This window comes from Pirellulales bacterium (assembly GCA_036499395.1).
Taxonomy (GTDB): domain Bacteria; phylum Planctomycetota; class Planctomycetia; order Pirellulales; family JACPPG01; genus JACPPG01.
In genome coordinates this window covers 288,023-336,796 of record DASYDW010000122.1, presented here as the reverse complement: position 1 = coordinate 336,796, position 48,774 = coordinate 288,023, and the positions used below count along the sequence as shown (strand labels likewise).

Below are 48,774 nucleotides of genomic sequence, written 5' to 3'. Positions count from 1 at the left end.
CGTCGGCGCGATTATGCCACCCCCGGGCGTCGGTGAAGAGCACAATGTGCAGATTGCTCAGAACTCGGCCGCTGCCGCCGGAGCGCTCGTGCCCGTGCAATACGAAGCCCCTATCGCCCAACAGCAACGCCCGGCAGGGGTGGTGGCCCAGAATCAATTGACCGCCGCGCACGCCTCGATCGGAGGTCCCTCCGGTCCGCGACGCATCGCCCCGACTGAAAATCCGGTCGATAAAGCACCTGCGGCAATCGACGCCGCCGCTGCCCCCGTCGATCAGCCTAGTGTGATCGAACAGCTCGAACTGTTCCTGGCGTTCGTCGGCGGGGCAGCCCTCTTGATGCACGGTTTGAAATTGCTGCTGCCGGCAAAGTAAAACTGACGGCTTGGCTCGTATCCTTGGCCACAGCCCTGCGTCATTTTCATGTCGACCTGGCTATCGCTCAATCAGCAGATCGTTCGTTGCGAGGCCTGCCCACGGCTGCGCGCCTATTGCCAAGACGTGGCACGAGAAAAGCGCAAGGCATACGCCGAGTGGGAATATTGGGGGCGGCCGGTCCCCAATTTCGGCGATCCCGCCGCGCGACTCTTGATCGTGGGACTCGCGCCGGCCGCTCATGGCGCGAATCGTACCGGCCGGATGTTCACCGGTGATCGCAGCGGCGAATGGCTGTACCGCGCTTTGTTCAAGGCCGGCTTTGCCAACCAGCCCACTTACACTGACGCGCGGGATGGGCTGACACTGACCGATTGCGCCATCACGGCCATCGCGCATTGCGCGCCGCCTGACAATCGGCCGACGCCGGCCGAAATCGGCAACTGCCAGAAATGGCTTATGGCGACCGTGGACCAACTGCCGGCCAAGGTGTTTTTGGCACTGGGACAAATCGCCTGGCAGGGGGTCCTTCGCGACGCTCGTAACCGCGCTTGGTTGACTGGTACGGCGCCAAAATTCCAACATGGCGGTTCCCAGCGACTCACCGAAGATCGGTGGCTGTTGGCCAGTTATCATCCCAGCCAGCAAAACACCTTCACAGGCCGGCTGACGGAGCCAATGTTTGACCAGGTGTTCCGTCGAGCGCGCGAGCTGTTAAGCTAGGTCGGCGACGTCGCCCTGCGTATCCCGCCGTCTCACTGGAAACTCTTTTCAGGTGCCGGGCGAGGCTTGCAAAGTGCTTCGGTCCATAAGGAACAATATGCTTTCGACTTTCCTGCTCGTCGCGTTGACCGTCATTGCCGATGCACCCGCCGCTGACGATCTGCCGCGATCAATTGACCCGCGCGTGACGATCGAAGAATTCGCCGTGCATCCCCAGATCGTGACGCCGACCGGCATCGCGGTCGATCATCAGGGACGAGTGCTCGTCGCGGAATGCCATACGCACTTCCGTCCGCCCGATTATGCCGGACCGCCTGCCGACCGGATTCGCGCCTTCGTCGACACCAATGGCGATGGCCGCGCCGACAAAGTCACGAATTTCTACGAAGGGGGCACGGCCACGATGAACCTGGCCGTGTACGAAGATAATTCCGTCTTCGTCGCAACCCGCATGGATATCCACCGGTTGTTTGATCGGGACAGTGACGGCGTAGCCGACGATCGGCAGCTCATTGCACGGCTGGAAACGGCCGGCAACTATCCGCATAACGGACTCTCTGGATTCGCCTTCGATGGCCTCGGAAACGTTTATTTCGGCTTGGGTGAGAACCTGGGCGCCGACTACCGGCTGATTGGTTCGGATGGCATGGCGCTCGCCGGCGGTGGCGAAGGGGGGAGCATCTACCGTTGCCGCCCGGACGGCACGAAGCTCGCGCGCGTCGCGACCGGCTTCTGGAATCCGTTCCATCTCTGCCTGGATGCATTCGATCGATTGTTCGCCGTTGATAACGACCCCGATTCGCGCCCGCCATGTCGGCTGATGCATATCGTGCCTGACGGCGATTACGGCTATCGCTACCGCAACGGACGTAAAGGCGTGCATCCTTTCACGGCCTGGAACGGGGAATTGCCAGGTACCTTGCCGATGGCGGCCGGCACCGGCGAAGCACCGTCCGGCGTCATCGCCTACCAATCGGACATGCTTCCCAAGGAGTTCTACGGGGCACTATTGGTCACCTCGTGGGGCGATCATCGCATCGATCGATTCCGTCTTGAACCGCGCGGGGCTTCGTTCCGTGCTACGGCCGAGCCGGTGATCACGGGCGGAGAGAATTTCCGGCCCGTCGGCATTGCGCTAGCTGACGATGGTTCGCTGTTTGTCAGTGATTGGGTCGATAAATCGTACGAATTGCACGGCAAAGGAAGGGTGTGGCGAATTCGCGCGAAGGACGCAGCGCCGGCAGCCCGCCCCAAGGATCCGCGGCAGGCAATTCTTTCGCGTCATCGACCGCTACGACAGTGGGGAGTGCGGCAGTTCGTCGACCGACAAAACGCGGCAGGAGATAAGCAGGCCGCATCCGACGACGCACTTGCCGCGGCGGCGGCCGGTACCGCCGAGGCCGCCGTGCGGGCGGACGCGCTAATCGGCCTGGCGCGCGCAAGACGTGGAGCAGATGGAACTCGAGAGCTTGCCAAGAAAGACAATTCATCCGACGTCCGCGCTCTAGCGACGCGTCTGGCGGTCAACGATGCCGCGACACTGTTAGCACTCGCCGCCAAAGATCCGGCGGCCGAAGTGCAGGCCGAGGCATTGCGAAAGCTGGCCGTGCCCGAGGCGAGAGAGCAACTTGTGGCGGCGCTTGCGGATCGAGATCCGTTCATCGTCGAGGCGGCCGAATCGGCGTTGGCCCGTAGCACAAACGTTGAGGAGCGTCTCAAGCTCGCCAAGTCTGAAAACCGTGCGATTCGTTTGGCTTCGATTCGCTTGCTGCGCCTGTCGAACGATCCCGCCGCCCGCGGGCCGATCGCCCAGTTGCTTTCTGATTCGGATTCGGAAGTGCGATTTGCCACGGTCGAGTGGATTGCCGAGGCAGGCCTCACCGACTATCGCGAGCAAGTCACCGCCGGACTGGCGACAGGGGCCACGACCCGCAATCTGTTCCAAGCCTACCTCGCAGCACTGGAACGCCTCGCAGGAGTTCGCCGGACCGTCTCAGACGAATGGAGCGGCGATCAATACGTCTTGTCGCTAGTCGAGAAGCCTGACACCGTGGCCGCGGTGCGCGCCCGGGCGTTGCGGACGCTTCGCCCCGACTATCCAGGCTTGACGGTGCCGCTCTTAGCGAAGCTTGCCGCGACGGACGATTTGCCAACGCAGTTCGAGGCGGTCCGCACGTTGCGCGAAAGGCCTGAACCAGAAGCGATCAGCCAAATCGAGCGAATTGCCGCGGACGAGAAAATACCGGTCGCGCTGCGGGCCGAGGCCATCGTCGGCATCATCGCCGACACGCCTGAGCACCGTAAAATGCTCGTCGATTGGACGACTCAAGCCGACCCGACATTGCGACACGAGGCTCTACGTTCGCTGCGAGGTGCCGAGCTTCCTCCAGCCGAGCGTGAACGTCTGGCGGCCTGGTCCGCCAAGGAAAGCGATCGGGAATTGATCGGCCGCTTGCTCGGCGAGCCTCCGGCGCCGCGCCCGGCGCGGACCGACCTGGCAGGATGGCGAGCTGCCGTTCCGACGGGTGGGGATGCCACGGCCGGAGAGCGGATTTTCTTTCATCCACGCGGTCCGGCCTGCTTCCGTTGTCACCAGGTCGACGGTCGAGGTGGGGCGATCGGTCCCGAACTGTCGCTAACGCCACAAGCGTTGACCGAGGCACGTCTGCTGGAATCGTTACTGACGCCCAGCAAAGAGATTGCACCACAATTCACTCCCTGGACCGTGGTCCGCGAGGACGGCCGAACCTTCACCGGGATCATGCTTTCCGAGGGTCCTGATGGCTCGCGGCAGTATGGCACGGCGGAAGGACAAATCGTCACCGTCGCGGATGGGGACGTGGCCGAGGTTCGGCCGCAAGCCACGTCGATCATGCCGGACAATATTTGCGATCAACTCACACTGTCCGAGTTCGCCGACCTGATCGCATTTCTACGCGGAAGCCGTTAGGGCAATCACCCCCCTCGCGCGAAGGGCTGGGCTAAAACTCGGTAGCGTCATTTTTTCGAGTTTGCGCACGTCCCCACGAGCGCCAGCGAGAATTCCGCGCATTTCACGAAAAAATAACTTCCCTTGCTAACGATTGTCGGTTAATACGAAAGACCGGGGCAGGAAGTCGCATTTCGCTTGCAATTCGTGTTTGCCGATTCGGGCTGGAACGTTGAGGGGAAGCCTCAAGCAATTTCTGCTTGAGGAGTGTTTGCACGCTCGTCTCATAGTTGGGGCGCAACGACGAACGTGTGAGTGGTCATATCCGTTCGACTGATAATCCGTGATCCGTTACAGGTGCAGCGGGATTGCACTTGCAACTGCCGTTGCGTCTGGCTCGAAAGCCGACACACCGGTTGTTGCCGCGCGCCCGTCCCATGTCCCTTTGCGGCTTTTTCCTGGGTTTGGTGGTCGTTTGACGGAGCAACTTCGGGCCGTGCCGTGAGGCAACGAGCGTAAGACACGCTCATTAGGTTGCGCTCCGTGGCTCAGGGACGTAACGCCGCATGCGATGTCTGTCCACTTTCGTGGCGCTACTGGTGTTGTCGACGCACCCAGCGCGCGCCGTGATCCTCGGTACCGGTGACGGGCTGGAAAACACGACGGCGCCAGCCAACGATCCTGGTTTCGAGAACGTCGGAATCCTGGGCAGTGGCAGCGCCGTCTATCTGGGAAATGGCTGGGTATTGACCGCTGCACACGTCTACAACGGCAGCAGTGGAGTTCCCACCGAAAGCTGGTTCAACGGCCTTCCCTACCAGAATGTTCCGGGCTCAGGCGTGCAGTTGACCAACCCTGCGGGTGTCGGCTACACGCAATACACCGACCTGGAGCTATATCGATTAGCGGGTGCTCCCCCCCTCCCCTCGGTCACGATCAGTAATACAGTGGCCAGCGCCGGCTGGGACGTGACCATGATCGGAAATGGGCTCGATCCGCGCAATTCTCAAACTGCTTATTGGGATTCGTCATGGATGCCCGCGACGGGCTCCGCAACGTACGCCGGCGAAATCTGGTCGACAACGCACGACATTCGCTGGGGAACGAACGTCATCGACCAAGGTTCGATCGCCCAAGGCATCGGCGTCAACTCCGAGATGGCATTCATGACGTCCTTCACCCAGAACGGCACCGCCTACGAAGCGCAAGGAACACCTGGCGATTCCGGCGGCGGCGTTTTTCATCAAGACCCCACGACCGGCGCTTGGAGCCTGGCAGGAATCATGTTTGGCGTAACCAGCCTCACCGGTCAACCCTGGGGCATTTCAGCATTTGGCGATCTCACCTGGTCGGCCGATCTGTCGAGCTATCGCACCGAGATATATCAGACGATGGCCATTCCCGGCGACGTCAACTTCGACGGTGTCGTGAACGCTCAGGACTTGGCACTCGTGGCCAGCAACTGGTTGAAGGCGGGTACAGGCGCGAATGATCCGGCCGGCGACGCCAATCACGATGGCATCGTGAACGGTCAGGATATCGCACTCGTATCAAGCGCCATCGGCAGCGCACTCGGCGGCGTTCCAGCGGCCGTCAGTGTGCCCGAGCCTTCGAGTTATGTCTTGGCCTTGTTGTCACTCATCGGCCTGCTGGCGTACAAGCGAAGACGCTCGGCATGACGATCCGAGTGTTTGACCTAAGCGGCTGACGATCGTTACGGCGCGGCCAGCAATTGGGCGAATCGCACCCATGCTTCGTCATGTGCCTTGCGATCGGCCGGTCCCGCGTCAGGCAGGGCGCCTGACCGCATAAAGCCGTGCCTTGCTCCGGCAAAAACTTCGGGTTGGTAGTTCTTCGCAAACGTCTTCATGCGGCTCTTGATCTTCGGTACGTCGGCGCTGATCGGCACATCTTGCTCGCCGTAGAAGCCGTACACCGGAGCGCTAACCTGCTTCAACAACTCTTCGTTCGGAGCCGGACCGTAGAAAACCACCGCGGCCGCCAACTGCGTATTGTGCGCCGCGTATCGAAACACCTGTCCGCCGCCCCAGCAGAAACCGACGACAACCACTCCATCAGTCGCGACCCGAATGGTGTTCGCGTATTCAACGACCGCGTCCAGGTCCACTAGAATGGCATCGGACTGTAACCCGTGTATGGCGTCGCGCGCCGCGGCAGTCGAGTCGAATGACGCCGAGCCGCCGCGATCCGGCCCACTTTCGCTCAGCATATCCGGCGCGATGGCTAGATGTCCGGCGTCTGCCAGCCGGTCGGCGATTTCCAATTCCCAGGTGGTCAAGCCACGGTTCTCGTGAACGATCACGACGGCGCGCGTCGGCGCGACGTCAACGGGCCGGACCACGTAGGTCTTCAGGCTTCGCCCGGCGGGTGACGCGATCTGCACCCATTCCGCGCGACGTTGCGGCGCGCCGTCTTCGCCCGCGCGAGCAGACGTAACGGGCAGCTGCACCGCAAGCGTAACAATTGCCAGGAAGACGTAACATCGCCACATGATCGAACCCGCAAGCATCGCCCAACTCCTGTACTAACTCGGCAGTAACCTCAGATAGACGGCATCTTTGGAAGTATAGGTTGCACGATGGCAAATGTTGGCCTACGCCGATATTGCTGAACATGCGTCCCAGGCCGGCTGCGCTTGCGGAACCCACATCAGCGCGCGATAACGACCGGCGGGATGGCGGATTCGGAAATCTCTTGCGAAAGGAAGGCGGACCATGTTGGGCGGATCCTCTCGTCGTCGGTTTCTGCAGGGAACCACCGGAGCGCTCGCTGCGATCGCGGACATGGCTTTTCTGCGCGGCCTGCCGATCGTGTCGGCGGCGGACGCGCAGGTCGATCCCAAGGTTGTGCGCTTCCAGCCAGAGATCGAGCCGCTGGTGCGGCTACTGGAAGACACGCCTCGCGAACGCTTGTTGGAAGAAGTCGCCAGCCGCATTAAGAGCGGCACCAGCTACCGCGAGGTTCTCACCGCCCTGCTCCTGGCCGGCGTGCGCAACGTGCAGCCGCGCCCCGTCGGCTTTAAATTCCATGCGGTGCTGGTCGTAAATTCCGCACACCTGGCCAGCTTATCTTCGCCGGACGAGCTGCGTTGGCTGCCGATCTTCTGGGCCCTTGATTACTTCAAAGTTGCGCAAGCTGCCGACGTGCGCGAAGGCAATTGGACGATGGCGCCGGTCGACGAATCGGCTGTCCCGAATGGACGACATGCGCGCCAGGCTTTTACCGAAGCGATGGACCGCTGGGACGAGCAGGCCGTCGATCCAGCCGTGGCCGGTCTGGCACGCTCGGCCGGAGCCAACGAAGTTTTCGAGCTGTTTGCCCGTTACGGCGCCCGTGATTTTCGCGACATCGGACATAAGGCCATCTTCGTCGCCAACAGTTGGCGAGCCCTCTCCTGCATGGGCTGGCAATACGCCGAGCCGGTGCTACGCTCGTTGGCTTACGCGTTGCAGGACCGTGGCGGGGACGGACCGCCGGATAGTGATACCGCGGCCGATCGTCCCTGGAAGCAGAATACGGAATTGGCCAAGCAGATCCGCGGCGACTGGCAGGAAGGCAAGCTCGAGGATTCGGCCACCAGCGAATTGCTCGTCGCATTGCGCTCGGCCAGCGAGACCGAGGTGCCGCAACAGGTCGTGACGTTACTCAACCGCGGCGTGGCACCGCAATCCGTATGGGATGCGTTGTTGGTAGGAGCCGGTGAGTTGCTGGCCAGAGCGCCTGGCATTGTCGCCCTGCACGCGGTCACCAGCAGCAACGCACTCCGTTTCGCCTACGAGGCCAGCGAGAACGACGATACCCGGCGGATGATGCTGCTTCAGAATGCCGCCTTCGTGCCGCTGTTCCGAGACGCGGTGAAGCGACGCGGCGGCGAGTTGGCTGATATCAAGCTCGACACGCTCGAACCGCTGCCACCTGACGGGGCGGACGGCGGCGTCGAAGATATCTTCGTCGATGTCAGTGAAGACCGGCTCCGTGCCGCGCGCAAAACTTTGGCCTACGCCCGCCAGAACCCGAGCCCCGAACGGTTCATCAATACGGCCCGAGCGCTAGTGTTCCTGAAAGGAAAGGACTCGCACGACTACAAGTTCAGCTCGGCCGTGCTCGAAGATTATTACCACGTGTCACCGACCTGGCGCGACCGCTATCTGGCCGCCAGCGTGTTCAATCTGCGCGGCTCACGAGCGCCTGATACCGAGTTGGCCGAACGCTCGCGCGCGGCATTGAAGGCGTAGAAACGAAGAACTTGAGCCACCGACTTCACGGAGGACTCCGAGAAGGTTGCAAAGGATAGTGTTAATCCGGCCGTTTGTTCTTCTCGGTGATCTCTGTGACCTCGGTGGCAAATATTCCTGTCTATCGGCCGCCGGCATTTGCCGTGTCCTTTTCGGCTTTGGCCGCTTGCGCAAGGGCGCGCTCGATAATCAGGTTCTGCACGGCCATCGATTGCCCGACCTCGCGCGCCCAGTACGGCGGCACATGTCCGCCGCGCGACTGGCCGTAGGTGAAGGGGATGTTGTTCTTCATCAGCAGCTCGCAGAAGCGTTGATTGCTCGTGATCAGGCCATCGTCAGTTCCGCAATCGACATAGATGTACGGAAGCTGCGCGCGGTCGACCTTCAACACGAGCTTGAACGGATCATGCGCGTCGCATTGCTCCTGCGAGATGAAAATCTTTCCCTTAGGAGTTCGATCAGCGGGAGTGCTAAAGCCCTCGATCTTGATCTTCGGGTTTGGTTCGCTGGACCATTCGCGGCGCAGGAAATCCGGTTGCTCCCCCTTGGCGACGCTATCGGCCGAACGCGAGGCAAAGGCCAGTGCCCCGGAATGGCTGCCGATCGTGCAGAACATCTCGGGATGCCGCAAACCCAGCGTCATCGCACCGTACCCACCCATCGAGAGTCCATTGATACCTCGGCCCGCGCGGCTGGCAATCGTGCGATAGTGACCGTCGGCGTAACCGATCAAATCCTTGGTGATGTAGTCTTCCCATTGATTTTTCTGGCTTCCGTCACTTTCGGCCCAGTTGACGTACCACGAATTGCCGACGTCCGGCATGACGACGATCAGCTTGTAGTTGGCGGCGAACTGCGGCACGTTCATAGCCGCCCACAGGGTGTAGTTACTCGTCAAACCGTGTAGCAGGTACAGCACCGGATAGCGGTCCTGCGAGCTGTCGTAGCCGGCCGGCAAAACCAGATTGAACTTCATCTTCCGCCCGACCGACGGAGCCTCGTGCTCGATCGTCTGCACGGCAAGCGGTTCGGCGGCCGTTGCGATGCCGGCAAGCAACACAGCCAGCGAAACAATCAAACTTTGAGGCAAACGATGCATGGTCGGCTCCTTGCAAGAAACGTCAGGCGGTCGCACGGCGAACGGGCACCATCGGGACCCATCCTAGCCCGCGCGATGCGCCGGTCAAGCAAGCCGCAACCCCCGATAGGCTGGGCATTTTCTTTACGCTGAGCCACCGCGGCGATATAGTCGAATTGGTAGCCGTCAGGCGGATCGGGGCGTTCTTGCCCTAGGCCACTTACATGGCGGCCACTAAACGAGCGGCGCGTGGTGGCACTCGCCGCTTGCTCGAAACCTGCCGTCGCATTCCCACCTCGAACAACCGCTAACAGGATTTGATCTCTTGAGTCAGGCGAATCGACTCCTGAGCGTCATGCGCGGACTGTTGGTGGGGAGTGCGCTAATCCAGTTTTGCGAATTCGATACGCGACCTGCGGTTGCGGAATCGCCTACTGCGGAATCCGTGGCCACGGCTGCGGATTTGGAATTCTTCGAAAAGCAGGTACGCCCCCTGTTGGTCGCCCGTTGTTACGAATGTCACACCGGCGCTAAAGCCAAGGGGAATCTGCAGCTCGATTCTCGTGCCGCGGCGTTGCGCGGCGGCGACACCGGTCCCGCTGTTGTCCCCGGCAATCCGGACGAAGGCCTGCTGGTGGATGCGATTCGTTACGGCGAAACGTACCAGATGCCCCCTAAAGGACGACTGGCCGAGAACGAAATTGCGGTACTGGTCGACTGGGTGAAACGTGGCGCTCCCTGGCCGGCCAAAGACAGGCCCCAATCCGTTAATGCGACCGGCCCGGCGCCATTCAACTACGAGGAGCGTGCAAAGCATTGGTGCTTTCAACCGCTCGCCGCCGCGCCGGTTCCGGCCGTGCAGAACGAAAGTTGGCCGCGCTATGACGTCGATCGGTTCGTGCTTGCGGGGCTGGAAGCGCGCGGTCTGCGTCCCGCACCCGCGGCCGACAAACACGTTTGGCTGCGCCGCGTGACGTTCGACCTGACCGGCCTGCCGCCGACACCGGCAGAGATCACGGAATTCATCGGCGACGCATCACCCGAGGCGCACGAGCACGTCGTCGACCGGCTATTGGCGTCGCCGCGCTACGGCGAACGGCAAGCCCGACACTGGATGGACCTGGTACGATTCGCCGAAACCTATGGTCACGAGCACGATTTCGAAATTCCCAACGCCTATCCCTATCGCGACTACCTGATACGAGCGTTCAACAACGATCTACCGTACGACCGGCTACTGGTCGAACATGTGGCAGGGGACCTTTTAGATCCGCCGCGGCGGCATCCGACTGAACATTTCAACGAGTCGATCGTCGGTACCGCATTTTTCTTCTTTGGCGAAGCCCGGCATTCACCGGTCGACGTTCGCGAGGACGAAGCCACACGTAATGACAATCAGATCGACGTTTTTGCCAAGACATTTTTGGCGTTGACGGTCAGCTGCGCTCGCTGCCACGACCACAAGTTCGATTGTATCACGCAGAAGGATTACTATGCCCTGATCGGCTTTCTGCAAAGCTCGCGATATCAGCAAGCATTTCTAGACGACCTCGCGCAGACGGCGCCGTTGCTCGATCAGCTAGCGAAGCTGCGAGACCGCGAACGGACCGTTTTCGACCAGTATGTTTCGAGCTTGCGCGAGCCAGGTCTGGCGCGATTGTCGGCCACACTGTTTGAAGGCAACGATGAGACAGCCCAAAAACGTTTGGCGGTGGCCGCGGATCAGCCGCAGGATGTTCTGCATCCCTGGGCGGTGCTTCACACGAGCGCCGCGACAACCGACGCCGACGAGTTTGCGAAACGTCGTGAAGTACTGGCAACCTCGATGGTCGCTCGCACAGGCATGCCAGCCGAGAACGCCGCGAAGCCGCTGGCCGATTTTGAGGGTTCCGATTTCGGCGATTGGGTTGCGACCGGAACGGCGTTCGGTACTCGACCAGCCAAGCAGAGCGATCTCGTTTTGTCCGATGCCAAAGACGAGAATGCATCTCAGCCGGTCTTACGACCACTCGGTGTTACCGCGGCGCACAGTGGGCTCGTGGCTGATCAACTGGCCGGAGTATTGCGATCTCCGACATTCACGATCGAACATCCGCGAATCTTTTACCGACTGTGGGGCACCGGCGGAAAGGTGCGGCTGATTCTCGACGGCTTGCAGCTCATACAGAATCCCATCTACGGTGGACTGGATTTCGCACCAGGTAACGCAACACCGCACTGGCATGAGCAAAACGTCGAAAAATGGATCGGTCACCGCGCCTACATTGAATTGATCGATGACGGCAATGGATGGCTGGCGCTCGATCAGGTAGTTCAGTCCGACCATGCACCCCAGGCACCTCGGCCCAACGGCATAGTCGGAAAACTCGTCAGCGATCCAACGATTCGCTCGGTCGCGGATCTCGCGGCCGGGTATCGGCAGCTTTTCGACGACGCGATCCGTTCGTGGCTCGTGCAGTCAACAGACAGCAGTGCCTCTCGATCCGACGCCGAGCGCATTGAGCTACTAAATGTGTTCCTGACGATCGCAACCGCCGGCGACGATCCCTCGATTGCAGCGGCAACGAGCCGGGCGCAGACCGAGCGTGCAGAAATCGCGAAGGCGCGTAGCGAACTCTTGGCGAAATTGCCCGCGCCGCGCCGTTCGCTCGCCATCGCCGATGGTACGCCCGAGGATGAGTGCGTCTTCATTAGGGGAAACCATCGCACGCCTGGCGAACGAGTTCCGCGGCGTAGCTTGCAAATTTTCGGTGGTACCGAGCGACCGGCTCACGCGAACTGTAGCGGCCGGCTCGAGTTGGCATCGTCGCTTGTCGATGGTTCGAACCCGCTTGTTCCGCGAGTGATCGTGAATCGCGTCTGGCAGCGGCATTTTGGCCGCGGCATTGTGCCAACGCCCGACGATTTTGGCGTCATGGGTCAGCCACCTACGAATCCGGGCTTGCTCGATTGGCTGGCCGCTGAATTCATGCGGCAGAGTTGGTCGCTGAAGGCACTAGACCGGATGTTGGTTCTGTCGAGCACGTACCGCATGTCAGGCGACGCCGAGTCGGAGGCGCTCGCGGCCGATCCACAGAACCACCTGTGGAATTACATGCCGCGCCGTCGACTCGAGGCGGAATGCATCCGCGATGCCGTGATGGCCGTATCGGGCCGGCTCGACACGACGATGTACGGCCCCGGCGTGGCGCCGCATCTGACACCGTTCATGAGCGGTCGCGGGCGGCCCAAGGAATCGGGCCCGCTGGATGGCGCCGGTCGACGCAGCATCTACCTCAACGTGCGACGGAATTTCCTCTCGCCGCTGCTGTTGGCCTTCGACTATCCCACCCCATTCACGACGATCGGCCGTCGCAGCGTGTCGAACGTGCCGGCCCAAGCGCTCGTCATGTTGAACAACCCGTTCGTGGCTGAGCAGGCCGCGCTGTGGGCGAAACGAATTTTGTCCGCTGAAAAACAGAGCGACGTCGACCGCGTCCAGCAGATGTACCTGGAAGCGTTCGCGCGGCGCGCAAGTGACGAAGAGATTGCAGCCGTGAGCGCGTTTCTGGACAGCCAGCGCTCACTCAACCCGGCCGATGAGCCGGCCCGCGTCTGGACCGATCTCGCGCATGTGCTGTTCAATGCGAAGGAGTTCGTGTTTGTCGAATAGAGACTCAGCCGTGGATCACGGGTGTCGCATTCCGTCGCGCGCCGAGGAAGTGTTCAGCCGGCAAGTGCGCGCGGTGCTTGCGCCGATTGTCATCGGCGAGTCGATCCCGTCTTCATCGGAATTCACCGATTTACTCGTAGCACTCGAGTACTTCATTCCCGAAGTCATCGAAGAGATTCATCAGGAGTGGAAAGGGATTGGACTGGACGGCGTAGTACCAATTCGGGCGAAGAAAACCGCGGAACGCGAAATCGAAATCATCGGATTCGCGTACGTCTTCAGGCGAGAGCCCTGGTCTCCGGTCGTCCACCTGCGTGCACGAGTTTCAGAGTTCAAGGACGAGTTATCGTCATTTGCTTGCAGGATCGGGGAACGCGGAGTGGCGGGAGATAGCCAGTCTCGTCCGCCAGCCATCGAGAGAAAGGCCGCACTGCTCGCTTTGGATGCAAACGCGATTGACTGGGCATATGCCGTGGCTTTCGGCGAGGACGCCGACTAACAAAGTCATAGGACATTCCAAGCAAAATCAACCATGCACTGCCACCGCTTTCACGACCGTCCGATTTCTCGCCGCGAAATGCTGTCGCGCTGCGCGAATGGGTTTGGTGCGGTGGCACTGGCAGCGCTCGCGGCTGATCCGACGTATGGGGCCACCGCCTCGCTCGATAATTCGGTGGCGGCAGGCCCGCTGGCCGAGGGACCATCGCATTTTCGGCCCAAGGCGACCCGCGTAATCTTCCTGTTCATGGACGGCGGACCGTCGCAGGTCGATACGTTTGATCCCAAACCACGGCTAGCGCGCGAGCACGGCCAGCCGATCAAAGTGCCGGTGGCGCCGACGCAGTTCGATAACGTCGGTATGGTCCTCGATTGCCCCTGGAAGTTTCGGCAATACGGTGAAAGTGGCATTCCAGTCAGCGATTTGTTTCCACATGTCGGCCGTTGCGTAGACGACATGGCGATCATTCGCTCGATGACGTCGAACTTTTCCGAGCATACGAACGCTAACTATTTCATGCACACCGGGCTCGGCCAGCAAGGCCGCCCCAGCATTGGCGCTTGGGTCACTTATGGCCTGGGAAGTCAGTGCCAGAATCTTCCAGGCTTCGTCGTGCTCAACAGCGGCATGATTCCGCCCGGCGGAGTCGATTGTTTCGGCAGCGGCTTTTTGCCCGTGGCCTATCAAGGTTCTTCATTTCGCGCAGGCGAACAACCGGTAGCAGATTTGCGAGCCTTGGAAGCACGCCCTGAACATCAGCAGAGCAAAGCAGCGCTCATGCGGCAGTTGGATCGACAGTTGCTCGCCCGCTCGCCGCATGATGATCGGCTGGAAGGGGCCATCGCGAATTACGAACTCGCGTTCCGCATGCAAACAGCCGTGCCGGAGCTGAGCGACATCTCGGGCGAGACACGAACCACACACGAAATGTACGGGCTGGACGATCCGCGCACCGAGGTCTTCGGCCGGCAATGCCTGCTCGCGCGGCGGCTGATCGAACGTGGCGTCCGGTTCGTTGAGGTCTTACCGCAAGACCTCGGCTTCGATCGCTGGGACCAACACAGCAAATTGAAGGAAGGGCACGCCAAGAACGCCTTTGCGACTGACAAGCCCATCGCGGCTTTATTGACCGACTTGAAAGCGCGCGGGTTGCTGGACGAGACTCTGGTGGTTTGGGGGGGCGAGTTCGGCCGCACGCCGATGGCGCAAGGATCCGACGGGCGTGACCACAACCCATTCGGCTTTACGATGTGGATGGCCGGCGGCGGTGTGAAAGGGGGCATCATTCACGGTGCGACCGATGATTACGGCTATCACGCTATCGCCGACAAGGTGCAGATTCACGACCTGCACGCCACGATGTTGCACCTGCTAGGAGTCGACCATAAGCGGCTGACCTACCGCTTCGGCGGTCGTGACATGCGGCTGACCGATGTACATGGCGAGCTGATCGAGCCGATTCTGGCCTAATTCCAGGCCGCCGCGGTCGACGGATCGGGCAGTTTTCACCCGCGTCCTCAAGGCGATAGGGAGCCACTTCTCCGTTAGCTAACTAAATATTTTTTCGCTTGATATTGACGCGACTTTTTCGGCATGTTTGAATACCTACCGTTCGGTATACGGTCATCCCTGGTTGCCAAAACTACGCAATCCGACTTTCCCTCCGCGACTGCGACGAGTTGTTACGAGTGTCCCTACCCGTTTCCCACGGCACGGCTTCGAGCGAAATTGCCGAGCGCATTGCGCGCGCGGCAGCGCGTCTTTTTGCCTCGGAGGGTTATGACGCCACGAGCGTGCGCAACATCGTCGAAGCGGCGAACGTCACGAAACCGACGCTGTATTACTATTTCGACAGCAAAGAGACGCTCGCCCAGCGACTCCTGCTCGACGCGCTCGAAAAGCTGACCACCGGAATGCGCAGCATTCTGGCTGGCTCGGCTCCCGCGACCGAAAAGCTCGTCGCGTTGATCGACGAGCATTTCCGTCTCTGCCGCGACGATCCCGATCGGGCTCGTTTTGCCTATGCCGTCTTCTTTGGACCGCGAAATTCCCAACTGTCGACCATGTTGGCTGACGTGGGCCAAGAGCTGACCGAGTTAGTGACAAGCGTCGTGGGAGCCTTGGCGGCGGAAAGAATTATCGCCGCCGAGCGAACTGAGGAATGTACCGCCGCCGTGCGCGGCCTGGTCGCAATTTACACGATGGATTATTTGTACCGCGACCTGAACCTCGACGCCGGTCTGGCGCGTCGACTGGTCGTGGATCTTTTGGAAGGATTCTCCGATCACGCCGCTCGCCACTTGGGCGAGCCGCAAAGGAATTGAATTCTATGCAAATTTCGGGATTGAAAACTCCGCTAGCACTTGTCGGCCTGTCGCTGTGCATTGTTGCTGCCGGCTGCGGGCATGACGACGTCGAACCGCTGGCCGCGCCGACCGGTCCCAAGGTCGTGCCGGTCACGGTCGCCACCGCAGCGCGACGCACGATCGATACCACGGTCGACGTTGTCGGTACGCTCAAAGGGTGGGAAGACGTCAAAGTCGGTGCCGAGAAATCAGGCCGTGTCGTCAAGGTCCTGCATGATGTCGGCGATCGTGTAAAGCCGGGCGAGCCGCTCGTGGAACTCGAGGCGATCAATGCTGACCTGGCGATACGTCAGGCTGAACAGCGATTGATTTCCGAGCTCGCCAAGCTCGGCTTGCACGAGCTGCCGAACGCCGATTTCGACTTCTCGCGCCTACCCGCCGTCCGGCAAGCGCAGGCCGCCGCCGACCGTGCCGAGCAGAAATACGCTCGCGAGCAGCATCTGGCTGAGAAGAAAGTCAACACGGTCGAATCGATGCAAGATGCCGAGTTCGAATTGCGTGACAAAAAAGCGGCGCTTGATAACGCACTGCTTTCGGCCCGCGCCACGCTGGCTGCTGCGATGGCCAGCCGAGTCGAGTTGGACGTCGCCCGGCAAGCGCGCGAGGACCTGGTGGTTCGCGCGCCAGAGCCGACGAAGCCTCCGACAGGCCTGACCGAACCGCTCGAATTTGCGATCACTAAACGCATGGTGTCCGAAGGGCAGATGATTCGCGAAGGAGAGCAAGTCGCACAGTTGATCATCGACAAGCCGCTACGGATGTGGGTCAACGTCCCTGAGAAGTACACGCCCTACGCCGGCGTCGGCCAGCAGGTACGCCTGACGGTCGCGTCGCATCCAGGCCGTGTCTTTGACGGCACCGTGGTATGGATCAATCCCTCGGTCGATGCGGAAAGCCGTACCTTCCAGGTCGAAGTTTCCATCCCCAACGAGGACCGCGCTCTGCGTCCCGGTGGATTCGTGAAGGCGTCGGTCATCACCAATCGCGCCAACGAGCGAACCATCGTGCCGATCGAAGCCATCGTCCGCTTCGCCGGCGTCACGAAGCTGTTCGTCGTTCACGACGGTAAAGCCCAGGCCGTGTCGGTCGAAACCGGAACCGAGGGGGAGGGCTGGATCGAGGTGCAGGGCGAAGTACCCACCGACGCAACGGTGATCACGAGCGGTCAAACGCAACTGGCCGACGGCACGGCTGTCACGATTCGTCATCCCGACGAGCAGCCAGCCGCTGAAGCCGCGCGTGCGAATCAGGAACACGAACGTTCGCCGTCCGCTACCAAGGCCGGCTAAGCCTACGACGAGTAACACATGGGCATTTCGGACATCTGCATTCGCCGGCCGGTTTTTACCTGGGTACTGGTTGCCTCGCCAGTCGTGCTCGGCATCCTGTCGTACTTCCGGCTGGGTGTGGACCTCTTTCCCAACGTTGATTTTCCAGTCTGCGCCGTCACGACGACGCTTCCCGGTGCCAGCGCCGAAGAAATGGAAACTTCGGTCACGAAGCCCATCGAGGACGTGATCAACACGGTGTCGGGAGTCGATGCAATTCGCTCGGTCAGTTCCGAGGGTATGTCGATCGTCACAGTCCAGTTTCTGTTGTCCAAAAATGGCGACGTCGGCACGCAAGAGGTGCGCGACAAAGTGAGTTCCGTCCTTGCGCAACTGCCGAAAGGGACCGAAAAGCCGATCGTCGACCGCTTTGAAACTGACGCCATGCCGATCATGACGATCGCCATCTCGGGCCGGCGCGACCTGCGCGAGATCACGGAAATGGCGCGCAAGCAGATCAAGGAACAGTTGGAGACGGTCAGCGGTGTCGGCCTGGCCACGATCGTGGGCGGTCGCACGCGGGCCATGAACGTGACGGTCGATACTGACAAGCTCGTCGCCTATAAGCTCTCGATTGCCGACGTGCAATCGGCACTGGAGCGGCAAAACATCGAAGTCCCGGGGGGCCACATCGAGCAAGGCCCGCGCGAAATGGTGGTCCGCACCCTGGGGCGGCTGACCAACGCCACCGAGTTCAACAACATCATCGTCGCCAACCGTGGTGGCTACCCGATCCGCATCAAGGACATTGGCGAGGCGGTCGACTCGGTCGAAGAGCCGCGTTCGATGGCACGGCTCGACGGGCAGCCGGCCGTCAGCGTAATGGTGCAGAAGCAGTCGGGAACGAATGTCGTCAAAGTCACGGACGACGTCAAAGCGAAGCTGAATCGCGTCCGCGCTGCGCTGCCGCCGGATGTGCGGATCGAAATCACGCGCGATCAATCGCGGTTCGTGAAGAAATCGATCGAAGAGGTGAAGTTCCACTTGCTGCTGGCCGCGGGGCTGGTGTCGGCCACAATTCTGCTATTCATTCGCGATTGGCGCACCACGATCATCGCGACCTTGGCCATTCCCACGTCGATCGTGCCGACGTTTGCCTTCATGTACTACATGGGCTTTACGCTCAACAACATCACGATGCTGGGGCTAATTCTGGCGATCGGCATCGTGATCGACGATGCCGTGGTGGTCCACGAGAACATTTTTCGCCACATGGAAGAACACGGCCTGAACGCCATGGAAGCGGCTCGCATTGGCACGCGCGAAATCGTGCTGCCGGTTATGGCCACGAGCCTGTCGCTGGTCGTGATCTTTCTGCCGCTGGCGTTCATGGGGGGCGTCGTCGGACGGTTTTTCTCCAGCTACGGGTTGACCGTGGCGTTTGCCATCGTGATGAGCTTATTCGTCTCATTCACGCTTACGCCCATGCTGTGTAGCCGATTCCTCAAGCTCGAACCGGGCGAGGGGGGGCACGCGAAGAGCAAGTCGGGCTTTATTTGGCGCATCGTCGATAGCGCCTACGGATTGATCCTGCGCGGTTCATTGCGGGCCAAATGGCTGGTCGTGCTCGTAACGATTCTGGTCGTCGCCAGCACCGTGCCGATTGGCAAGATCATGGGGTTGGCCCTGATTCCGCGCGACGACCAAAGTGAATACGAAGTTCATGTGATCACGCCCGAGGGTTACTCTCTGGAACGCACGGACAAAGTCATGGCCGAACTGGAAGCCCGACTATGGAAAGTGCCCGGCACGGTGCATGTCTTCACAACGATCGGTAGCACGAATCGCAGTGCCAAGGGGCAAGGCAGCGTCACCGAGGGGTCGATCTACGTCCGCATGAAAGAGCTGGACGAGCGGGATTATTCACAGTTCGCCATCCAGCAGGAAGCTCGTAAGCTGCTGGCCGATTACCCGGATTTGCGCGCGAGCGTTAATGATGTTTCACCGTTCCAAGGGGGCGGTCGTGCTCAGGTGTTTCAGGTGGAAATGCATGGCCCGGACCTGGAAGGGTTGGCGAAGTATTCGGATGAGCTGATCGAAAAAATGAGAGTCGCCGGGGGACTCTCGGACCTCGATACCACGCTCGCGTTGCGCAAACCCGAGTTGCAGGTCAGGGTAGATCGCGAAGCGGCGAGCGACCTGGGGATATCGGTCGGTACGATCGCCGATTCGTTGCGGATTCTTGTCGGCGGCATGCCCGTCTCGACGTTCCGCGATGGTGGCGAGCAGTACGACGTCTGGTTGCGGGCACAGCCGGGGGATCGTTCGAGCGTGCAAGACCTGTATGGTCTGTCGGTCGCGTCGCCAACGGTGGGCGCCGTGTCATTATCGAATTTAGCGCGGCTCGACGAGCAGCGTGGTCCCAGCCAGATCGAGCGGAAGGATCGGCAACGCCTGGTAACGGTGCTGGCCAATCCGGACGGCATCGCGCTGGGCGAAGCAGTCACGCGCACGCGCGACGTGCTGGAAAAGATGAATCTCCCCCCTGCCTACTCCTTCAACTTCGGCGGTCAGGCCGAAACGCTGGCCGAAACTGGCTACTACTTGATCATCGCCTTCGTATTATCGATTCTGTTCATGTATTTGATCCTGGCGGCGCAATTTGAAAGCTGGGCACAGCCGATCGCTATTCTGATGGCACTGCCAGTGACGATTCCGTTCGGCCTTCTGTCGCTAGTGATTGCGCGGACGCCGATGGATATCTACGCGATGTTCGGCCTGTTCATGCTGGTGGGCATCGTCAAGAAAAACGGTATCTTGCAGATCGACGCCACGAATCAATTGCGCGAGCGCGGCACGCCCCGGCACGAGGCGGTGATCGAAGCCAACCACACCCGGCTCCGCCCGATCCTGATGACCACCGTGATGCTCGTGGCCGCCATGATTCCGATTGCCCTGGGGACTGGCCCCGGCTCGGGGGCGCGAGCCAGCATGGCCAAGGTGATCATCGGCGGGCAATCGTTGTCGCTGCTACTGGCCTTGATCGTAACACCAGTGTTCTACGTGCTGCTCGACTCATTTGGTAGCTTCCTGCATCGCATCGGCGTCCGCTTCGCGGTCGAACAGACACCCAGTGCGACGCAAAAAGCGACGATTCCGCCGCCAAACGTCAAGCCAGCCGCCGAGCGGGACGAGCTGGCCGAAGAAAGCCTGGTTTAACGCCGGCGTCAGCAGGCGCGGCTTCGAACGCATTGGCGATTAGAATCGTGGCAGTATGATCGTAGTGCTTTATCACTTGTCGTTCGTCACTCAACATTCCGCGCTTCTCTCATGACGCTCGAGTATGAACCGGCCCAGGCTATTGCTGCCATTGGCCGCGCCGACAAGTACATGGCGAAACTGATTCGCCGCGTTGGGCCACTCGAGTTGCAGCCGAGCAAAATCGACAACACTTTTCAAACGCTGGTCCGCGCAATCATCTACCAGCAACTCTCGGGCAAAGCAGCCGCCACGATCCATGGCCGCGCTGTCGACGCTTTCGGCACGCGCAAGAAAATAACTCCTGAGCGACTCTTGTCGGCAAAGGACGAAGCGCTGCGCGCCGTCGGCCTATCGCGGGCGAAGGCGGCGGCCGTCAAGGACCTGGCCGCCAAAACGCTCGATGGAACAGTCCCCACCGTGGCGAAGTTGCGCAAAATGAGCGACGAGGAAATCCTCGAACGATTGACCAGCGTGCGCGGGATCGGTGTCTGGACCGTTGAAATGCTGCTGTTGTTTCGCTTGGGCCGTCCGGATGTGTTGCCGATCTCGGACCTGGGAGTCCGTAAAGGCTTTATGCTCACCTACGGGCATAAAGAGATGCCCAAACCCACGGCCATTCTCGAACATGGCGAGCGGTGGCGCCCCTATCGCTCGGTCGCCAGTTGGTACCTGTGGCGCGCGGTCGACGTGGCCGCCAAAGCGCCCGTGCCCATGTAGCTGATGGCTGCTCTCCGCGTCATTCCCGTTCTCGACCTGATGCACGGAGTTGTTGTCCGCGGCATTGCGGGACGGCGCAGCGAGTATCGGCCCATTGAAAGCTTGCTTTGTAACTCGGCTGATCCAGTCGTCGTGGCGCGCGGCATCATCGAGAAGCTTGGGCTCTCGGAGTTTTATATCGCGGACCTTGACGCGATTGCGGGCGCCGAGCCGGCCTGGGATCTTTATGGGCAATTGATTGGCACTGGCGCCAGATTGATCATTGATGCTGGCGCAGGAGACGAAGCACGCGCGAAGGCACTGGCCGATTTTCGCACGCGTGAGGCGTCACTGTCCGGCGTCATTGTGGGGCTTGAAAGCCTTGCGCCGGTTGATGGCGAACAGCGAGGTCGTGGCAATGGCGAACCCACTCTCGGCGCCCCCCGTCACCCTGCCCTCTCCCCCTGCGGAGGCGAGGGATTAAGCGCGGCGCTGCGATCGTTGGTTGGCGTGGTGGGTCCGGAACGAATCGTTTTCAGTCTCGATCTCAATGCTGGCCAGCCTTTGACGAACGTGACCGCGTGGCGCGCGATGGCGCCGCTTGCGATTGCCGAAGCCGCGATCGCGGCGGGCGTCCGACGGCTCATTGTGCTGGACCTGGCCAACGTCGGTGTCGACGGTGGCGTTGGGACGCTTGCGCTGTGCCATGAGCTGCGTACGCGGCAACCGCATATCGAAATCATTGCCGGCGGCGGAGTGCGTGGGCCAGACGATCTCGCGCACATGGCATCGGCCGGATGCAACGCGGCACTCGTGGCATCGGCCTTGCATGATGGAAGAATTGATTTCGCATCAATAAGCAATTCGGCTTCTGAATAGGTGAAAGCGAGCCATTCAAAATGGGAGCGATTGGTTGCTTGACATACATTGCTCTTCTATGTATCGTCACGTTTATGGCTATTTCCAAGGACCTTGTCGCCGCGTCGGCACGACCGATCTTGCTCGCCATCCTCGAACGTGGCGAGAACTATGGTTACGCCGTTATTCAGGAAGTTCGAAGGCTTTCTGGCGGCCAACTTCAGTGGAGCGACGGAATGCTTTATCCCGTGCTTCATCGCCTGGAAAAAGAAGAGCTAATCACGGCAACGTGGAAAACGTCCGACGAAGGGCGACGACGCAAGTATTACAAGTTGAACCGGCAGGGGACGAAGGCCTTGTGTGCGGAACGAGCGCAATGGTACGCCGTTCACTCGACTCTCGCACAACTATGGGGTACTGATCCATGTTTGACCTAGAGCAAAGCATATCGCAGTGGCGTACCGCACATTCGTCGCAGGGAGCGGCTAACACCGACGCCCTCAACGAACTTGAGTCTCACATGCGCGATGAAATCTCGGCGCTTCTTACGCGAGAACTCTCGGCCGAAGAAGCATTCCTCGTCACGGTACTCCGGATGGGTGCTCCTCAAGACGTCGCAGCCGAATTCGCCAAAGTCGATTGCCGAGTGGTGTGGATGAATCGCCTGAAATGGATGCTAGCCGGCTATCTGTTGACTAACCTGGGATCGTTGACGTTCACGTTCTCGACGCGGCTACTTGAGGTGTTGGCATCGGATGTTGGAATTTCGACTGGAGCCACTGCCCTAATTGCTTGCTATGGTCCAATAGCGCTGTTCGCGATCGTTGGCATAGCGATCTTTAAATCAAGACTCATGGCACAATTGCGCCGAGTCGCCGAACGATCACGTCGCTATTTCTCGGTCGCGTCAATTGTTTTTGGCTGCTGCGCCGCGATTTTAATGATGAATTGCGTATCCTTCATGTGCGAAGTTACGATCTTCAGTCCGCCGAGTAGAAACGTTCATCTTTGGCAATTCACAGCCTACCGTAATTCTCTAATAACGGTGCTAGGCCCAATGGCAGCTGTGGTGCTCCTGTTTTCTCTCCGGCAATCACATCGCGAAAAGGCAGTGGCTCCGGGAGGGGTAGAATAGACTCGTCCCCAAGCTGCGGTCACGTGGGCGTCGCTAAGAAAACGTCACAACGACTCTACAACCACTTGGGCGGGCGTTTTTCAAGAAATGCCGCCAGGCCCTCGGCCGCGGCTTCCGTAGTTCGCGAGGTGGCGCTGGCTGCGGCCCCTGCCGACAGTTGCGTCAGCATGTTCTCGCCGATTGTTTCATTCAGTAGCATTTTCGTCAGTAGCAGCGACTCGGGCGCGCAGGCCGCGCATTCGCCGGCCAATTCAACGGCGCGCAGCCACGTATGCTCGGGCGAGACCAGCCGGTGAAAAGCGCCGATGCGGTGTGCTTCCTTGGCGTCGATCAGGTTGCCGGTCAGTAGCAGTTGCGCCGCATGGCCAGCGCCGATGCGAAACACCAAGAGCGGCGCTACGAGCCCGGCCACGATACCACGACGCGCCTCGGGAAAGCCGAAACGCGCGTCTTCAGCCGCCACGACGATATCGCATGCCAGGACCAGCCCTGCGCCACCTGCCACGGCTGGACCGTTCACAGCGGCAATCAGCGGCTTGGGAAAGCGCAACATCGCCTCGATCAATTCCAGATACAACACCGCGTCATCGTGCCACTGGACGCGTGGGTCTTCGCTTTCTTTGGTGGCGCGCATCTCAGCCAGATCCATACCCGCACAAAATGTCGAGCCAGATCCGGTTATGATTACGGCCCGCACGCGACGCTCGAGATGCAAATCCCCCAGCGCTTCGATTAATGCCCGCAGCAGGTCGCGCGACAGGGCGTTGCGCCGCTCGGGGCGATTGAGGATAATCGTGCCTGTGTTTTCGTGAACGTTGATGCGCAGAAGAGACATGTGGGTAGTGGCTAGTTATTAGTAGCCAGTTGTTGGTCGTCGGTTGAACAGTTCTATCTGCCCATCACACCTGGTAGACGCCCACGCGGAATGGTTCGTCGCTGGCGTGCCGCGTGGCTAGTTCCAGGGCGAAAATCAATTCCTCGCGAGTTTGCGCGGGATCAATGATTCGATCGACCCAGCCGCGGGCCGCACCGTAGCGGGCGTCCATCTGCCGGTCGTAATCGCCTTTCACCTTGTCACGCAGTGCGGCCATTTCCTGGGCGTCCACGGCGTGCCCTTGTCGTTCCAGGCTTTTGACCATCACGTCCAGAAGTGTGCTCGTGGCCTGTTCGCCCCCCATCACCGCACAGCGGGATGAGGGCCAGGCGAAAACCAGCCGCGGATCGAATGCCTTGCCGCACATTGCGTAGTTGCCCGCACCGTACGATCCGCCGACGAGCACGGTTAACTTTGGTACCCGGCTGTTGGCGATGGCGTTGACCAGCTTCGCGCCGGCTTTGATGATCCCTTCTCGCTCGCTGTCCCGCCCGACCATGAAACCGTTGACGTCCTGCAGGAACAGAATCGGCAGCCAGTCCTGGTTGCAATTCATCACGAACCGCGCGGCCTTCTCTGCGCTGTCGACATACAGCACACCGCCGAACTGAATCGGACCATCGGCCGGGCGAACCTGATGATGCTGGTTGGCCACGATACCAACGGGAAAGCCTCCGAGTCGCGCTGTTCCGCAAACCAGCGACTGGCCGTACTCGGCCTTGTATTCGTCAAAGGAATTCGCATCCACGATGCACGATAGCACGTCGCGTACCTCGTAATCGCGCCGAGGATTCGGGTTCACCAGTTCGTAAATGTCTTCCGGCGGTCGCGCCGGCGGCAACGGTTCGTGTCGAGTGAAAGGGGCAGGCGGCACAATGGGGTCCGCATGCACCACGGAGACCAGTCGTCGCAAACGATCCAAGCATGTCGGATCGTCGGGGTCGCGGTAGTCGATCGTGCCGCTTACCTGGGCGTGCATCTTCGCGCCCCCTAACGCCTCGCTATCGACGGTTTGGCCGATGGCACTGCGCACGAGCGCCGGCCCGGCCAGGTACAATCCCGATCCTTCGGTCATCAGCAGCTTGTCGCACAGGACCGGCAGATAGCCTCCGCCAGCGACGCAGTTGCCCATGATCGCCGAGATCTGCCCCAAGCCGGCCGCGGACATCACGGCGTTATTGCGAAAGATGCGCCCGAAATCGTCTTCATCCGGAAAGACGTCTTCCTGCAGTGGCAAGAACACACCGGCCGAGTCTACCAGGTAGACCAGCGGCAAACGATTCTGAAACGCCACACGCTGGGCCCGCAGCACTTTCTTAGCTGTGGCCGGAAAGAACGCGCCGGCCTTCACCGTGGCGTCGTTGGCGATGATCATATGCCGGCGTCCAGCGACCGTGCCGACACCGCAAACGACGCCGGCCGAGGGGGCACCGCCCCATTCGGTATACATCTCCCACGCGGCCCACAGCCCGATTTCAAAAAACCGAGTGTCCGGGTCGATGAGTTTTTCGATGCGCTCGCGGGCCGTGAGCCGCCCCTTTTCGTGCTGTCGGGCGATCGCTTTTCGCCCGCCGCCCAGAGCGATATCCGCTTCCTGCTTGCGAAACTCGGCGGTCAACTCGGCCAGGGTTGTCGTATCTCCGGGAAGCGTGGGAGGCATTGCGATGGCGTTCTCGGAATCAGTGAAAAGGGGACCAAATCGGCCGGCTGATTGCGGCAAGCCATGCATCATAGCAGCCCCGGGGAGAGGGCAAAGCCATCGGATCGGCCGGCAGGCGCTGGGTCCTACAACCGGCCACGGCGAGCGTTCGCGTTTCAAAAAGGCAACTGGCGATCAGCGCCAAATGATGCCGCCGGTCATCACGATCGCGAGCCAGACGCCCACGGCCGAGGCCCTGGACGATTCGTTAGTCCCGTCCGAATAATGACTTGGAGCAAGTCAGCCGCCAGATGCCATGTTCTTTGGCATTTCGAGTGCTTCTTGGCCACTCGCCCCCATGCGGCACGTCACCTCTCTCTCGACGCTATTCAGCACGTCCCTGGCGACTCCTAGAAGGAATGCACCTTGCGTAAGCCCGTCCAGAAATCCGTCGTGCGTCGCAATTCTGCTCCGGCAAAATCCGCTCCGGCAAAACACAGCCGAGCGGGTTCGCCGCAACGGCCTGTTCGTCAGGTACGTCCCGACCGCCCTCTGGTGGGCGCCGAAAGTAACGAGGGATTGCCCGAGGATCCGGAACTGGCCATTGAAGTCGACGACGATTTGGAAGCGGCCGAAGATCCGGCCTCGGCCGACGCCGAAGCCGAGACCGAGGAGTTTGGCGAGGTCAGCTTTGATACCGGCTCGGAAGACCGGATCGACGACCCCATTCGCATCTACCTGATGCAAATGGGCGAAATTCCGCTGCTGACGCGCGACGAGGAGATCTCGGCAGCCAAGCAGATCGAGTTCACCCGCACCCGCTTTCGCGACAACATGCTGGCCAGCGACTTCGTGCTGCAAGGTGCGGTCACTCTGCTGAAGAAGGTTCGCGACGGCGAATTGCGTCTCGACCGCACAGTCGAAGTTTCGGTGACCGACGCCGCCGAAAAGAAGCAAATCCTGTCCCTGCTGACTCCGAATCTCGGCACACTCGATCACCTGCTGCGACAAAACGTGCGCGATTTCCGGATCGCGATCTCGAAGCGCCAGCCCCGAGCACAACGTAAGGCCGCCTGGCGTCGCCTGGTGCTGCGTCGCCGCAAAGCGGTGCGCCTGGTCGAAGAGTTGAACCTGCGCACGCAGCGGCTCCAGCCGGTGATGGACAAGCTGATCGAAGTCTCGCAACGAATGGGGACGCTGGTCGATCAGCTTCGCGGGTTACGGCAGCACGGCGCCCCGGACGAAGCCGTTAAGCGGCTGCGCGACGAGCTGCATTACCTGATGCGAATCACGCTCGATAGCCCCGCCACGCTGGCTCGCCGGATTCACAACACCCTCGAGTACCAGTCGCGATACGACGCCGCGAAGCGCGTCCTGTCGGCCGGCAACCTCCGACTGGTGGTGTCGATCGCCAAACGCTACCGCAACCGCGGCCTGAGCTTCCTGGATTTGATTCAGGAAGGGAACACGGGCTTGATGCGGGCTGTCGACAAGTTCGAGCACGCCCGTGGCTATAAGTTTTCGACTTATGCCACGTGGTGGATTCGCCAGGCGATCACCCGCGCGATCGCCGACCAAAGCCGCACGATCCGCATGCCGGTACACATGATCGAGACAATGAGCCGGGTCCGCATGGTGGCCCGCGACCTGGTGCAACGCACCGGACGTGAACCGTCGGTCGAGGAAGTCGCGGCCGCGGCCAAGTTGACGCTGGAAGAAGCGGCATGTGTTCTGAAAATGACCCGCCATCCCCTGTCGCTCGACCAGCCGGTCGGCGACCACGACGACAGCTTCTTTGGAGAATTCGTGGAAGATCACCGCAACGACGATCCGCTGGCCGAAATGAGCCAGCAAGCCCTGAAGCAGCGGATCGCCATGGTTTTGGAAGAGCTGAACTATCGCGAGCGTGAGATTCTACGTCTGCGATACGGCCTGGCCGACGGCTACTCATACACGCTGGAAGAAGTCGGCCAGATCTTCTCCGTAACCCGCGAGCGCGTCCGCCAGATCGAGGCCAAGGCCGTCCGCAAGCTGCAGCACCCGATGCGATCGAAGGCGCTCAACGGCTTTGTCGACGAAGTGGAGAGCGCGTAGGAACTTTCTTAAGTTTCGACAATTATCCGCGATGTGCGCTCGTCACGTCGCCACTACCGAGACGTTGCCCCCGAGCAGAGAGAGAGGCCGAGGGCTTGTGCGCAGAGCCGTCAACCGGTTGGTTGACGGCTCTGCACTTTTTTTGTAGCTATCGTCTTGGAGCACGGCTCGTCCGGGCAAGCTCTTCATGCCCATGCTGTACCCACTGCTTAACGCAGTGCGTTTCGCTCAAAAAACAACGACGACCGCATGCGGGGATCTGCCCCTTTCGCCGCATGCGTCCGTTCCCGCTAGTTCTGTTTTTTTGGGCGACTCGCCGCATCGTTGACTCTCTTGAAGTCAATCAAAGCAGCGATTGCGATTCCACAGAACAATCGCGAGAAACCACCCGGGATATTGGTAAGAACAATAGCCAACTCTCCGCCGGGCGGCTCGTCGTGTTTTCGCTCGCGCTCTCTCAGCTGACCGTGGCGCTCGCGATCTTCTTGGAAACGCGCTGGCGCGCGTGAGCCATCCCGACACCCGCGCAGGCCAAGCTCGCCAACAACAAGCTTCCCGGCTCAGGCACCGCGGTCAGCGTCACGAAGCCGGTCGTGTACAACTGGCTGGTGTCCCAGACATAGCCGGGAGTCGTTTCAATGCGATCAAAATGCTGCCCTGCCGCCAAGGCACCATTCCAAGCGAAAAGCTGAAACGACTGGCCGACCATCGAAGCAGGGCCGACTCCCGATACGAACTCAAGGTCGAGCGTTCCCGCCAGTTGTGCATGAACCCCGAAGTCAACATAAATACGTCTGGTTAATTCGGGACTCCACAGCAACATGCGCAGCGAACTTGTCGGATCCATCGTCAAAGCTTGTTGGACCTCAACGTCAAAGGGACCCGCAAAGTACGGAACTGGCGTGTTATTGATGGCAAGAGATTCCCCAGGCCCGAGCGCAAGAACACCAATCGTACCGTTGGGCATGATCGTATTATGAAGAAGCGCCTCGTTCTGCCACGAGTAAGGCAACCGAGCCAGAGTCAGATCTGCATCGGCGAAGTTTGCCCCGCTCAGATTTGCGCCAGCGAGGTTCGCAGAGACGAGACTTTGTCCCGTAAAATTCCAACCGCTCAAATTCAAATCGCCCAGACTGACCCCCTGTAGGTTCCCGCTCTGGTAACTGCCGGTCGAATACAACTGCTGCTGTGTGAACCCCGTCGAACCGTCAAAAATCGCGCCGGACCTAAGAAACTGTGACACAAACGGATTGTACGCAATGGTTGAATTCGTAAAGTCGACACCGGAGAGCAGAGCGTTCTGGAAATTCGTCGTCACCAGATCTTGCCCCGTCAAAGTCCAATTGCTGAGATTACTTCCCCAGAATTGGATACCGGTCAGGTCGTGGTTTTGGTAGTTGGCTGTCGAATAGAACTGTTCCGCTGTGACGTTCGAACCAGAAAAATTTGCGGAATGAACGACGGCTCCTTGCAGGTTGGCGCCGGTCAAATTGGCATTGCCTAAATTCGCACTCGTCAGATCTTGATTCGTCAAATTCCAGTTTGTGAGATTGTCGCCGGAGAGGCCAATAGCAGTTAGTGCTCTCTGCTGATAGCTGGCGGTCGAATAGAGTTGGACATTTGTGAGGTTAGTTAATCCCAGTTCAGCATTGGCGATGTTCGCGCCCGAGAGGTCGGCGGCGGCAAGATTTGCCTGCGACAGATCTGATCCGGCGAGTTTTTGCCCCGCCAGGTTCCATCCCGAGAGATCTAGCGCGCTAAAACGAATTAACGACAGGTCATGATTCTGATAACTGGTGGTTGAATAGAGTTGTTCCTTCGTGAAGCCAACGGCGTTTGAAAAATCGGTGAGCCGTGGGACGAAGGCAGTCGTGGATCCCGTGATGTTTGCGGCGGCGAAGTTTGCGCCCGCCAGCGTGGCGCCATTCAGCAGCGCACTGGAGAGATTGGCATTTGAGAAGTTCACGTTCGTCATCAGCGCTGTGCGTAGATCGGCTTGCGTCAAGGTCTGGCCCGCAAAGCTCCAGCCGGAAAGATCGTTACCACGGAAATCGACGTATGACATATCCTTGCTCTGATAGCTAGCAGTTGAGTAAATCTGTTGAGCGGTGACGCCGAGAGCGCCGCTGAAATGTGTGCCGCTGACCGTGGCGCCCGTCATGTTGGCGTCAGCCAGCGAGGCCCCCGTGAAGTTCGCAACTATCAGATTTGCCTGGGAGAGATTCGCGCCGACCAGGTTGGCGCCTTGAAGATTAGCGTTTTGCAAGTTCGCCAGGTGCAAGTCGGCGCTAGTCAGGTTGGCGCCTTGAATGCTCGCACTCTGCAAGGTCGCCTGGTGCAGGTCAGCATCATTTAGGTTGGCGTTGTTAAATCTCGCCTGACGTGCATCAGCGGCAACTAGTTTTTCCCCAGAGAGATTCGCCCCCTGGAAATTAACGCTTTCCAGAATGGCGCCGCTAAAGTTCACGCCCGGAAACGCCACGTTCGCGAAGTTCTGTGCCGACAGATTGGTGCCGACGAGCGTTGCCCCCGTCAGCGTGGCTGTCGAGAGAATTGTGCCGCGAAAGTCCCAGCCACTGAGATCGTCATTTGTAAAATTGATGTTGCCTAGATCGCCATTTTGATAGGTTGTCGTCCCGTAAAATTGCTGAGCCGTTAGTAATGAGTTGCTGAAGTCTGCCGCACGCACGCTCGCCCCCGTTAGATTTACGTTGGACATATCCAGCGAGTCCAGTCCCGCGGTTGTCAAATTGGCATTCGTAAAGTCGACACCCTTCACCGTAGCGCCTGTGAAATCAGCGCCGATAAGATTCTGCCCCGATAGATTCCAGCCTTGTAGGTTGTCTCCGCCGAATTGCGTGCGGTAGAGGTCATGATTCTGGTAGTCGAGCGTGGAGTACATCTGGGAGGCGGTGATATTGACGTTACGAAGATCGGCTTCTTGAATGCGGGCACCCGTAAGGTTCGCGCCCGTAAAGTCAGCCGCGCGGAGCGAGGCCAGTGCGAGCGAAGCGCCGGCCAGATCCTGCGCTGCAAAGCTAATCCCGTTGAGGTTGATGCCAGCTAAGGAGATGCCACGCAAGTCGTGACTCTGGTAGCTGGCCGTCGACGTGAGCTGGGCAATCGCGAGGTTGCTAGCGTCGAAATTTGCTCCTTGGACGACAGCGCCTGACAGGTCGGCACCGGTTAATGTCGCAAAGCGAAACGTCGAATTGCTTAAATCCTGGTCGGATAAATTAGCACCACCCAGATTTGCAGCCGTGAGATCGAGTCCGTGCAAGTCATGGACCGAGTAATTCGCAGTCGCATATAGTTGGGCTGCCGAAATGTCGGAATGTGAGAAATTGGCCCCCGTAATCGTGGCACCGGTAAGATTGGACCCCATCAACGTCGTGTAGTCGAAGGCCGCTCCGCTGAGGTCAGCTCGTGAAAAGTCTGCACCGCTGGCATCAGCAAAGCTAAAGTCCGCGGCGGTCAGTCGAGCATTTATGAAACTAGCCGTCGGCACGAGGGACCCGTAAAAACTCGCTCCGTCCAACCAACTGCCATCGAACTTGGCCGCGGTCAGGTCAAGTCCGCCTGCGCCGCCGTTGCCGAAATTCGCATACGGCAGTTCGTGCCCCGCCGAATTCCAATTCGACAAATCTATGCCCGGACCAGGTGCAATGCCGGCCGTACCGGCTATCGGCTGTCCAGTCTGCAGGTCATAAATGTCGGCACGCGCGGTATTGCCCAAGAAAACAAGTCCGGACGCCAGAGCCACGCTACCGGCCAGAACGGCCGTGCAGCGCAATGCGCAGACGGAGAATAAGAACGACATGATTGCTGTACCTCAATAATATTAACTGTTCCGAAACGTCGGCCATGAACCGCGGAATCAAGCACTCCGCGATTCCCTCGCTGCCGGATAAAACTATTCGAGTCGAAACCCGTCGAGTCGAAAGTTCTGCCGGAGGCCAACCTGCGCAGCAGCGCATAGAAATGCCGCTGCGCGACGATAAAAACGATGATCGAAACGAAAAACAACGTAGACATGATCGTGAAAATAAAATGTTCCTGAGAAACGTCGCAGCCACAAAAGCTCGCGACGCCAAGGGATATGCGGAGACAAAGATGCGGCCATAAGGGCCACGATCAAAGCCAACCGCACTAAAAGAAACGGTCACCGTCGCGCCTAGCCGCGCGTCGATACCGCTATCGAGATTTCCGCTACACTAGCGTGCCCAGCGCTCATTTGTCGGCGGGGCGCCTCTTCCCCTGCCATGCCCGGAGCATAGCGGCCGCGGCATGGCAAAGTCAACCAGAATCTTTGAAATACTTGCTGATTAACAAACTACATATTTGTAGTGGCATATAAGCACAAGAACGGTGGCGCAGCCGTTATTTAATACATTTGATCAGCCTCGTAGCGCATTTATTAGCATAGATACCTTTTCTCTCCCCTGTTGGCCGCGCGGCCAAGTTCCACAACTGAACGTGCGTCGACTTTGTCGCTCCGAAATCGCCCCATTCATTGGCTCACACGTCCTTGATGTCTCAACATTCCTCGTCGCCCGCTTCGCATACCACACCTTCCGACGGGCCGGCACATTTACGAAAGACGCTTGGACCGGTCACTCTGTGGGGTTTGGGCGTCGGTTACGTGATCTCGGGCGACTATTTTGGCTGGAATCTGGGGCTTGCCGCCGGCGGTAGCGGCGGACTGCTGATCGCCTTTCTGCTAATGAGCACGATGGCCGTCGCCTTTGTCTTCAGCTACACCGAAATGGCGTGCGCGATTCCTCGGGCGGGCGGCGTGTTCGTATACGCCACGCGTGGGTTGGGAACGGCGGTCGGCTTCCTGGGGGGAACCGCGCAGGCGATCGAGTTCCTCTTCGCCCCGCCAGCGATCGCGATGGCTATCGGTACTTACGTGAACCAATGGTTTCCCGACTTCGATCGACGACACACAGCATTGGTCGCCTATTTGGCCTTCACTGCTCTGAACATGTGGGGCGTGCGTCAGGCAGCAGCGTTCGAGCTGTTTGTCACCGTGATGGCCGTGGCCGGAATCGCGTTATTCGCCGGCATCGCCCTGCCCCATTTCCAGTTAGCGAACTACACCGCCAACGCGTTTCCGCAGGGCGCAGGAGGCATCCTGGCCGCGATTCCCTTCGCTGTGTGGTTTTATGTCGCGATCGAAGGTGTCGCCAATGCCGCCGAAGAAGCTCGCAATCCGCAGCGCGACGTTGCATTGGGCTTCGGCTTCGCAATTCTGACACTCGTGTTGCTGGGAGGAATTGTCCTGGGCGGGAGCGTGGGCGTTGGGGGTTGGGAGCGCGCCGTTTATGAAGATCATCATCTCAGCATCAATGACAGTGGCCTTCTCGCAATCGGCAGGGATGCCACGCCCGCCGATAACCCGCTGCTGCTGGCGGCCTCACAGGTCATCTCGCCCGAGTCGAAGTTATTTCACGCACTGGTGGGCATTGGCCTGTTGGGATTTATTGCCTCGTTCAACGGCATCGTGCTGGTCGCAGGCCGAGCACTGTTCGACATGGGTCGCGTCGGCTTTCTGCCGCATGTATTGGGCAGGGCGCATCCGCGGACCGGCACGCCTGTCAATGCGCTGGCTTTGAACTTTGCGATTGGCGTCGTGTCGATCTATTTTCTCGACACCGCCGGCTTGATCACGATGAGCGCGCTCGCCGCCGTGACACTCTATATCATTTCGATGACGGCGCTCTTTGCACTGCGGCGGCACGAGCCCGATTTGCCGCGCCCTTATCGGACGCCGTTTTATCCATTGCTGCCGGCGGTCGCCATGCTGCTTGCCACGTTAGCCCTGCTAATGATGCTCTACGGCAATTACAATCTGGCAGGCGCCGATAATCTGTTCGAGCGTTGGCTTAGCGTCTGGTACGTAACGATCCTGGCGGCAGCGATGCTCTATTACTACGGGATCGTTCGCAGGCGTTTAACCGCTGCCGATAGGGCGCAGTTTGGGCGCGTCGAGTGAAAACGAACCTTGGCCGGCGTAATGTCCTTAGCGGCCTCGCGTCGCGAGGAGATTTCCCGGCCACCAGAGATTGGCGGTAGCCAGTTCCAGTGCGCCGCGGTTTTTAAAATACCGGTTGCGCGCCGCAGCCTCGTCTTCGGCTAGCGCCCTCCCATGAAAGTCGTACAACGACCTAACGCAGCGCCACTCGATGAGCGCACGATCGCACGAGATTTGTAGCGGTTTCAACCGAGCCAGCTCCCAACTTCGCCACGCGGCCAATCCGCCAGCGACACCAATCGTTAACCACAAAAGAGAGGAAAGTCGGAACGATACGAGTCGTCGGGTGAGCATGCTCAGCCTCGTTGCCTGCGTTATCGATTTTTTCGCACTGCTCTGCGGCCACTCGAACGGCACGCTTGTCTAACGCATTTTGGGAATAAATCCAACCTGAGTCATCATTGGTCCTATCAAGCTACCTCGGAACGACGTGGAAATTCCACGCCGGCGTGGGGTAAACTGTGTCAGTGGCCCGGATCGCGAACGGTGGCCGGCCTTCCATTCTCGAGAAGCCGCAACAACGCATGACGTACAGCCTTTCGCTTGGCAAACGACGGTACCACTTCGCCGACTTGAAGTCGCTGCTGGCCAAGGCCACACCCGCGCGCAGTGGCGACGTGCTGGCTGGTGTGGCCGCGGAAAATGCCGAGGAACGCGTCGCAGCTCAAATGCTTTTGGCCGATCTTCCGCTGGAGCTGTTCCTCGCCGAGCCCGTGATTCCGTACGAAGTCGATGAAGTCACGCGGTTGATCGTCGATAGCCACGATCGGCAGGCATTCGCTCCGATCGCTGACCTCACTGTCGGGCAGTTCCGCGATTGGCTCTTGTCCTACGAAGTCGATGGCGATCGGTTGACGACGCTCGCACCAGGCCTGACGCCCGAGATGGTCGCCGCCGTTAGCAAGCTGATGCGCAATCAGGACCTGGTCCTCGTGGCGAGCAAGCGCCGCGTCGTGTCGAGATTTCGCGATACGATCGGCCTGCCGGGCCGATTGTCGGTACGGTTGCAGCCGAATCATCCCACCGACGATGCGCGCGGCATCGCGGCGTCAATCCTGGACGGTCTATGCTACGGCTGCGGCGACGCCGTGATCGGCATCAACCCGGCCAGCGACAATATGCCGGTAACGATCGACCTTTTAAAGTTGATCGACGAGCTGATTCAGCAGCACCAGATTCCCACGCAGTCGTGCGTACTGGCTCACGTCACGAACCAAATCGCCGCGATCGAACGCGGCGCGCCGGTCGATCTGGTGTTTCAATCGATTGCCGGAACCGAGACTGCCAATCAGAGCTTCGGGATTGATCTGAAATTGTTGACCGAGGCCCACGACGCGGCGCAGAGCCTGCGACGTGGCACAGTTGGCCAAAACGTGATGTATTTCGAGACGGGCCAGGGGGCATGCCTGTCAGCCGGCGGCCATCATGGCGTCGATCAGCAAACGCTCGAAGCCCGGGCATACGCCGTGGCGCGTCGGTTCGAGCCGCTATTGGTCAATACCGTGGTCGGCTTCATTGGACCGGAATATCTTTTCGACGGAAAGCAAATCATCCGTGCCGGCCTGGAGGACCATTTCTGCGGCAAGCTGTTGGGCCTGCCCATGGGCTGTGATATTTGCTACACCAATCACGCCGAAGCTGACCAGGACGACATGGATACCCTGCTTACGATGCTGGGCGTGGCCGGGTGCAATTACATCATGGGCGTGCCGGGCGCCGATGATTGCATGTTGAATTATCAGTCGACCTCGTTTCACGATAGCCATTACTTGCGGCAAGTGCTGAGGCTGCGGCCAGCCCCGGAATTTGAAAACTGGCTCGAAACGATCGGCGTGAGCGACGGCCAAAATCGTTTGCTGCCCGTCGGCGAACGGCATCGCCTGTTAACGGCAACGAAATCGGTCCCCACGGCATCCGGGAACGGCGGAGCCTAAAAGTTGACGAACGATCCGATCGCACGTCCCGACGCATGGCTACGACTGCGAGCGTTCACGCCAGCGCGTATCGCATTGGGACGCGCTGGCGCTAGTCTCCCGACCAGCGAGTTGCTCGACTTTCAGCTCTCGCATGCCCGGGCGCGCGACGCCGTTCATGCGCCATTTGATTCCGCGGAATTGGCCCGTCGCATCCAGCAATTGGGGATTACAACCATTTGCCTGTCGAGCGCCGCGCTGAACCGACAAGTTTTTCTCACGCGCCCCGACTTGGGACGCCAGCTCAATGATGCCAGCCGCTCGACTCTGGCCGGGGCCGCGGTTGCACTCTGTGACCAATCCGATTCGTCGCAGACGGCAACTCCGAAGGGCGTCGATCTGACGATTGTCGTTTCCGACGGTCTCTCGGCCTTGGCTGCGGAACGACAAGTGGTGCCGTTACTCGCTGCCTGGTTACCATTGCTCCGAGCCGAGCGTCGGACGATCTCGCCGGTCGTCGTGGTCGAGCGCGGGCGAGTTTTCGTGGAGGACGAGATCGGCGCTGCCTTCAGCGCGCAAGTGGCTGTTATCCTGATTGGCGAACGGCCGGGCCTTGGATCGCCGGACAGTCTCGGCGCGTATCTCGTCTATGCTCCACGACCGGGCCTATCGGATGCTCATCGCAATTGCGTTTCGAATATTCGTCCGCAAGGCCTGAGTCCTGAAAATGCTGCCCAAAAGCTGCATTATCTATTTCGCGAATCGCTGGCTCGACAGTTGAGCGGCATAGCGCTCAAAGATGAGAGCCTGGCAATCGACCGTGCGTCCCAAGACCCGCCGGTCGATGACGCTCGGTTGCTTACGGACGGCTGACCTAACGGTGGGCAGGCAATCGGCCGCACCACCTTTTGTGCGTAGGGGTTTGGCCAAGAATGCCGGCAAATCCGGCCTCGAAGGCAGGCCTAAGCCCTTTTCCCAGTGGCTTTTCTAGCAAATCAGTGTGCTAATCCGACCGGGCGCAAAAAATGTCATAAACTTGCAGTGCCCCAGCTTGCCCGCCGAAAAACCCCGCCAAATAATCCTTGTAGGCACTGCACTGTCGGCACCGCGTCTCGAATTCGCGCTGTCGCGAATCCGAACGTCGCCTGCCGCCGTAATCCCTGGTGAGATCCTCGCCGGCGAATATCGGGTAGTCGCCGCAACGTCGGAGGCCAAAACATGGTCCATGCACCGAAAATCCTAGAGTCGCGCAAGCGGTTTGGTGCCGAAAAACGGCGACGTGTTTTGCGCGTAGAAGAGCTTGAACGTCGTTATCTGCTCTTCGCTTCGCCTGCTGACCCGCCTGCGTTCCCATCGGCTACTCCGCTCACGGCGGTGCAGCTTTTGGGGCAGAACGCTCTACCGGCCACCGACGTCCTGGGCGCCGCGATGACCTTCAACAATGCGGTTCCCTGGACGGCGCCGCAGGGATCCGTGTCGACGCTATCCCAATCGCTGGGTGGCGTTGTGATGCGGACCGATGCCCTAAGCGCCGGACAACTTGGCAGCCTGAATCCGTTCTCGCGTAGCGGTCACGGAATGCTTGAACAGGCTGAGCCGCAACAACTCGAACCTCCGAAGCCCGACGATGTGAGCGCGATGTCGCACTTGGAAGAAACGGTCGACACGATTGCGAGAGCCACGACTTCGCACTCACTTCACGCGCGCGATGCGGCTATCGTCGCCCTGGCTTCGGCGGCGGATTGACGAGCGGATCGATCCTTCCAGCGACTGCCGCGCGTCGATCCGAATGCGTTACCTTAACGCTGCATGACGCGGCGAATGTTACGAGCAGATCGCGACGTTGCGACCCAAACAACGAAACGGCGGCGACGCCAAGTATTGGACCAATTCCGCCCATTGCCTGGTAAACGATAAGCGTCTTAAAGTGGTCGCGCGACCGGCTCATTCGCCGAGCTGAAAACTGCCATCGCGCAGGTATCGAGTTGATACTTGCCATCAAGCGTTGGTTCCCAAACGGCATCGGGATTGGCCGTATCAAAGACGAGTTGCCAAGGCGACGTCGCGCCCGGAGTGGGCAGCGTAAACGGTATCGCATGGTTGTGATCGGCATTGAACAATAGCAACATCGTATCGCCGCGAATCGTTTCGCCGTGCGTATCGACGTCGATGCTCTGGCCGAACAGTTGCACGCCCAGGCATCGCACGTAAGGCGCATTCCAAGCTTCATCGGACATTTCCTGGCCGCTCGGATCGAGCCAGGCAATTTCGCGCGCCTCGACCCCCTTCAGCGCCCGGCCGTGGAAGAAGCGGCGACGGTGAAAAACCGGCTGCTCGTGAAAAACCTTGATGACTCGTTTCACGAACTCGTGCAATTTAAGCTGCTCGGGCGAAAGATCCCAACTGAGCCACGTCAGTTCATTATCCTGGCAATACGTGTTGTTGTTTCCCATTTGCGAATGGCCAAGCTCATCGCCAGCCAGCAGCATCGGCACACCTTGCGAAAGCAGCAAGGTCGCCAAGAATGCGCGTTGCTTCTTCGCGCGGAGGGCCAAGATTTTGGGATCGTCGGTCGGTCCTTCGGCGCCACAGTTCCAACTAATGTTGTCGTCCGCGCCGTCACGATTGTCCTCGCGGTTCGCTTCGTTGTGCTTATGGTCGTAGCTGACCAGGTCGGCGAGCGTGAATCCGTCGTGGCAGGTGACGAAATTGATGCTGGCGTGCGGCCGACGACTGCTCCATTCGTACAAATCGCTGGAGCCGCAGAAACGGGTCGCGAACTCCGAGGCCACGCCGCCATCGCCTTTCCAGAAATGCCGAATGCAATCGCGGTATTTACCGTTCCATTCGGACCACAGCACGGGAAAGTTACCGACCTGATAGCCACCTTCGCCCAGGTCCCAAGGCTCGGCGATCAGCTTCACCTGCGAAACGATCGGATCCTGGTGAACGATGTCAAAGAATGCCCCCAGCTTGTCGACTTCGTGCAGTTCGCGGGCCAAGGTACTGGCCAGGTCAAAGCGAAATCCGTCGACGTGCATTTCCAGCACCCAATAACGCAGGCTGTCCATAATCAACTGCAACACGCGTGGGTTGCGCATGTTGAAGGTGTTGCCGCAACCCGTATAGTCGACGTAATATCGGCGGTTTTCCGGCGAGAGGCGGTAATACGCAGCGTTGTCGATGCCGCGAAAGGAAAGGGTCGGCCCCATCTGATTCCCTTCGGCGGTATGGTTGTAGACCACGTCCAGGATCACTTCGATGCCGGCCGAGTGCAGATTCCGCACCATTGTCTTGAACTCGCGCACGGAGTCAGCGCCGCTGCCGGCCGAGGCGTACATGTGTTCGGGCGCAAAGAATCCCAGCGTGTTATAGCCCCAGTAGTTCACCAAGTTCTGTTCGACCAGGTGCCGATCGTCGACGTGCTCGTGAACGGGCAATAGCTCAACGGCCGTGATGCCCAGGTCTTGCAGATAGCGGATCGCGGCCTCGGACCCTAGTCCCGCATAGGACCCACGTAGTTGCTCAGGCACATTTTGATTCAAGCGCGTCATGCCTTTGACGTGCAACTCGTAGATGATCGTCTTGTTCCAAGGGGTTTGCGGCGCTCGGTCATCGCCCCAGGTGAAGGCCGCATCCACGACGACCGCCAACGGCGCGTATTGGGCATTGTCGCGTTCATCGAACGACAGGTCCGCAGTCTCGTCGCCGACGTGATAGCCCCACATCTCGTCCTGCCACTTTGTTTCACGCGCAATCGCCTTGGCGTAGGGATCCAGCAGCACTTTGTTAGGGTTGAAGCGATGCCCTTCCTCAGGCTTGTATGGTCCGGTCACGCGATAACCGTAGAGTTGCCCTGGCAAAACGTCGGGCAAATAGGCATGCCAGACCATGTCCGTCGTATCGGGAAGCGGAATGCGGGCTGTCTCCTTGTGACCGTTCACCGCATCGTACAAGCAAAGCTCGACCTTGGTCGCATTCTCCGAATACAACGCGAAGTTCGTACCGCGGCCATCCCAGGTAGCGCCGAGCGGGTAGGGACGACCTGGCCAAACGGTGGGCGTGACCATGATTTCCTTTCATAATCGATGCGTGCGTGAATGAATTTCCGAGCTGCTATGACAAGCGTGGGGCGGTCTTCGCTTGTTGGACCGCGGCCGGCGGATTGAGCACATTTCGCGCCTGCTCAACCAGCGCGTCCAGTCGCGCGACCATTTGTTGCGTCTCCTCGTTCATTTCCTGATCGTCTTCCATGCGAGCGCGTAGTGTCGCCAGACGTTGCGCCAGCGCCCGCGGCGAGGTGTCGGTGATCGCGACGGCTGTCGTCGCGCGATAGGCAAGATATTGACTGCCGATGATTTGGATCGCGGCCGCCACGGGCGGAGCGATCAGCAGGCCGAAGAATCCCAGCCAGTCGACCATGCCCACCGCCACCAGCACCAGCAGAATCGGGTTATATCGCTTGCGACGGAAGAGTCGTGGCTCGACCAGCCATTCCAATAGCAATAGCACCAGCAGCGTATAGAGCGAGGCGGCGAGCAGCATTACGATCGCCCCTTCGCCGCTGGTCAGCATGAAGCGTGGCAGCCAGATGGCGGTAACCGCGATCATGGCCAGGGGCGCGCCGACAAAGGGAATCAACCAGGCCAGGGCGCCCACCGCGGCTGATAACACCGGGTAAGGCTGCTGCAACATCCAAAAGCCAACGCCCAGCAGGCAGCCCGCCGTCAGGCTTTGCACCGCTTCACGCTGCAAATAGGCGCCGGTCGCCTGCTCGATAGCGCGCCACGTTTCGCGAGCTCGTTGCCGCCTGGCGACGTCGAGCAGTGACAACCACAGCCGTTCGAAGTGAACTCGGTCGATGCTCCAATACAGGCTTAGCACGACGATGATCAAGAAATTCAGGATCGTCCCAAAGAAGCCCCAGGTCACACCGAGCAGAGTCGTGACCGCGCGATGCGTCCACAGATTCAGCCCGTCGGCCTGGTCAGCACTATCGGCGGGCGCCGCCGACGGATCGACCGTTGATGACGCATCGGCCGCCGCGTCCTTTCCGACTCGCCAGCCGATCTTCTGCAGGTCATCCCAGGCGGGGAGTCGTTGTGCGATGGCGCGCTGCAGGCCATTCCCGTTCGGCCAATGAGTCGTGGCGTTATCGTAACCGGCCTTGAAGTCGCGCCCTAAGTCGTGCAAATCCCCGGCCAGCGGAAAAACCAGGGCCAGCGCCAAGCCGATAAATCCAACCACGCATCCCAGGTAGGTCACCCCGAGAGCCAAGGACTTCGGTAATCCCCAACGATGAAGTTGCTCGATCGCCGGACGCAATGCAGCCGAGGTGCCGAGCGACAAGAAGAAGATCAACACCGCGCCGCGCAATTCCCACAGCACGGCCAGACCAGCCAAAGTCGCGAGCACCAGCGCCGTCGAAGCTGCCAGGCGTCTCATGCGAGCACCTCGTTCGCTGCCAAATCCAATTCCTCCGCATGGCGGGCCAGCGCGGCGTCTAGTTGCTGGGCGATCGTCTCGATCGTTTCCTCGACTCGATCCGCCCGACTGCTTGTGGGATCGTCTTTTTCGCGCAATTGCAGGCGCATTTCCTGGATCAGTGCCTGCGTTTGAAAGCGCAACTGACCGATTTCGTCCTGGCGGGCCGGGGTATCCGGTTCGAGCACCGAGGCCCCCAGCACATAACGCTCCAAGAGTAACTGGATAATCGCGGCCATCGGAATGGCTAAGACTGCGCCGGCCAGTCCCTCCAGCGCGCTAAAGCCGGCGATTGCCAATAACGTCACCACTGCATTGACCCCCACCGAGCGATCCATGATGCGCGGCACGAGCAGATAATTTTCCGACTGTTGAATGACGATCGCGGAAACCAGTACCCACACGACCTGAGACGGATCGACTGACAAGGCCACCAACATCGGAGCGATCGCCCCCAGAACGGGCCCGAATACAGGCACCGCCTCGAAGACGCCGGCAATGAGCGCCAAGACCAAGGCATGTGGCAGACCGATGATCAAATAGGCAACGAGCGACATCAGGCCAACCGCCAGGCAGAGCAGACCCTGACCGCGTATATAAGCGCCCACCTTGGCCTGGATGCCGTCGAGCACTTCGCCCGCCTCTTGCCGCCGCTCGGCGGGCAGGAAAAGTAGCATCGAACGAATCGTCTGATCTTCGTAAATCATCCACAGAAAGCTGGTAAAGATCACAATCGCCACGACGAGGCCACCCCGAATCAGCAGGCCGCTGTAGCTGAGTGCCCGATTCAAGGCGTTGAGCGCACCTTCGATGGCCTCGTCCTCGCGCTCGACCCAATCCGGTTTCTCAGGGAGGTACTCGACAATGGTGGTCGAGATTTGCCCGAGGCGATCGCGAAAGTCGGCGTAACTTTCCGGCAACGAGTGTAAGACTTGCTGTGCCTGGTCGACCAACAGCGGCAGCCCAATCACGGCCGGCGCCACGAGCGTTGTCAGCAGCAAGGCATAGACGAGCGCGATCGACACAATGCGGGGGACGCCTCGCCCGGTTAATAGCGCTACGAGCGGCTTCAACGCCGTGGCCAGCACAATGGCGATGAATAGAAAAAAGAGCACGTGCCGCGCGACGAACGCCAGAGCGAACAGCCCCAGCACAGCGCACACCACCAGCGTCCCCGCAACCATGCGGCGGGGGGACCATGGGTCACTAGTGGTGGAATTCGTGGACATGCGATCAGTTTTCTCCCCGGCAATCATAGCCCTTGCCCCGGGGCGGCGACACTCATCGATCGTTGCGTTTTGGCTTGCGCCGTGACCGTTTTGACGAATTGGCCGTCAAAGCAGGACGAGTCTGTCCGACCGGTTGCAGGGATGCCGCAGTGGTCACGAATTGCGCATGCCAGGACGGCCGCACCGGCGCCCCCAGGAAGCGTGCATAAGCCTGCGTCACCTCGGCTCCCAAGAGAAAGATCTGGGCCGAATAATAGGTCCATACCAATACCAAAACAAACGAACCAGCAGCTCCATAGGCCGAAGCAATCAGCAGCCGCGCGAGATACCAGCCGATCAAAAACTTTCCCACGGAGAACATGACGGCGGTAAATACCGCTCCGACCCAGACGTCGCGCCAGCGCACGATCACGTCCGGCAACAGCTTGAAGATGATGCCAAACAGAATTGTCAGTACCGCCAGTGACACGCTCCATTCCAGCACGCGCAATGAAAAATCGGAGACCGCCATGGCGTTTTCCGCCATCGACGTGGCCGCCGTAAGTACCGAGCTGGCCACAAGCGAACCCAACAGCAATAGCCCCACCGCCGCGACCATCGCCACGCTCCAGGCGTATTCGAGGAACACCGGCAACACGCCCGCCCCCGGGCGCCGCTCGACACCCCAGATCGTATCGAGCGCTCCCTTGATCTGGCCGAATACCCCCGAGGCGCCAAACCACAGCGCAAAAAAGCTGAGCACCGTCGCCAAAGCTCCGGTACGGGGGCGCGCTGCGTTGAGCACCAGGTCCTCAATGGCGCGCGCCGCGGCTTCGTTGCCCAGAAAGCGATTCATCTGTACGAACACTTCCCCCTTGGCCGCCTGCTCGCCGAAGATCGACCCCGCGATGGCGATCGCGATCACCATCAACGGGGCGATCGAGAAGATCGCGTAGTAAGCAATTGCTGCGCCCAAACGAGGAGCATTATGGCGCTGCCAGTCGAGAATGGCGGTTTTGAGGATTTGCCAGATAGCCGGCAGCGTCATGGTGCCTCGCGTCGAATCCGTTCGAGTGAAACGCTTGCTGTATTGGCGCTCGGGCCGTGGCGCCGTTACAGTTTCCAGCGGCCCCGAGACTGCGCCCGCCGCAGTCTACGCCACGCCTCATGACGCACCAAGGTACCACGATGGACGCAAGTATCGCTAGGATGATCGATTATTCCCTGCTACCCCCGGTTCTCACCGACGACGAGCTGCGCGCCGGTTGTCTGAAAGCCAAAGAGCTGGGCGTGGCCAGCGTCTGCATCAAACCGTATGCGGTTCCCCTGGCGGACGTGCTACTGGCCGGCAGCACCGTGGCCGTGGGCACAGTGGTCGGCTTCCCGCATGGCTCGCACCACACCGAAGTCAAAGTTCACGAAGCGCAACTGGCCTGCCGCCAGGGCGCAACCGAACTCGACATGGTCGTTAATATCGGTCGGGTGTTGAGTCGAGATTGGGCCTACGTCGAAGCGGATATTCGTGCCGTCGTCGATTCCGGACATGCGACCGGTGCCCTAGTCAAAGTGATCTTCGAAAACGATTTTCTGCCGGATGACTCATTCAAGATCGAGCTCTGCCAGATCTGCCGGCGCATCGGAGCGGATTTCGTGAAGACTTCGACCGGCTACGGGTTTGTGCGGCAAGCCGACGGGGGCTACAACTATCGCGGTGCCACCGAGCACGACGTGGCCCTGATGAAGGCGCATGCCGGGCCGACGATGCAAGTCAAGGCGGCCGGCGGGGTCCGCACCCATGCCGAAGCCGTCCGCATGCGCGAGTTGGGCGCCACCCGCATTGGTACCAGTGCCCCGGAAGCACTGATCACGCCCGCCGCCAACCGAGCGGCCGCGGCCAACTCAGACTACTAACTCCGACAAGAATTCATGACACACGTTGAACGAATTGCCGAGGCGTCCCGAAAGATCGCCACCCAGTGGTCCGAGACGCCACGCGTCGGCATTATCCTCGGATCGGGCCTCGGTGGGTTCGCCGAGCAGATCGCAGCGGACGTTAGCATTCCTTACGCGGAGATTCCCCATTTCGCGCGCTCGACAGCGCTCGGACACAAGGGACGGCTGGTCTGCGGCACTCTCGAGGAAACGCCCGTCATAGCGATGGAGGGACGCTGCCATTGCTATGAAGGGTATCCGCTGACCGAAATCACTTTGCCCGTCCGAGTCATGCACGCGCTGGGCATCGAACTGTTGATCGTTTCGAACGCCAGCGGCGGGATGAATCCGCGACATCGCCGAGGGGACATCGTCGTTATCGAAGATCATATCAACCTGATGTTCGGTAGCCCGTTGACGGGCCCGCACGAAGATTCATTTGGCGAGCGGTTTCCCGACATGAGCCGTCCCTATGATCCGGCACTGGTCGAACTGGCGCTAAGTATCGCGCGGCGCGAAAACTTCGCGGCACACCGGGGTGTGTACATTGGCGTTAAAGGACCAAACCTCGAAACACGAGCAGAATACCGCTTCCTGCGTCGGATCGGCGGCGACGTCGTCGGCATGTCGACCGTGCCCGAGGTAATTGTCGCCGCGCAGCTCGGCTTGCGCGTTTTGGGGTTGGCGACGGTTACTAACGTCTGCCTGCCCGACGCCTTAGGACGTGCCACGGCGCATGAAATCGTCGACGCTGCTGAAGGGGCTGAGCCGAAATTGCGCAAAATCGTATGCGGCGTGGTTCGCAACATCGATGAATTGATGAACGCGCCGAATGCCCTAACGGCCGGAGGTGCCTAGCCGTGGCGACCAGCCGACCCGATGGCGAGAATTTGACGGACGCCGTGCGAACGACACTGGTGAGTTCCGCAGTCGCGGCACGCCAGGGAGCCTATGCCCGCTACTCGAAGTTTTCTGTCGGCGCGGCGATCCTGGCCGCCGATGGCACGATCGTTTGCGGTGCGAACGTCGAAAACGCGTCTTACGGACTGACCATCTGCGCCGAGCGTGTGGCAATTCACGCGGCAGTGGCCGCCGGTCATCGACAGTTTCAGGCCCTGGCCGTGGCGACCTTGGGCGGTCTGACACCCTGCGGCGCTTGCCGGCAGGTAGTCGCAGAATTCTGCGAGGATTTACCCATCTTGCTCGTTGATACAGCGAGCGACAACGCGGTGTCTGTGACCAAGCTCAGCGTGCTTTTGCCCAATTGCTTTCGCCTGCAATCCTAGCAATAGACTTAAATGAGCGCGCCGGCGATGCAGGCCGTCATGCAACTGGCAAGTAATCCCCCGAGCATGGCGCGCAAACCGAAGCGTGCGAGTTCCGCTTCGCGCTCGGGCGCCATCGGACCGATTCCGCCAATTTGGATGCCAATCGTGCCCAAGTTCGAGAATCCACACAAGGCATACGTGGCAATGATCCGGGAACGATCGCTGATGTGTACGAGCGAATCAGGCGCGAGCCAATCGGCCAATTGTTTGAACGCCACGATTTCGTTGGCGACCACCTTCTTGCCCAGTAGTTCGCCAACCCGCAGGCAATCCGCCGGCTCAATTCCCATCACAAAGGCGAGCGGCGCGAAGACATAGCTCAGCCCCTCGGAAAGTGACCACTGCCAGCCGAACTGCGCACCTATCCAGGCAATGCCTGCGTCGACCATCGCGATCAAGGCGAGAAACGCGATGATCATGGCCGCCACGGTCAGCGCCAATCTCAATCCCTCAGCCGCGCCGGTCGAGGCGGCATGAATGACATTCGCCGCGTCGATTTTGACGTCCATCTTCACCTGGCCGCGCGTCACGGGCTCGCCCAATTCTGGTTCCATCACCTTCGCCAACAGTAGCGACGCAGGCGCCGAGATCAGCGACGCAGTGATTAAATGCCCGGCGTTCATTCCCATCGTGATGTAAACGGCCAACACGCCCCCGGCGGCATTGGAAAAGCCCCCTACCATCACCGCCATCAATTCCGAACCGGTCATGCTGGCGATATACGGCCGAATAACGAGTGCCGCCTCGGTCGGCCCGACGAATATATTGGCCGCTGACGCCAGGCTTTCGGCTCCCGACGTATTCATCACCCGTTGCATGACGATGGCGAACAGCCGGGTCACCCATTGCATGATTCCGAAGTAGTACATCACCGACATCAACGACGAGAAGAAAATGATGGTCGGCAAAACCTTGAAGGCGAAGGGAAATTCGTGAAAGTTCGGCCCGAAAACGAACGACGCTCCGGCGTCCACGAAATCGAGCATTCGTGTCACCAGGTTGCCGACCGAGGCAAATAACCATTGCCCGGGCTCGGTCTTGAGAACGAGGATCGCGAAAACGAATTGCAGCAACATGCCGCCGGCGATCACCCGCCAATTAATCGTGCGGCGATGCGAACTCATGAGCCATGCCAGGCCGATGATCACTAGGAGTCCGGCCAGACTGATCGCGCGCTGCAGCATGCTATTCCCGCGTGGACGCGAGCCATTGAGTTTTCATTGGCCCGCCTGAGCCGATAACGTCCGTAAACTCACCACACGATACTCGCCGAGCGGAGAGCGTAAAGAGCAATTGCTGCCGCGCGAGCCAACTAACTCGCCGCACGATCGCGAGCAGCTAAACGTCGCGCCACTGTGACGCCGGAATTCAGTGCCCCTTCCATGAAGCCGACAAACTTCAGGCAAGTGTGCTCTCCGGCGAAATGCAAATTTCCCAAACCCGCGGCCAGGATTGGACCTTGCGTGGTCACCTGCCCAGGGGCGGGGGTCGAATAACTCGCAAGCGTCCACTTTTGCGCGAGCCAATCGACGAATTGCGATCTCTCGATGTTCTCAGGCAGTTTGGGAAATCGCCGTGTGACGTCTTCCAGCACCGTGCGATCTCGTTCGGCGGCCGCCGCGCGATGCAAGGCTTCGGCCGCCTCGCCACCGGCAAAGGCGACCATCGCCCGCGCCGGTCCGCCCGGCTGGCCGGCCGTGGCATCCCAGGTAAATCCAATCGGACCATCACTCATGCTGGTCGGTGGCAAATTCGACGTGGTCCAGCAATCGTCGCGCAGCCCTAACAAGAACTTCACATTCTTCCCCATCTGCGGACGAAGCGTTTCCGGCAACGCCGGCTCGAACTGAAGGTGCCGCCAAGTACTGGGCGGCGCCGCGAGCACAACGTCGTCCGCTTCGTATGTCGCCCCGCCCAGGCACTTCACCTGCACGTTCCCCGCGGCGGTGATGATCCGCTCGACAGGCGTTTGCAGATGCAATCGGTCAGCGCCAAACGATTCGACCAGTCGCGCGGCCAACTGCTGATTCCCGCCGACGCAATGAAAGGCTTCGTTCTCGGTCCAATACTTTTCAAGGCCGCCCCCTTTGATCACCGCCAGTGCGCCCAAAAAACTTTCCTGCGCGGTCGGGACACCACTGTAGGAAATGAACTCCGTCTCGATCGCCAGCCGAACCAGAGGCTTTAAATCCAATCGATCCAGCCACGCCGCTACGGAAAGGTTGTCGAGCGTCTGCGCGTCAGGACTCTTCCACGGCTCGTCAGCATCGATCGGCCGGGCGGCCTCGGTCATGCGCTGCTCGACTTCCTCAATCTGTTGAAAGATCGCGATCACGCCTAGCTTGCTGATCGTTTTCCCGCCCAGCACGACAGGACTATCGATGTTGTGCGTATCGGGAACATCGACCAACCGCAGCTTGAAGCGTTCGGCGTAAGCGAGCCACGTAGGATGGTTCGAGCCGACGAACTCGCCGCCAGCTTCGACCGTTCGGCCGGGCACGAAATCTGTCAGCGTGTGGACCCGGCCGCCAATTCGATCGCGCGCCTCGAGCACGACGACGTCATACCCGGCCGCATGCAGTTCCGAGGCACAGGCAAGCCCGGCAAAGCCCGCGCCAACCACGATCACGCGCCGCCCGGTGGCGCTGCGACGACCGACAGCCGAGACCGGCGAGCTAAGCAGTAGAGCACTTCCCGCAGCCAGCGAATGCCGCATGAATTCGCGCCGTGACTCACGATCAACGGACTTGCCGCAGTAGGTCTGAAGGAGTGAGAACAGTGATCGAGACATGGAACTCCCATTCGGAATTGCCTGCGATACGGAGCGATGGGAACGTCTCGCATTTCAGCGAGTGGGCATCCTGCAAAGGATACGGCGACATAGAAGCTGCCGGCAAGCATGATAGCACAGCCCAATTCCTTGCTTTTTCGACTTGAGATCGCCGTCTCGATTGTGATCGGCAAGCGTTCCTGGGATACTCGCCCCCCTTCTCTCGATTCTCGGCCTGGAGTCGTCGCAGGATGCGTCGGTTCGTCGGTCAAGCTGCGCTGATGCGGGCACTGCTGCTGCTGCTGCGTGCGTGCCGGCGCGCGCCGGCACCACGAAGGCTAACGAAGAATTCGCTTTGCTGCGGCGCTGTGCTCTTGGTCTGGCTCGGCGCCACCTCGACC

Annotated in this window: 36 protein-coding genes (1 of these 36 running past the window's edge); 25 read left to right on the top strand and 11 right to left on the bottom strand. The window is 60.0% G+C overall.

Annotation, left to right across the window (positions count from 1 at the left end):
- The 4 genes from VGN12_24050 to VGN12_24035 all read left to right on the top strand — a co-directional run.
- The coding region (locus VGN12_24050) for a hypothetical protein (GenBank protein HEY4312543.1) at window positions 1–373 on the top strand (373 nt) is incomplete at its 5' end.
- 48 nt (window positions 374–421) lie between these two features.
- Window positions 422–1,096, top strand: a complete 675-nt coding sequence (locus VGN12_24045) for a uracil-DNA glycosylase (GenBank protein HEY4312542.1) — start codon at window positions 422–424, stop codon at window positions 1,094–1,096.
- Window positions 1,097–1,193: 97 nt separating this feature from the next.
- Entirely contained in the window at window positions 1,194–4,046 is a 2,853-nt protein-coding gene (locus tag VGN12_24040) for a PVC-type heme-binding CxxCH protein (GenBank protein HEY4312541.1), read from the top strand.
- Between the two features lie 545 nt (window positions 4,047–4,591).
- Window positions 4,592–5,704 (top strand): dockerin type I domain-containing protein, encoded by a 1,113-nt coding sequence (locus tag VGN12_24035; GenBank protein ID HEY4312540.1) that lies wholly within the window; start codon window positions 4,592–4,594, stop codon window positions 5,702–5,704.
- Window positions 5,705–5,739: 35 nt separating this feature from the next.
- On the opposite strand, the gene VGN12_24030 is transcribed toward VGN12_24035, so the two are convergent.
- Window positions 5,740–6,555: a dienelactone hydrolase family protein gene (locus VGN12_24030; GenBank protein ID HEY4312539.1), complete on the bottom strand. Its 816-nt coding sequence runs from the start codon at window positions 6,553–6,555 to the stop codon at window positions 5,740–5,742.
- 205 nt (window positions 6,556–6,760) lie between these two features.
- On the opposite strand from VGN12_24030, the gene VGN12_24025 reads away from it, so the two are divergent.
- Complete coding sequence (locus tag VGN12_24025) at window positions 6,761–8,281, top strand: hypothetical protein (protein ID HEY4312538.1); 1,521 nt, start codon at window positions 6,761–6,763, stop codon at window positions 8,279–8,281.
- Between the two features lie 121 nt (window positions 8,282–8,402).
- On the opposite strand, the gene VGN12_24020 is transcribed toward VGN12_24025, so the two are convergent.
- The gene (locus VGN12_24020) at window positions 8,403–9,380 is read right to left on the bottom strand and encodes an alpha/beta hydrolase family protein (GenBank protein HEY4312537.1); all 978 of its coding nucleotides are present in this window, start codon (window positions 9,378–9,380) and stop codon (window positions 8,403–8,405) included.
- A 304-nt stretch (window positions 9,381–9,684) separates the two neighbouring features.
- Here VGN12_24020 and VGN12_24015 point away from each other — a divergent pair, with 304 nt between their 5' ends.
- From VGN12_24015 to VGN12_23970, 10 genes are all read left to right on the top strand, one after another.
- A complete protein-coding gene (locus tag VGN12_24015) occupies window positions 9,685–13,011 on the top strand; it encodes a PSD1 and planctomycete cytochrome C domain-containing protein (protein HEY4312536.1) in 3,327 nt (1,108 codons plus the stop codon).
- 49 nt (window positions 13,012–13,060) lie between these two features.
- On the top strand, window positions 13,061–13,510 hold the full coding sequence (locus VGN12_24010) for a hypothetical protein (protein HEY4312535.1): 450 nt from the start codon (window positions 13,061–13,063) through the stop codon (window positions 13,508–13,510).
- 33 nt (window positions 13,511–13,543) lie between these two features.
- The gene (locus VGN12_24005) at window positions 13,544–14,980 is read left to right on the top strand and encodes a DUF1501 domain-containing protein (GenBank protein HEY4312534.1); all 1,437 of its coding nucleotides are present in this window, start codon (window positions 13,544–13,546) and stop codon (window positions 14,978–14,980) included.
- A gap of 218 nt (window positions 14,981–15,198) precedes the next feature.
- Window positions 15,199–15,834 (top strand): TetR/AcrR family transcriptional regulator, encoded by a 636-nt coding sequence (locus tag VGN12_24000; GenBank protein ID HEY4312533.1) that lies wholly within the window; start codon window positions 15,199–15,201, stop codon window positions 15,832–15,834.
- Window positions 15,835–15,839: 5 nt separating this feature from the next.
- Window positions 15,840–17,165: an efflux RND transporter periplasmic adaptor subunit gene (locus tag VGN12_23995; protein HEY4312532.1), complete on the top strand. Its 1,326-nt coding sequence runs from the start codon at window positions 15,840–15,842 to the stop codon at window positions 17,163–17,165.
- Window positions 17,166–17,183: 18 nt separating this feature from the next.
- Window positions 17,184–20,363: an efflux RND transporter permease subunit gene (locus VGN12_23990; GenBank protein ID HEY4312531.1), complete on the top strand. Its 3,180-nt coding sequence runs from the start codon at window positions 17,184–17,186 to the stop codon at window positions 20,361–20,363.
- A 111-nt stretch (window positions 20,364–20,474) separates the two neighbouring features.
- Window positions 20,475–21,122: a DNA-3-methyladenine glycosylase gene (locus VGN12_23985; protein HEY4312530.1), complete on the top strand. Its 648-nt coding sequence runs from the start codon at window positions 20,475–20,477 to the stop codon at window positions 21,120–21,122.
- A gap of 3 nt (window positions 21,123–21,125) precedes the next feature.
- On the top strand, window positions 21,126–21,980 hold the full coding sequence (locus tag VGN12_23980) for a HisA/HisF-related TIM barrel protein (protein ID HEY4312529.1): 855 nt from the start codon (window positions 21,126–21,128) through the stop codon (window positions 21,978–21,980).
- 38 nt (window positions 21,981–22,018) lie between these two features.
- Complete coding sequence (locus tag VGN12_23975; protein ID HEY4312528.1) at window positions 22,019–22,396, top strand: helix-turn-helix transcriptional regulator; 378 nt, start codon at window positions 22,019–22,021, stop codon at window positions 22,394–22,396.
- Window positions 22,384–23,094: a permease prefix domain 1-containing protein gene (locus VGN12_23970; GenBank protein HEY4312527.1), complete on the top strand. Its 711-nt coding sequence runs from the start codon at window positions 22,384–22,386 to the stop codon at window positions 23,092–23,094. Before VGN12_23975 ends, VGN12_23970 begins: the two co-directional genes overlap by 13 nt.
- Window positions 23,095–23,149: 55 nt before the next feature.
- Here VGN12_23970 and VGN12_23965 read toward each other — a convergent pair whose 3' ends face one another.
- The gene (locus tag VGN12_23965; protein ID HEY4312526.1) at window positions 23,150–23,929 is read right to left on the bottom strand and encodes an enoyl-CoA hydratase/isomerase family protein; all 780 of its coding nucleotides are present in this window, start codon (window positions 23,927–23,929) and stop codon (window positions 23,150–23,152) included.
- Between the two features lie 64 nt (window positions 23,930–23,993).
- A complete protein-coding gene (locus VGN12_23960; protein ID HEY4312525.1) occupies window positions 23,994–25,628 on the bottom strand; it encodes an acyl-CoA carboxylase subunit beta in 1,635 nt (544 codons plus the stop codon).
- A gap of 405 nt (window positions 25,629–26,033) precedes the next feature.
- Between VGN12_23960 and VGN12_23955 the strand changes: the two genes are divergently transcribed.
- A complete protein-coding gene (locus VGN12_23955; GenBank protein HEY4312524.1) occupies window positions 26,034–27,701 on the top strand; it encodes a sigma-70 family RNA polymerase sigma factor in 1,668 nt (555 codons plus the stop codon).
- A gap of 457 nt (window positions 27,702–28,158) precedes the next feature.
- On the opposite strand, the gene VGN12_23950 is transcribed toward VGN12_23955, so the two are convergent.
- Window positions 28,159–31,521 carry a pentapeptide repeat-containing protein gene (locus tag VGN12_23950; GenBank protein ID HEY4312523.1) on the bottom strand — a complete coding sequence of 1,121 codons (3,363 nt, stop codon included), beginning with the start codon at window positions 31,519–31,521 and terminating at the stop codon, window positions 28,159–28,161.
- 44 nt (window positions 31,522–31,565) lie between these two features.
- On the opposite strand from VGN12_23950, the gene VGN12_23945 reads away from it, so the two are divergent.
- The 5 genes from VGN12_23945 (at window position 31,566) to VGN12_23925 (ending at window position 37,397) form a co-directional block, all read left to right on the top strand.
- Window positions 31,566–31,826 carry a hypothetical protein gene (locus tag VGN12_23945; protein ID HEY4312522.1) on the top strand — a complete coding sequence of 87 codons (261 nt, stop codon included), beginning with the start codon at window positions 31,566–31,568 and terminating at the stop codon, window positions 31,824–31,826.
- Between the two features lie 406 nt (window positions 31,827–32,232).
- Window positions 32,233–33,699: an amino acid permease gene (locus tag VGN12_23940; GenBank protein ID HEY4312521.1), complete on the top strand. Its 1,467-nt coding sequence runs from the start codon at window positions 32,233–32,235 to the stop codon at window positions 33,697–33,699.
- A 563-nt stretch (window positions 33,700–34,262) separates the two neighbouring features.
- The gene (locus VGN12_23935) at window positions 34,263–35,672 is read left to right on the top strand and encodes an ethanolamine ammonia-lyase subunit EutB (protein HEY4312520.1); all 1,410 of its coding nucleotides are present in this window, start codon (window positions 34,263–34,265) and stop codon (window positions 35,670–35,672) included.
- Between the two features lie 3 nt (window positions 35,673–35,675).
- On the top strand, window positions 35,676–36,524 hold the full coding sequence (eutC, locus tag VGN12_23930) for an ethanolamine ammonia-lyase subunit EutC (GenBank protein ID HEY4312519.1): 849 nt from the start codon (window positions 35,676–35,678) through the stop codon (window positions 36,522–36,524).
- Between the two features lie 345 nt (window positions 36,525–36,869).
- Window positions 36,870–37,397: a hypothetical protein gene (locus tag VGN12_23925; protein HEY4312518.1), complete on the top strand. Its 528-nt coding sequence runs from the start codon at window positions 36,870–36,872 to the stop codon at window positions 37,395–37,397.
- 176 nt (window positions 37,398–37,573) lie between these two features.
- Here the strand turns inward: VGN12_23925 and glgX are convergent, their stop codons facing one another.
- From glgX to VGN12_23905, 4 genes are read right to left on the bottom strand one after another with little or no spacing between them, the layout of a single operon-like run.
- Entirely contained in the window at window positions 37,574–39,721 is a 2,148-nt protein-coding gene (gene glgX / locus VGN12_23920) for a glycogen debranching protein GlgX (GenBank protein HEY4312517.1), read from the bottom strand.
- A 46-nt stretch (window positions 39,722–39,767) separates the two neighbouring features.
- Window positions 39,768–41,096 (bottom strand): AI-2E family transporter, encoded by a 1,329-nt coding sequence (locus tag VGN12_23915; protein HEY4312516.1) that lies wholly within the window; start codon window positions 41,094–41,096, stop codon window positions 39,768–39,770.
- Complete coding sequence (locus VGN12_23910; GenBank protein HEY4312515.1) at window positions 41,093–42,364, bottom strand: AI-2E family transporter; 1,272 nt, start codon at window positions 42,362–42,364, stop codon at window positions 41,093–41,095. The genes VGN12_23915 and VGN12_23910 overlap by 4 nt, the downstream gene beginning before the upstream one ends.
- A gap of 52 nt (window positions 42,365–42,416) precedes the next feature.
- Window positions 42,417–43,391 carry a YihY/virulence factor BrkB family protein gene (locus tag VGN12_23905; protein HEY4312514.1) on the bottom strand — a complete coding sequence of 325 codons (975 nt, stop codon included), beginning with the start codon at window positions 43,389–43,391 and terminating at the stop codon, window positions 42,417–42,419.
- Between the two features lie 140 nt (window positions 43,392–43,531).
- On the opposite strand from VGN12_23905, the gene deoC reads away from it, so the two are divergent.
- The 3 genes from deoC to cdd are packed head-to-tail and all read left to right on the top strand — an operon-like array spanning window position 43,532 to window position 45,561.
- Window positions 43,532–44,254 (top strand): deoxyribose-phosphate aldolase, encoded by a 723-nt coding sequence (gene deoC, locus VGN12_23900; GenBank protein ID HEY4312513.1) that lies wholly within the window; start codon window positions 43,532–43,534, stop codon window positions 44,252–44,254.
- Between the two features lie 15 nt (window positions 44,255–44,269).
- Window positions 44,270–45,133 carry a purine-nucleoside phosphorylase gene (locus VGN12_23895; protein ID HEY4312512.1) on the top strand — a complete coding sequence of 288 codons (864 nt, stop codon included), beginning with the start codon at window positions 44,270–44,272 and terminating at the stop codon, window positions 45,131–45,133.
- A gap of 2 nt (window positions 45,134–45,135) precedes the next feature.
- Window positions 45,136–45,561: a cytidine deaminase gene (gene cdd, locus VGN12_23890; protein ID HEY4312511.1), complete on the top strand. Its 426-nt coding sequence runs from the start codon at window positions 45,136–45,138 to the stop codon at window positions 45,559–45,561.
- 8 nt (window positions 45,562–45,569) lie between these two features.
- Here cdd and VGN12_23885 read toward each other — a convergent pair whose 3' ends face one another.
- The gene (locus VGN12_23885; protein HEY4312510.1) at window positions 45,570–46,787 is read right to left on the bottom strand and encodes a nucleoside transporter C-terminal domain-containing protein; all 1,218 of its coding nucleotides are present in this window, start codon (window positions 46,785–46,787) and stop codon (window positions 45,570–45,572) included.
- A gap of 128 nt (window positions 46,788–46,915) precedes the next feature.
- Window positions 46,916–48,394, bottom strand: coding sequence for an NAD(P)/FAD-dependent oxidoreductase (locus VGN12_23880; protein ID HEY4312509.1), 1,479 nt, complete (start codon window positions 48,392–48,394; stop codon window positions 46,916–46,918).
- A 230-nt stretch (window positions 48,395–48,624) separates the two neighbouring features.
- Between VGN12_23880 and VGN12_23875 the strand changes: the two genes are divergently transcribed.
- Window positions 48,625–48,774: the beginning of a hypothetical protein gene (locus VGN12_23875; protein ID HEY4312508.1), read on the top strand. It continues 1,131 nt past the right edge of the window; only the first 150 of its 1,281 coding nucleotides appear in the window; it begins with the start codon at window positions 48,625–48,627; the stop codon falls past the right edge of the window.

Excerpts from the sequence above, each read along its gene's own strand:
- VGN12_24045 (HEY4312542.1), top strand. The coding sequence starts at position 422 with ATGTCGACCTGGCTATCGCTCAATCAGCAGATCGTTCGTTGCGAGGCC.
- VGN12_24040 (HEY4312541.1), top strand. The coding sequence starts at position 1,194 with ATGCTTTCGACTTTCCTGCTCGTCGCGTTGACCGTCATTGCCGATGCA.
- VGN12_24035 (HEY4312540.1), top strand. The coding sequence starts at position 4,592 with ATGCGATGTCTGTCCACTTTCGTGGCGCTACTGGTGTTGTCGACGCAC.
- VGN12_24030 (HEY4312539.1), bottom strand. The coding sequence starts at position 6,555 with ATGCTTGCGGGTTCGATCATGTGGCGATGTTACGTCTTCCTGGCAATT.
- VGN12_24025 (HEY4312538.1), top strand. The coding sequence starts at position 6,761 with ATGTTGGGCGGATCCTCTCGTCGTCGGTTTCTGCAGGGAACCACCGGA.
- VGN12_24020 (HEY4312537.1), bottom strand. The coding sequence starts at position 9,380 with ATGCATCGTTTGCCTCAAAGTTTGATTGTTTCGCTGGCTGTGTTGCTT.
- VGN12_24005 (HEY4312534.1), top strand. The coding sequence starts at position 13,544 with ATGCACTGCCACCGCTTTCACGACCGTCCGATTTCTCGCCGCGAAATG.
- VGN12_23995 (HEY4312532.1), top strand. The coding sequence starts at position 15,840 with ATGCAAATTTCGGGATTGAAAACTCCGCTAGCACTTGTCGGCCTGTCG.
- VGN12_23990 (HEY4312531.1), top strand. The coding sequence starts at position 17,184 with ATGGGCATTTCGGACATCTGCATTCGCCGGCCGGTTTTTACCTGGGTA.
- VGN12_23985 (HEY4312530.1), top strand. The coding sequence starts at position 20,475 with ATGACGCTCGAGTATGAACCGGCCCAGGCTATTGCTGCCATTGGCCGC.
- VGN12_23980 (HEY4312529.1), top strand. The coding sequence starts at position 21,126 with ATGGCTGCTCTCCGCGTCATTCCCGTTCTCGACCTGATGCACGGAGTT.
- VGN12_23970 (HEY4312527.1), top strand. The coding sequence starts at position 22,384 with ATGTTTGACCTAGAGCAAAGCATATCGCAGTGGCGTACCGCACATTCG.
- VGN12_23965 (HEY4312526.1), bottom strand. The coding sequence starts at position 23,929 with ATGTCTCTTCTGCGCATCAACGTTCACGAAAACACAGGCACGATTATC.
- VGN12_23960 (HEY4312525.1), bottom strand. The coding sequence starts at position 25,628 with ATGCCTCCCACGCTTCCCGGAGATACGACAACCCTGGCCGAGTTGACC.
- VGN12_23950 (HEY4312523.1), bottom strand. The coding sequence starts at position 31,521 with ATGTCGTTCTTATTCTCCGTCTGCGCATTGCGCTGCACGGCCGTTCTG.
- VGN12_23945 (HEY4312522.1), top strand. The coding sequence starts at position 31,566 with ATGAACCGCGGAATCAAGCACTCCGCGATTCCCTCGCTGCCGGATAAA.
- VGN12_23940 (HEY4312521.1), top strand. The coding sequence starts at position 32,233 with ATGTCTCAACATTCCTCGTCGCCCGCTTCGCATACCACACCTTCCGAC.
- VGN12_23935 (HEY4312520.1), top strand. The coding sequence starts at position 34,263 with ATGACGTACAGCCTTTCGCTTGGCAAACGACGGTACCACTTCGCCGAC.
- VGN12_23925 (HEY4312518.1), top strand. The coding sequence starts at position 36,870 with ATGGTCCATGCACCGAAAATCCTAGAGTCGCGCAAGCGGTTTGGTGCC.
- glgX (HEY4312517.1), bottom strand. The coding sequence starts at position 39,721 with ATGGTCACGCCCACCGTTTGGCCAGGTCGTCCCTACCCGCTCGGCGCT.
- VGN12_23915 (HEY4312516.1), bottom strand. The coding sequence starts at position 41,096 with ATGAGACGCCTGGCAGCTTCGACGGCGCTGGTGCTCGCGACTTTGGCT.
- VGN12_23910 (HEY4312515.1), bottom strand. The coding sequence starts at position 42,364 with ATGTCCACGAATTCCACCACTAGTGACCCATGGTCCCCCCGCCGCATG.
- VGN12_23905 (HEY4312514.1), bottom strand. The coding sequence starts at position 43,391 with ATGACGCTGCCGGCTATCTGGCAAATCCTCAAAACCGCCATTCTCGAC.
- deoC (HEY4312513.1), top strand. The coding sequence starts at position 43,532 with ATGGACGCAAGTATCGCTAGGATGATCGATTATTCCCTGCTACCCCCG.
- VGN12_23895 (HEY4312512.1), top strand. The coding sequence starts at position 44,270 with ATGACACACGTTGAACGAATTGCCGAGGCGTCCCGAAAGATCGCCACC.
- VGN12_23885 (HEY4312510.1), bottom strand. The coding sequence starts at position 46,787 with ATGCTGCAGCGCGCGATCAGTCTGGCCGGACTCCTAGTGATCATCGGC.
- VGN12_23880 (HEY4312509.1), bottom strand. The coding sequence starts at position 48,394 with ATGTCTCGATCACTGTTCTCACTCCTTCAGACCTACTGCGGCAAGTCC.